At 69.0% G+C, this 54,597-nt stretch carries 62 protein-coding genes (2 of these 62 running past the window's edge); 49 read left to right on the forward strand and 13 right to left on the reverse strand.

Annotated features, from left to right (window positions below):
* The 4 genes from argS to dnaJ all read right to left on the reverse strand — a co-directional run.
* A protein-coding gene (gene argS, locus NR792_RS01660) for an arginine--tRNA ligase (RefSeq protein WP_375758324.1) crosses the window boundary here: on the reverse strand, positions 1-1,367 show its 5' portion. The gene continues 355 nt to the left of window position 1, outside the view; the window shows 1,367 of its 1,722 coding nt (coding positions 1-1,367); its start codon is at positions 1,365-1,367; the stop codon falls past the left edge of the window.
* Between the two features lie 74 nt (positions 1,368-1,441).
* Positions 1,442-3,145, reverse strand: a complete 1,704-nt coding sequence (locus tag NR792_RS01665) for an ATP-binding protein (protein WP_375758325.1) — start codon at positions 3,143-3,145, stop codon at positions 1,442-1,444.
* Between the two features lie 143 nt (positions 3,146-3,288).
* Complete coding sequence (locus tag NR792_RS01670) at positions 3,289-4,017, reverse strand: HEAT repeat domain-containing protein (protein ID WP_375758326.1); 729 nt, start codon at positions 4,015-4,017, stop codon at positions 3,289-3,291.
* 79 nt (positions 4,018-4,096) lie between these two features.
* Positions 4,097-5,278 carry a molecular chaperone DnaJ gene (dnaJ, locus tag NR792_RS01675; protein ID WP_375758327.1) on the reverse strand — a complete coding sequence of 394 codons (1,182 nt, stop codon included), beginning with the start codon at positions 5,276-5,278 and terminating at the stop codon, positions 4,097-4,099.
* Between the two features lie 121 nt (positions 5,279-5,399).
* On the opposite strand from dnaJ, the gene NR792_RS01680 reads away from it, so the two are divergent.
* The 36 genes from NR792_RS01680 to rplQ all read left to right on the forward strand — a co-directional run bounded on the left by NR792_RS01680 (position 5,400) and on the right by rplQ (position 28,272).
* Complete coding sequence (locus tag NR792_RS01680) at positions 5,400-6,122, forward strand: hypothetical protein (RefSeq protein WP_375758328.1); 723 nt, start codon at positions 5,400-5,402, stop codon at positions 6,120-6,122.
* Positions 6,119-6,613, forward strand: a complete 495-nt coding sequence (gene rimI, locus NR792_RS01685; protein ID WP_120530114.1) for a ribosomal protein S18-alanine N-acetyltransferase — start codon at positions 6,119-6,121, stop codon at positions 6,611-6,613. The genes NR792_RS01680 and rimI overlap by 4 nt, the downstream gene beginning before the upstream one ends.
* 223 nt (positions 6,614-6,836) lie before the next feature.
* A complete protein-coding gene (gene rpsL, locus NR792_RS01690) occupies positions 6,837-7,208 on the forward strand; it encodes a 30S ribosomal protein S12 (protein ID WP_014395857.1) in 372 nt (123 codons plus the stop codon).
* A 171-nt stretch (positions 7,209-7,379) separates the two neighbouring features.
* A complete protein-coding gene (gene rpsG, locus NR792_RS01695; protein WP_014395858.1) occupies positions 7,380-7,850 on the forward strand; it encodes a 30S ribosomal protein S7 in 471 nt (156 codons plus the stop codon).
* 110 nt (positions 7,851-7,960) lie between these two features.
* Complete coding sequence (gene fusA / locus NR792_RS01700; RefSeq protein WP_375758329.1) at positions 7,961-10,042, forward strand: elongation factor G; 2,082 nt, start codon at positions 7,961-7,963, stop codon at positions 10,040-10,042.
* A 139-nt stretch (positions 10,043-10,181) separates the two neighbouring features.
* Complete coding sequence (gene tuf, locus NR792_RS01705) at positions 10,182-11,372, forward strand: elongation factor Tu (RefSeq protein WP_143901324.1); 1,191 nt, start codon at positions 10,182-10,184, stop codon at positions 11,370-11,372.
* A 195-nt stretch (positions 11,373-11,567) separates the two neighbouring features.
* Complete coding sequence (gene rpsJ, locus NR792_RS01710) at positions 11,568-11,876, forward strand: 30S ribosomal protein S10 (protein WP_002633608.1); 309 nt, start codon at positions 11,568-11,570, stop codon at positions 11,874-11,876.
* Between the two features lie 51 nt (positions 11,877-11,927).
* On the forward strand, positions 11,928-12,551 hold the full coding sequence (gene rplD, locus NR792_RS01715; protein ID WP_014395861.1) for a 50S ribosomal protein L4: 624 nt from the start codon (positions 11,928-11,930) through the stop codon (positions 12,549-12,551).
* On the forward strand, positions 12,548-12,841 hold the full coding sequence (locus NR792_RS01720) for a 50S ribosomal protein L23 (RefSeq protein WP_120523548.1): 294 nt from the start codon (positions 12,548-12,550) through the stop codon (positions 12,839-12,841). Before rplD ends, NR792_RS01720 begins: the two co-directional genes overlap by 4 nt.
* 38 nt (positions 12,842-12,879) lie before the next feature.
* The gene (gene rplB, locus NR792_RS01725; RefSeq protein WP_338270243.1) at positions 12,880-13,725 is read left to right on the forward strand and encodes a 50S ribosomal protein L2; all 846 of its coding nucleotides are present in this window, start codon (positions 12,880-12,882) and stop codon (positions 13,723-13,725) included.
* Between the two features lie 13 nt (positions 13,726-13,738).
* A complete protein-coding gene (gene rpsS / locus NR792_RS01730; RefSeq protein WP_014395864.1) occupies positions 13,739-14,026 on the forward strand; it encodes a 30S ribosomal protein S19 in 288 nt (95 codons plus the stop codon).
* 35 nt (positions 14,027-14,061) lie between these two features.
* The gene (rplV, locus tag NR792_RS01735; RefSeq protein ID WP_014395865.1) at positions 14,062-14,406 is read left to right on the forward strand and encodes a 50S ribosomal protein L22; all 345 of its coding nucleotides are present in this window, start codon (positions 14,062-14,064) and stop codon (positions 14,404-14,406) included.
* Positions 14,407-14,447: 41 nt separating this feature from the next.
* Positions 14,448-15,110, forward strand: coding sequence for a 30S ribosomal protein S3 (gene rpsC, locus NR792_RS01740; protein ID WP_120523546.1), 663 nt, complete (start codon positions 14,448-14,450; stop codon positions 15,108-15,110).
* 63 nt (positions 15,111-15,173) lie between these two features.
* The gene (gene rplP / locus NR792_RS01745) at positions 15,174-15,593 is read left to right on the forward strand and encodes a 50S ribosomal protein L16 (protein ID WP_014395867.1); all 420 of its coding nucleotides are present in this window, start codon (positions 15,174-15,176) and stop codon (positions 15,591-15,593) included.
* Between the two features lie 75 nt (positions 15,594-15,668).
* A complete protein-coding gene (rpmC, locus tag NR792_RS01750; protein WP_120523545.1) occupies positions 15,669-15,875 on the forward strand; it encodes a 50S ribosomal protein L29 in 207 nt (68 codons plus the stop codon).
* An 83-nt stretch (positions 15,876-15,958) separates the two neighbouring features.
* Positions 15,959-16,285: a 30S ribosomal protein S17 gene (rpsQ, locus tag NR792_RS01755; protein WP_169821648.1), complete on the forward strand. Its 327-nt coding sequence runs from the start codon at positions 15,959-15,961 to the stop codon at positions 16,283-16,285.
* Between the two features lie 65 nt (positions 16,286-16,350).
* Positions 16,351-16,719, forward strand: a complete 369-nt coding sequence (gene rplN / locus NR792_RS01760) for a 50S ribosomal protein L14 (protein ID WP_014395870.1) — start codon at positions 16,351-16,353, stop codon at positions 16,717-16,719.
* A 42-nt stretch (positions 16,720-16,761) separates the two neighbouring features.
* Positions 16,762-17,091, forward strand: a complete 330-nt coding sequence (gene rplX, locus NR792_RS01765) for a 50S ribosomal protein L24 (protein WP_120523543.1) — start codon at positions 16,762-16,764, stop codon at positions 17,089-17,091.
* Positions 17,092-17,267: 176 nt separating this feature from the next.
* Entirely contained in the window at positions 17,268-17,921 is a 654-nt protein-coding gene (gene rplE / locus NR792_RS01770; protein ID WP_120523542.1) for a 50S ribosomal protein L5, read from the forward strand.
* A gap of 26 nt (positions 17,922-17,947) precedes the next feature.
* Positions 17,948-18,133, forward strand: a complete 186-nt coding sequence (locus NR792_RS01775) for a type Z 30S ribosomal protein S14 (protein WP_120523541.1) — start codon at positions 17,948-17,950, stop codon at positions 18,131-18,133.
* Between the two features lie 169 nt (positions 18,134-18,302).
* Positions 18,303-18,701, forward strand: coding sequence for a 30S ribosomal protein S8 (gene rpsH, locus NR792_RS01780; RefSeq protein ID WP_120553366.1), 399 nt, complete (start codon positions 18,303-18,305; stop codon positions 18,699-18,701).
* Positions 18,702-18,765: 64 nt separating this feature from the next.
* A complete protein-coding gene (gene rplF, locus NR792_RS01785; protein ID WP_120552130.1) occupies positions 18,766-19,332 on the forward strand; it encodes a 50S ribosomal protein L6 in 567 nt (188 codons plus the stop codon).
* A 108-nt stretch (positions 19,333-19,440) separates the two neighbouring features.
* The gene (gene rplR, locus NR792_RS01790; protein ID WP_120523538.1) at positions 19,441-19,797 is read left to right on the forward strand and encodes a 50S ribosomal protein L18; all 357 of its coding nucleotides are present in this window, start codon (positions 19,441-19,443) and stop codon (positions 19,795-19,797) included.
* A 22-nt stretch (positions 19,798-19,819) separates the two neighbouring features.
* Entirely contained in the window at positions 19,820-20,341 is a 522-nt protein-coding gene (gene rpsE / locus NR792_RS01795) for a 30S ribosomal protein S5 (RefSeq protein WP_014395877.1), read from the forward strand.
* A 2-nt stretch (positions 20,342-20,343) separates the two neighbouring features.
* Positions 20,344-20,613: a 50S ribosomal protein L30 gene (gene rpmD, locus NR792_RS01800; protein WP_120523537.1), complete on the forward strand. Its 270-nt coding sequence runs from the start codon at positions 20,344-20,346 to the stop codon at positions 20,611-20,613.
* Positions 20,614-20,629: 16 nt separating this feature from the next.
* On the forward strand, positions 20,630-21,157 hold the full coding sequence (gene rplO / locus NR792_RS01805; protein WP_120523536.1) for a 50S ribosomal protein L15: 528 nt from the start codon (positions 20,630-20,632) through the stop codon (positions 21,155-21,157).
* A 131-nt stretch (positions 21,158-21,288) separates the two neighbouring features.
* Entirely contained in the window at positions 21,289-22,635 is a 1,347-nt protein-coding gene (gene secY, locus NR792_RS01810) for a preprotein translocase subunit SecY (protein WP_375758330.1), read from the forward strand.
* Positions 22,636-22,724: 89 nt separating this feature from the next.
* On the forward strand, positions 22,725-23,375 hold the full coding sequence (locus NR792_RS01815; RefSeq protein ID WP_375758331.1) for an adenylate kinase: 651 nt from the start codon (positions 22,725-22,727) through the stop codon (positions 23,373-23,375).
* A 93-nt stretch (positions 23,376-23,468) separates the two neighbouring features.
* Entirely contained in the window at positions 23,469-24,227 is a 759-nt protein-coding gene (map, locus tag NR792_RS01820; protein WP_375758332.1) for a type I methionyl aminopeptidase, read from the forward strand.
* Positions 24,228-24,377: 150 nt separating this feature from the next.
* Positions 24,378-24,596 (forward strand): translation initiation factor IF-1, encoded by a 219-nt coding sequence (infA, locus tag NR792_RS01825; protein WP_002614803.1) that lies wholly within the window; start codon positions 24,378-24,380, stop codon positions 24,594-24,596.
* Positions 24,597-24,663: 67 nt separating this feature from the next.
* Positions 24,664-24,780, forward strand: a complete 117-nt coding sequence (gene rpmJ, locus NR792_RS01830; protein WP_002633586.1) for a 50S ribosomal protein L36 — start codon at positions 24,664-24,666, stop codon at positions 24,778-24,780.
* A 56-nt stretch (positions 24,781-24,836) separates the two neighbouring features.
* Positions 24,837-25,220: a 30S ribosomal protein S13 gene (gene rpsM / locus NR792_RS01835; RefSeq protein WP_120523532.1), complete on the forward strand. Its 384-nt coding sequence runs from the start codon at positions 24,837-24,839 to the stop codon at positions 25,218-25,220.
* Positions 25,221-25,295: 75 nt separating this feature from the next.
* Positions 25,296-25,736 (forward strand): 30S ribosomal protein S11, encoded by a 441-nt coding sequence (gene rpsK / locus NR792_RS01840; protein WP_014395884.1) that lies wholly within the window; start codon positions 25,296-25,298, stop codon positions 25,734-25,736.
* A gap of 69 nt (positions 25,737-25,805) precedes the next feature.
* On the forward strand, positions 25,806-26,432 hold the full coding sequence (gene rpsD / locus NR792_RS01845; RefSeq protein WP_120523530.1) for a 30S ribosomal protein S4: 627 nt from the start codon (positions 25,806-25,808) through the stop codon (positions 26,430-26,432).
* 203 nt (positions 26,433-26,635) lie between these two features.
* Positions 26,636-27,658: a DNA-directed RNA polymerase subunit alpha gene (locus NR792_RS01850; protein ID WP_375758333.1), complete on the forward strand. Its 1,023-nt coding sequence runs from the start codon at positions 26,636-26,638 to the stop codon at positions 27,656-27,658.
* 191 nt (positions 27,659-27,849) lie between these two features.
* Entirely contained in the window at positions 27,850-28,272 is a 423-nt protein-coding gene (gene rplQ, locus NR792_RS01855) for a 50S ribosomal protein L17 (RefSeq protein WP_375758334.1), read from the forward strand.
* 133 nt (positions 28,273-28,405) lie between these two features.
* On the opposite strand, the gene NR792_RS01860 is transcribed toward rplQ, so the two are convergent.
* The 3 genes from NR792_RS01860 to NR792_RS01870 are packed head-to-tail and all read right to left on the reverse strand — an operon-like array spanning position 28,406 to position 31,289.
* Entirely contained in the window at positions 28,406-29,062 is a 657-nt protein-coding gene (locus NR792_RS01860; protein ID WP_375758335.1) for a hypothetical protein, read from the reverse strand.
* Between the two features lie 36 nt (positions 29,063-29,098).
* A complete protein-coding gene (locus NR792_RS01865) occupies positions 29,099-30,448 on the reverse strand; it encodes a tetratricopeptide repeat protein (protein WP_375758336.1) in 1,350 nt (449 codons plus the stop codon).
* Between the two features lie 40 nt (positions 30,449-30,488).
* The gene (locus tag NR792_RS01870) at positions 30,489-31,289 is read right to left on the reverse strand and encodes a lysophospholipid acyltransferase family protein (RefSeq protein WP_375758337.1); all 801 of its coding nucleotides are present in this window, start codon (positions 31,287-31,289) and stop codon (positions 30,489-30,491) included.
* A gap of 211 nt (positions 31,290-31,500) precedes the next feature.
* On the opposite strand from NR792_RS01870, the gene NR792_RS01875 reads away from it, so the two are divergent.
* From NR792_RS01875 to NR792_RS01885, 3 genes are all read left to right on the forward strand, one after another.
* Positions 31,501-32,115, forward strand: a complete 615-nt coding sequence (locus NR792_RS01875; protein ID WP_375758338.1) for a deoxynucleoside kinase — start codon at positions 31,501-31,503, stop codon at positions 32,113-32,115.
* The gene (locus NR792_RS01880; protein WP_375758339.1) at positions 32,112-33,287 is read left to right on the forward strand and encodes a DUF2314 domain-containing protein; all 1,176 of its coding nucleotides are present in this window, start codon (positions 32,112-32,114) and stop codon (positions 33,285-33,287) included. Before NR792_RS01875 ends, NR792_RS01880 begins: the two co-directional genes overlap by 4 nt.
* Before the next feature lie 66 nt (positions 33,288-33,353).
* Complete coding sequence (locus NR792_RS01885) at positions 33,354-35,090, forward strand: FHA domain-containing protein (protein WP_375758340.1); 1,737 nt, start codon at positions 33,354-33,356, stop codon at positions 35,088-35,090.
* Positions 35,091-35,106: 16 nt separating this feature from the next.
* On the opposite strand, the gene NR792_RS01890 is transcribed toward NR792_RS01885, so the two are convergent.
* Complete coding sequence (locus NR792_RS01890; protein WP_375758341.1) at positions 35,107-35,970, reverse strand: DMT family transporter; 864 nt, start codon at positions 35,968-35,970, stop codon at positions 35,107-35,109.
* Positions 35,971-36,218: 248 nt separating this feature from the next.
* Between NR792_RS01890 and NR792_RS01895 the strand changes: the two genes are divergently transcribed.
* A complete protein-coding gene (locus tag NR792_RS01895) occupies positions 36,219-37,136 on the forward strand; it encodes a pseudouridine-5'-phosphate glycosidase (RefSeq protein ID WP_375758342.1) in 918 nt (305 codons plus the stop codon).
* Positions 37,137-37,154: 18 nt separating this feature from the next.
* On the opposite strand, the gene NR792_RS01900 is transcribed toward NR792_RS01895, so the two are convergent.
* Positions 37,155-37,649, reverse strand: a complete 495-nt coding sequence (locus NR792_RS01900; RefSeq protein ID WP_375758343.1) for a GAF domain-containing protein — start codon at positions 37,647-37,649, stop codon at positions 37,155-37,157.
* A 74-nt stretch (positions 37,650-37,723) separates the two neighbouring features.
* On the opposite strand from NR792_RS01900, the gene NR792_RS01905 reads away from it, so the two are divergent.
* Complete coding sequence (locus NR792_RS01905) at positions 37,724-38,455, forward strand: NAD-dependent deacetylase (RefSeq protein WP_375758344.1); 732 nt, start codon at positions 37,724-37,726, stop codon at positions 38,453-38,455.
* Positions 38,456-38,471: 16 nt separating this feature from the next.
* Here NR792_RS01905 and NR792_RS01910 read toward each other — a convergent pair whose 3' ends face one another.
* On the reverse strand, positions 38,472-39,950 hold the full coding sequence (locus NR792_RS01910; RefSeq protein WP_375758345.1) for a hypothetical protein: 1,479 nt from the start codon (positions 39,948-39,950) through the stop codon (positions 38,472-38,474).
* Positions 39,951-40,096: 146 nt separating this feature from the next.
* On the opposite strand from NR792_RS01910, the gene NR792_RS01915 reads away from it, so the two are divergent.
* A complete protein-coding gene (locus NR792_RS01915; RefSeq protein WP_375758346.1) occupies positions 40,097-43,150 on the forward strand; it encodes a poly(A) polymerase in 3,054 nt (1,017 codons plus the stop codon).
* A 23-nt stretch (positions 43,151-43,173) separates the two neighbouring features.
* On the opposite strand, the gene NR792_RS01920 is transcribed toward NR792_RS01915, so the two are convergent.
* Positions 43,174-44,355, reverse strand: coding sequence for a DUF6068 family protein (locus NR792_RS01920; RefSeq protein ID WP_375758347.1), 1,182 nt, complete (start codon positions 44,353-44,355; stop codon positions 43,174-43,176).
* A gap of 380 nt (positions 44,356-44,735) precedes the next feature.
* Here NR792_RS01920 and NR792_RS01925 point away from each other — a divergent pair, with 380 nt between their 5' ends.
* Genes NR792_RS01925 through NR792_RS01935 form a run of 3 tightly spaced genes read left to right on the forward strand, consistent with a single transcriptional unit; the run spans position 44,736 to position 47,132 of the window.
* Positions 44,736-45,506: a zinc-dependent metalloprotease gene (locus tag NR792_RS01925; RefSeq protein WP_375758348.1), complete on the forward strand. Its 771-nt coding sequence runs from the start codon at positions 44,736-44,738 to the stop codon at positions 45,504-45,506.
* A 9-nt stretch (positions 45,507-45,515) separates the two neighbouring features.
* Positions 45,516-46,316 carry a trypsin-like serine peptidase gene (locus tag NR792_RS01930; RefSeq protein ID WP_375758349.1) on the forward strand — a complete coding sequence of 267 codons (801 nt, stop codon included), beginning with the start codon at positions 45,516-45,518 and terminating at the stop codon, positions 46,314-46,316.
* A gap of 39 nt (positions 46,317-46,355) precedes the next feature.
* Positions 46,356-47,132 carry a zinc-dependent metalloprotease gene (locus NR792_RS01935; RefSeq protein ID WP_375758350.1) on the forward strand — a complete coding sequence of 259 codons (777 nt, stop codon included), beginning with the start codon at positions 46,356-46,358 and terminating at the stop codon, positions 47,130-47,132.
* 60 nt (positions 47,133-47,192) lie between these two features.
* Here NR792_RS01935 and NR792_RS01940 read toward each other — a convergent pair whose 3' ends face one another.
* Both NR792_RS01940 and NR792_RS01945 read right to left on the reverse strand, forming a co-directional pair.
* On the reverse strand, positions 47,193-48,401 hold the full coding sequence (locus tag NR792_RS01940) for an Ig-like domain-containing protein (RefSeq protein WP_375758351.1): 1,209 nt from the start codon (positions 48,399-48,401) through the stop codon (positions 47,193-47,195).
* Between the two features lie 229 nt (positions 48,402-48,630).
* Positions 48,631-49,263, reverse strand: a complete 633-nt coding sequence (locus tag NR792_RS01945) for a TetR/AcrR family transcriptional regulator (RefSeq protein WP_375758352.1) — start codon at positions 49,261-49,263, stop codon at positions 48,631-48,633.
* Positions 49,264-49,360: 97 nt separating this feature from the next.
* Here NR792_RS01945 and NR792_RS01950 point away from each other — a divergent pair, with 97 nt between their 5' ends.
* The 4 genes in view from NR792_RS01950 to NR792_RS01965 are tightly spaced (at most 36 nt apart) and all read left to right on the forward strand, a layout consistent with a single transcriptional unit that may run on beyond the window.
* Positions 49,361-51,055 (forward strand): acyclic terpene utilization AtuA family protein, encoded by a 1,695-nt coding sequence (locus tag NR792_RS01950; protein ID WP_375758353.1) that lies wholly within the window; start codon positions 49,361-49,363, stop codon positions 51,053-51,055.
* 36 nt (positions 51,056-51,091) lie between these two features.
* A complete protein-coding gene (locus NR792_RS01955; RefSeq protein ID WP_375758354.1) occupies positions 51,092-52,255 on the forward strand; it encodes an acyl-CoA dehydrogenase family protein in 1,164 nt (387 codons plus the stop codon).
* A 9-nt stretch (positions 52,256-52,264) separates the two neighbouring features.
* Positions 52,265-53,143: an SDR family oxidoreductase gene (locus tag NR792_RS01960; protein ID WP_375758355.1), complete on the forward strand. Its 879-nt coding sequence runs from the start codon at positions 52,265-52,267 to the stop codon at positions 53,141-53,143.
* A gap of 1 nt (position 53,144) precedes the next feature.
* Positions 53,145-54,597, forward strand: partial view of an acyl-CoA carboxylase subunit beta gene (locus NR792_RS01965; RefSeq protein ID WP_375758356.1) — the 5' portion only. 164 nt of this gene lie beyond the right edge of the window; only the first 1,453 of its 1,617 coding nucleotides appear in the window; it begins with the start codon at positions 53,145-53,147; the stop codon falls past the right edge of the window.

A 54,597-nucleotide genomic window follows, 5' to 3' on the forward strand; every position in this document is an offset into this window, starting at 1 on the left:
TGCGCGTACTGGAGATAGGGCCCCGTGTGCCCCTCCAGGCTCGTCACCTCGTCCCAGTCGAACGTGTAGTCGCTGGCGCGGTTGTGCTTCAGGTCGCCGAAGACGATGGCGCCCAGGCCGATCTGCTCCGACAGCGCGTCCGCGTCCGTCGTCTCCAGGTTGCCCTGCGCGACGTTCTCCTTCACGCGCTGGAGCACGCGCTCCTTCGCCTCGTCCAGGACCTGATCCAGCTCCACCACCTGGCCCTTGCGCGTGCTCATGCCGTGGATGCGGCCGAACGGCACGTGCACGCACTTGTCCGCCCACGGCTGCCCCATCTCCTTCAGGGTGCGGAACACCTGGCGGAAGTGCAGCGCCTGGTCCTGCGCGACGACGTAGAGCGACTTGTCGAACTGGAAGCGCGCGTAGCGGTCCTCGGCGGCGGCCAGGTCGCGCGTGGCGTAGAGCGTGCTGCCGTCGTTCTTCTTGAGGAGCACGGGCGGCTCGCCGTCCGCGTAGGGCATGTCCACGATGATGGCGCCCTGGGACTCCTTCGTGCCGGGCTTCTTCGCGATCTGCTCGATGACCGCGTCCATCTTGCCCTGGTAGCGGCTCTCACCCTCGATGTGCTCGAAGTCGATGCCCATGCGCGCGTAGACGCGCTTGAAGCCCTTGAGGCTCGTCTCCCGGAACTGGTTCCAGAGCTTCATCGCCTCCGGCTCGTTGGCCTCCATGCGGCGGAAGAACTCGCGGGCCTTCTCGTCGAAGGCGGGGTCCTCGCCAGCGCGCTTGTTGGCCTGCACGTAGACCTGGACCAGGTGCGCCATGTCGTCGATGCGCGCCGGGTCGCCGTACTCCTGGAAGCCCACGGCCACGAGGCCGAACTGCTTGCCCCAGTCACCCAGGTAGTTGATGCCCTCCACGCGCCAGCCCAGCGCGCGGTACAGGTTCGCGATGCAGTGGCCCAGGAACGTGGTGCGGATGTGGTGGAAGCCAATGGGCTTGGCGATGTTGGGCGACGAGTAGTCGATGACCACCGTCTTGCCCTTGCCGTCCTCCGCGTCGCTGCCGTAGGCCACGCCCGCCAGGCGCACGCCGTCGATGACCTCCTGGGTGAAGGGGAGGGGGAGGAAGCGCGCGTTGACGTACGGGCCCACGGCCTTCACCTCCAGGCCCGGGACCTGGAGTGTCTGCGCCAGCTGCGCGGCGATGGCGGGGGGCGCCTTCTTCTGCGCCTTGGCGAGGGGGAAGGTGGCGAAGCTCAGGTCGCCGTGCGCGGGGTCCGCGGGCTTGACCTGGGGCTCGATGTCGGCGGCGGGGACACCCAGGGCCCCGGCCAGGGCCTGGGCGAACGCCGCGCGGTAGCGGGAGTAGACGGAAGTGCTCATGGACCGCGCGGATACTACCCAAGGCGGGGCGCCTTCCAGCCACCTCTTCTGTGGGGAAGGCGCCGGAGCGTCTTTCAGGTCACGGCGGGGCCGCGGCTCTTGGGGCGCACCACCGAGGCCACGGTGTCCAGCAGCTTGGGCAGCTTCAGCGGCTTCTCGAAGTACCCGTCGATGCGGTCCGGCCCTTCACCCGAGGTGAGGGACGCCACGTCGCTCGCGCCCGAGATGATGTAGACGACCACGTCCGCCAGCGACTCCGTGGTGCGGATGTAGTGGAGCACGGAGCGTCCGTCCTCCCCCGACAGCCGCAGGTCCAGCAGCACCATGGCCGGCCGGATGTGGGACAGGATGGAGCGCGCCTCGGCGGCGCCGGACGTGGCCATCACCCGGTAGCCCTCCTGCTCCAGCACCTGCTCCAGGACCTCGCGGCAGTCCACGTCGTCCTCCACCAGGAGGATGCCGCCCGCCTTGGGCGCCGCCTGGTTCACGTCCGGGGCGCTCACGGCGCTCGCGAACAGGGGCAGGACCATCTGGAACGTGCTGCCCTCGCCCAGCACGCTGGACGCGTCCACGCGGCCGCCGTGCAGCGCGACGATCTTCGCGACGAGCGGCAGGCCCAGGCCCGCGCCCGGCGGACGGGGCATGCCCGGCTGCGCGCGGTAGAACGAGTCGAAGACGTGCTCCAGCGCCTCGGCCGTCATGCCCTGGCCGGAGTCCTTCACGGTGAGGATGCCCAGGCCCTCGCTGGACGACACGCTCACCTCGACGACGTCGTCCGTCTCGCTGTGGTGGATGCCGTTCTCCACGAGGTTGTGGATGGCCTCGGAGATGCGCTCGCGGTCGCCCCGGACGAACACCTCCGGGCAGGGGGGAATCACCACGCGCACGCGGCTGTGCTCCGCGACGGCGCCCAGCCCCCGGATCACCTCTTCCGCCACGGCCTTGAGGCCGAAGGGGCGCTGGTTGAGCTGCATCTTCCCGGACGACAGCCGGGACATCAGCACCAGGTCGTTCACCTGCTGCAGCAGCCGGTCCGCGTTGCGATCGCAGATCTGCACCGCGCGGCGCTGGCCGTCCGTCAGCGCACCCAGCTTCTCCCGGCCCAGCATGGCCAGGTAGGCCTTGATGGTGGTGAGCGGGTTCTTCAAGTCGTGGGACACGTTGCCGAGCAGCTCCTCGCGGTTCTGCTCCAGGCTCTTGAGGCCCGCGATGGCCGTCTGCAGGTCCTTGTTGCGCCGGGCGCTGTCGTCGCGCAGCCGGGCCACCTCGTAGGCGGCGGTGAGCTGCGACGCCAGCGACTGCATCAGCACGTCGGACGCCTTGCGGCGCGCGCCCAGCACCACGAGCACGCCCGTCACGCCCTGCGGTCCCTCCAGGGGAACGGCGACGGTGTCGTCCTCGCGCAGGAGCACCTTGTCGGTGAAGCACCGGCCCACCACGCCCTCTCCCGGGACGGCGGCGGTGACGCGCTCGTCGTAGCGTCCGCGCACGTGCTCCACGTGCAGCTGGTTGCGCGACGGGAAGTGGCGCGCGACGTAGCAGACCTTCGGCTTGAGCAGCGTGTGGAGCGTCTGCAGCTGCGCGCGCAGGGCCTCGGTGGGGCCCGCGTTGTCGGTGAGCTGCCGGCCCATCTCCAGCAACGCCTGGGCGGCGGTGTCGGTGTCCACGGGCGGAGGCGGTTTGGCCGTCCGCTTCGGGGGAACCTTCTTCGCGGTGGTGGCGGCGGGGCGCAGCGGAACCACCTCTGCGAGCTGCGGACCCTTCTTCTTCGATGGCACGCGTGAATCCTGCTTCATGTTCCGCGTGGGAGGGAACCTCACCGGAGCCCGGCGCCCTCCACCAACGCCGAGCGTGTCAGGTGTCCGACAGCCCCCCAGCCCCGCCGTCCGGGCCTACATCCCGGGAACGGCCGGGCGCCTGCTCACGGCCGGCGCTGGATGCGGCCGTCCTTGTCCAGGCTGTAGGGCTCCACGAGGGCGGCCTGCACCTTGTCCTGGTAGCCCTGCACGCCGAAGCCGCTCTCCGCCAGGGCCGCCAGCGCCACGGTCTGCACGCGGCGCGCGGTGTCCTCGGAGGTGAGCAGCTGGAGCAGGGGCTCGCGCGCCGGCTCGTACTTCAGGGGCCCCAGGACGTTGATGGCGGCGATCTTCACGTCGTCGGACATGTCCTCCAGGAAGGGGAGGACGGCCGGGGCCACGCGCGGGTCCTGCTTGCCCAGCACGTGGTGCAGCAGCACGACCTTCTTCTCCGGGTCGCGCGTGTAGCGGGAGGACAGGTGCAGGAGCGTGTCGGCGATGACGCCCATGAGCGCGTCCTCGGAGAGCAGCTCCTGGAGGATGCGCAGCGCCCAGGACGTGGCCTGATCGCTCGTCTTGAGGAAGGCGCTCACCGGCGCGACGGCGTCCTGGCCGAAGTGCTTGATGAGCTCGAAGGTGTGTTCCTTCTCGTCCGCGTCGGTGGTGAGCGGGTCCACGGTGATGGTGAACCGGCTGAGCAGCACCGTGACGGCCTCGGGGTACTTCATCTCCCCCAGCTGCTGCAGGGCCTTCTGCCGCGTGGACGGCTCCCCGTACTTCTGGGTCACCTTGGACTTGAGCTTGAGGGCTTTTTCGGGGCCCGAGCCGCCCGTGAAGATATCGAAGAGACCCATAGGTACGTACCCGCTCCGGATTCGGAAGGTGGAGGCGCCATGTAGGACGGTGCGCCTTCGAGGACAAGAGGCAAGACGACTACAACGACAGCTCCCGGCGCACGTCTCCCCGGTAGGCCCGCGCCAGCGTCTCCGCGGCGGCCCGGACCTCGTCCGTGGCCTCCTCGGGGACCTTCACCTGGAGCAGCAGGTACATGTCGCCCGGGGTGCCTCCCCGGAGCGACGGGACGCCGCGTCCCTTGAGCCGCATCTTGCGGCCGGACTGCGAACCCGCCGGGACCTTCAGCGTCACCTCGCCCTGGAACGTGGGCACGCGCACCTCGCCGCCCAGGAGCGCCTCGGACACCGTCACCGGGAGATCCAGGTAGAGGTCGTCACCCTCGCGGCGGACCAGCGGGTGCTCGGACACCTCCGTCTCGATGTAGAGGTCCCCCGGAGGGCCCCCCTGGATGCCCGCCGCGCCCTGGCCCGCCAGCCGCACCTTGGAGCCGGTGACGACGCCCGCCGGAATCTTCACCGTCAGCCGGGTCGTCTCCTCCTTGATGCCACTGCCGCCGCACTGGGAGCAGGGCTCCGGGGCCTTCCCGCTGCCGCGGCAGGTGGGGCACACGCCGGACCCGCCGAACATGGCGCCGCCCCGGCGCGCCCGGCCCGTGCCGTTGCACGTGGGGCACGTCACCAGCTTCCCCGTGTTGCCCTCGCCGTGGCACTTGGAGCAGCGGCCCGGACGCTGGAGGGACAGGGTGCGCTCGGTGCCGGTGACGGCCTCGGCGAGGGACACCTGCACGCGGGTCGTCAGGTCGTCGCCGCGCTCGGCCGCCGTGGACCGGCTGCCGCCCCGGCCCCGGCCGAAGAGGTCGTTGATGTCGAAGCCGCCTCCGCCGCCGCCAGCACCCGCGCGCCCGAAGATGTCGTTGAAGAGGTCCCCCAGGTCCACGCCCTCGGTGCTGAAGGGGATGCCGCCGCCGCCGCTGCCCCCGGCCGCCTGGGCCGCGCGGTACTGGCGGTAGGCCGCGGCCTTCTTCTCGTCGAAGCCGATCTTCTCCGCGTCCTCGCCGAACTCGTCGTAGAGCGCGCGCTTCTTCGGATCGCCCAGCACCTCGAAGGCGGTGTTGATGCGCTTGAACTTCTCCTCGGCCCCCTTGTCCCCGGGGTTGACGTCCGGGTGGTGCTGGCGCGCCAGCTTCCGGAAGGCCTTCTTGAGGTCGTCCGCCGAGGCCGTCCGTGGCACGCCCAGAATCTGGTAGTAGTCGTCAGCCATAGGTCTTTAGGGTGGTGCAGTACCCGACAAGGAAGAACGTAACCAGCGGGGCGGTGAGCGCCAGCACGGGATGTCGGGACAGCGCCGCGATGGTTACAGTCGCCGGAAGATGAGGAAGGCCATGCCAGCACCGCGCCCCCGCCGGACGGCCCCCTTGTGGCTGGCGTGCGGACTGCTTCCAGTGGCCCTGGGGTCCGGGACGACCGCCCATGCCGCCCCACCGCCGCCCGCTCCCTCCATGGATGAGGGCAGGGTGGTGGACCGCGTCGTGGCGGTCATCGAGGGACAGGTCCTCACCCAGAGCGAGCTGGAGATGGAGGCCCGGGTGGCGCTGATCCAGCGGGGGGCCGTGCAGGCCGCCGCCCTGCCGCTGGACGAGCAGACGCTCCGGGGGGCCCTGGAGCTGTCCATCAACCAGCGCCTCCAGGTCCTGAGCGCGGACCGCCTGCAGGCCTTCCCGGCCGAACCGGCGGAGGTGGAGGTCCGGCTGGACGCCTTCCGCGCACGGCTGGGAGGGGAGGAGGCACTCCAGCGCTTCCTGGCCCGGCACGGCGTGGACCGCGACGCCCTGGTGGCCGTGCTGGCGCGGGGGCTGAGGGCGGAGCGAATCCTCGACAGTCGGGTCCGGTTGAAGGCACAGGTGAGCGAGGCGGAGGTTCGTCACCACTATGACGCGCACCGGGACCTGTACCCCGGTGAGTTCGACCAGGCGGCGCGCACGGCCATCCGCGAGGAGCTGGTGCGGGCGCGCTACGGAGAGCTGGCGGCCCAGGCCCTGGCTGAAGTACGCAGGTCGGCGCAGGTGCGGCGGGTGGCGCCCTTCGCACGGGAGGCACGGCGATGAGACGGCTGCGGGAGGACGGGACGCCCGACAGGGGGAAGGGCTTCCTCATCCGGCAGATGACCGTGGACGACATGCCGGCGGTGATGGCGCTGGAGAAGGCGTCCTTCAAGAACCCCTGGTCCACGGAGCTGCTCGGGCGCGAGCTCCAGCATGACTGGTCCACCATCCTCCTCGTGGAGGAGCCGCGCCCCGAGGGCGGCGTGGAGCTCCTGGGCCTGGCCATCTTCTGGATCGTCCACGACGAGGTCCACGTCCTCAACGTCGCTACCGCCCCCGTGCACCGCCGCCGGGGCGTCGCGCGCACCGTGATGGAGGAGGTCCTCCGCCGGGGCGTGGCGCGGCGGTGCTCCCTGGCCACGCTGGAGGTGCGCCGGGGCAACGAATCCGCCCTCAACCTCTACCGCTCGCTGGGCTTCCGGCCGGTCGGCATCCGTCCGAACTACTACGTGGACGAGGGCGAGGACGCGATCGTGATGGTCCTCGACTTCTAGGGGCGTAAGGGAGTAGAGCGTCCGGCCGTCGTCGCAGTCCCAGGTTTTTCGGGTGTGAGGGGAATGCACCCGGGTCCTCTGGCCGGTTCTGGCCCAGGGGCAAGCCATGCTTGACACCCGGGGGGCCCTCCCTATACTCGCGGGCCTTTTGTGTAGCCTGTAGGTAGATATGCTCCGCTTTCGTGTAGCCGGACGCGGGGTCCCCATCGAAGAAGAGGTTTCAGTGCCGACCATCAGCCAGCTCGTCCGCAAGGGCCGCGAGAAGCTCAACATCAAGGGCAAGAGCCCTGCCCTGAAGGAGTGCCCCCAGAAGCGCGGCGTTTGCACGCGCGTCTACACCACGACCCCGAAGAAGCCGAACTCGGCCCTCCGCAAGGTGGCCCGCGTGCGTCTCACCAACGGCATCGAGGTCACCTCCTACATCCCCGGCGTGGGTCACAACCTCCAGGAGCACTCGGTGGTCATGATCCGCGGTGGCCGTGTGAAGGACCTCCCGGGCGTTCGCTACCACATCATCCGCGGCACGCTGGACTCCGTGGGCGTTGCCGGTCGCAAGCAGAGCCGTTCGAAGTACGGCGCCAAGCGCCCCAGCTAGTTCCGGTTCCCCCGCGCGTCGTTGGCGCGGAACACCTTCGCGGTATCTGAAGAAGTGTCGGACGCTGGCCCCACACCCTGGGGAGTGTCCCTGGAAGTTCCAAGCAGTCGTTCTTGAAGCCCCTGAACAAGGCTTCCCTCGGAGCGAGGGGAGTGGGGCGTAAGGGAAGAGATGCCTCGTCGTCGCGTAGTCGCCAAGCGGAAGATTCTCCCGGATCCGAAGTTCCAGGACCGGCTCGTCACCAAGTTCGTCAACGACCTGATGCGCAAGGGGAAGAAGTCCATCGCGGAGGGCGTGTGCTACGGCGCCTTCGCCCTCATGGAGGAGCGCGCGAAGGAAGACCCCCTCAAGACGTTCAAGAAGGCCCTGGACAACGTCAAGCCCGTCCTCGAGGTGAAGAGCCGCCGCGTCGGTGGCGCCACCTACCAGGTGCCCGTGGAGGTCCGTCAGGACCGCCGCGTCGCGCTGGGCATGCGCTGGATCATCTCCTACGCCAAGGCGCGTGGTGAGAAGACCATGCAGGAGAAGCTGGCCGGCGAGATCATGGACGCCGCCAACAACCGCGGCAACGCGGTGAAGAAGCGTGAAGACACGCACAAGATGGCGGAAGCCAACAAGGCCTTCGCTCACTACCGCTGGTAGGTCCCGAAAGGGGCTTCGCGGTTGCCGCCCGGATGCGCTGCCAGCGTCCGGGCGGTTTTGTTTGTCAGCCCTGGCTGAAAGCCCAAGAGACGTCCGGAAGGAACCGAGTCATGGCCCGTGAGTTCCCCCTCGAGCGCTACCGCAACATCGGCATCATGGCGCACATCGATGCCGGCAAGACGACCACCACCGAGCGGATCCTGTTCTACACAGGCGCCATCCACAAGATGGGCGAGGTGCACGAAGGCACCACCACCACGGACTGGATGGTCCAGGAGCGCGAGCGCGGCATCACCATCACCTCCGCGGCCATCAGCGCCTTCTGGGAGCGGATGGGCCAGCGCTACCGCGTGAACATCATCGACACGCCGGGGCACGTGGACTTCACCATCGAGGTGGAGCGCTCGCTGCGCGTGCTCGACGGCGCCATCGCCGTGTTCGACGCGGTCAACGGCGTGGAGCCGCAGTCGGAGACGGTGTGGCGCCAGGCGGACCGCTACAAGGTCCCGCGCATCTGCTTCATCAACAAGATGGACCGCGTGGGCGCGGACTTCGAGATGTCCGTCGGCACCATCAAGGAGAAGCTCGGCGCGCGTCCGGTGCGCATGCAGCTGCCCCTGGGCAGCGAGGACAAGCTCAAGGGCGTCATCGACCTGGTGCGCATGAAGGCGCTGGTGTTCCAGGACGCGGAGCAGGGCAGCCGCTTCGACATCGTGGACATCCCGGAGGACTACCAGGAGGCCGCCAACGTCGCGCGCGGGGAGCTGCTGGAGGCCGCGGCGGAGCAGGACGACGCGCTCACGGAGAAGTTCCTCAACGGCGACGAGCTGACCGAAGAGGAAGTGCGCGGCGCCATCCGCAAGGGCTGCGTGGGGCTGAAGCTGTTCCCGGTGTTCTGCGGCTCGGCGTTCCGCCACAAGGGCGTGCAGCCGCTGCTGGACGCGGTGGTGGACTACCTGCCCAGCCCGCTCGAAATCCCGCCAATCCACGGCAAGACGCCCAAGGGCGAGGACGCCATCCGCGAGACGCGCGACGACGCGCCCTTCAGCGCGCTGGCGTTCAAGATCATGAACGACCCGTCCTTCTCGTCGCAGACGCTGACGTTCCTGCGCGTCTACTCGGGGAAGCTGGAGGCGGGCACGGCGGTGTGGAACTCCGTGAAGGGCAAGCGCGAGCGCGTCAGCCGGCTCGTGCAGATGCGCGCGGACAAGAAGGACGAGCTGACGGAGTGCTACGCCGGCGACATCTGCGCGGTGGTGGGCCTGAAGCTCGCGACCACGGGCGACACGCTCTGTGACGACAAGCAGCCCGTCATCCTGGAGCGGATGGAGTTCCCCGAGCCGGTCATCGACATCGCCATCGAGCCGAAGTCCACCGCGGACCAGGACAAGATCATCCAGGCCCTGCAGCGGCTGGCCATGGAGGACCCGTCCTTCCGCGTGCGCTCCAACGAGGAGACGGGCCAGACGCTCATCGCCGGCATGGGCGAGCTGCACCTCGAAATCATCGTCGACCGGCTCCTGCGCGAGTTCAAGGTGGACGCGAACATCGGCAAGCCGCAGGTGGCCTACCGCGAGACGGTGACCGGGACGAAGGAGGCGGAGGGCAAGTACATCCGCCAGGCGGGAGGCAAGGGGCAGTACGGCCACATCAACCTGCGCGTGTCCCCGAACGAGCCCGGCAAGGGCTTCGAGTTCGTCAACAGCATCACTGGCGGCGCCGTGTCCAAGGAGTTCGTGGACGCCGCGCGCGACGGCGCGAAGGAGGCCATGCAGAACGGCCCCGTGGCGGGCTACCCCATGGTGGACGTGAAGGTGGAGGCCTATGACGGCTCCATGCACGACGTGGACTCGTCGGAGATGGCGTTCAAGATCGCCGGCTCCATGGCCTTCAAGGACGCGGTCCGCGCGGCGAACCCGGTCCTCCTGGAGCCCATCATGGCCACGGAGGTCGTCACCCCGGAGGCCGCCATGGGCGACGTTATCGGCGACCTGAACGGCCGGCGTGGGAAGATCCTGGGCATGACGCCCCGGCCTGGCGGCGTGCAGGCCATCCAGGCGGAGGTGCCCCTGGCCGCCATGTTCGGGTACTCGACCGACCTGCGCAGCAAGAGCCAGGGAAGGGCGACCTACACCATGCAGTTCAAGCACTACGCACCGGCGCCCAAGTCAGCGCTCAACCCGAGCTACTGACCTCCTGGCCGTAGGGGGAGCCGCCGGGCGAATTCTGTTGACGTTCCAGCGGCTTTGAAGCACACGCAGCACCCTTCGGAAGTTCTCTCGAAGTCCTATACCGCCGGGGTTGCACCGGCGGCGTCGTGAGGAGCGGTTCATGTCCAAGGAAAAGTTCGATCGCAGCCTGCCCCACGTGAACATCGGAACGATTGGGCACGTGGACCACGGCAAGACGTCGCTGACGGCGGCCATCACGAAGGTGCTGGCGAAGACGGGCGGCGCCACGTTCCTGGCGTACGACCAGATTGACAAGGCGCCGGAAGAGCGCGAGCGCGGCATCACCATCTCCACGGCGCACGTGGAGTACAAGACGAAGAACCGCCACTACGCGCACGTCGACTGCCCGGGGCACGCCGACTACGTGAAGAACATGATCACGGGCGCGGCGCAGATGGACGGCGCCATCCTGGTGGTGTCGGCGGCGGACGGCCCGATGCCCCAGACGCGTGAGCACATCCTGCTGGCGCGCCAGGTGGGCGTGCCCTACATCGTGGTCTTCCTGAACAAGGTGGACCTGCTGGACGACCCCGAGCTGCGCGAGCTCGTGGAAATGGAAGTTCGCGACCTGCTCAAGAAGTACGAGTTCCCTGGCGACACCATCCCCATCGTCCCCGGCTCCGCGGTGAAGGCGCTGGAGGGTGACACCTCCGACATCGGCGAGCCGGCCATCCTGAAGCTGATGGAGGCGGTGGACAGCTACATCCCGACGCCGCAGCGCGCGACGGACAAGCCCTTCCTGATGCCGGTGGAAGACGTCTTCTCCATCGCCGGCCGTGGCACGGTGGCCACCGGCCGCGTGGAGCGCGGTGTCATCAAGGTGGGCGAGGAAGTGGAAGTCGTCGGTCTGCGCGCGACGCAGAAGACGGTGGTGACGGGCGTGGAGATGTTCCGCAAGCTGCTGGACGAGGGCCGGGCGGGCGACAACATCGGCGCGCTGGTGCGCGGCCTCAAGCGCGAGGACATGGAGCGCGGGCAGGTGCTGGCCAAGCCGGGCAGCATCACGCCGCACACGAAGTTCAAGGCTCAGATTTACGTGCTGTCGAAGGAAGAGGGCGGCCGCCACACCCCGTTCTTCAAGGGGTACCGTCCGCAGTTCTACTTCCGCACCACGGACGTGACGGGCACGGTGAAGCTGCCGGACAACGTCGAGATGGTCATGCCGGGCGACAACATCGCCATCGAGGTGGAGCTCATCACCCCGGTCGCGATGGAGAAGGAGCTCCGGTTCGCGGTTCGTGAAGGCGGCCGCACGGTGGGCGCGGGCGTCGTGGCGGAAATCATCGCGTAGCACTCAGCCCACCAGCTCTCCGGAAGGCCCCTTGTGGGCGGTTCCGGGGAGCCGGTGGAAATCCAGTTGCAACCCATGGGGTGTGGTGGTACACACCGCGCCCCTTCGTTCCGAAGAAACGGTTCTCTGAAATCCAGGCGTTGACGGGCGTACCGCCTCACGGTTCCCAGAGGTCGTTCAAAGAGGTTCTTGCGAATGGCGACACAGAAGATCCGCATCCGGCTGAAGGCGTACGACTCGAAGCTCCTGGACCAGAGTGCTGGGGAGATCGTCGAGACGGCCAAGCGCACGGGCGCCAAGGTGGCCGGTCCGATCCCCCTGCCGACGCGCATCAACAAGTTCACCGTGTTGCGTTCGCCGCACGTGGACAAGAAGAGCCGCGAGCAGTTCGAGATCCGCACGCACAAGCGCCTGCTCGATATCCTCGAGCCGACCCAGCAGACGCTGGACGCGCTGATGAAGCTGGATCTGTCTGCCGGCGTTGACGTCGAGATCAAGTCCTAGGAAGCGGGATGGCGTCGGAGTGGTTTCACTCTGACCCCCGAGGAAAGTGCCATGGCGAAGTTTGACGTAGTCGACCTGGATTTGAAGAAGGTGTCGGAGATCGAGCTCTCCGACGAGATCTTCGGCGCCGAGCCGAACACCCACCTGTTCTACGAGGTGGCGAAGATGCAGCAGATCAACCGGCGCCGCGGCACGGTCGGGGTGAAGAACACCTCGCTCGTCAGCGGCGGCGGCAAGAAGCCCTGGAAGCAGAAGGGCACCGGCCGCGCCCGTCAGGGTTCGATCCGCGCTTCCCACTGGGTGGGCGGCGGCAAGGCGATGGCCCCCAAGGCCCGTGACTACTTCTACCGGCCGCCCCGCAAGGTCCGCCGCGGTGCCCTGCGCGCCGTGCTGTCCCTGCGTGCCCGGGAGAAGCAGCTCATCATCCTGGATGGCTTCAAGCTGGACGCCCCGAAGTCGAAGCAGGCCTTCGAGGTGCTCACGCGCCGTCTGAAGCTCCAGAACGCGCTGGTCATCGACGAGCGTGGCAACACCAACCTGCACCGCAGCGTGCGCAACCTGGCGAAGTTCGACGTGCTGCCGCCCGAGGGTCTCAACCTCGAGTCCGTGCTCAAGCACTCGCACATCGTCCTGACTTCCGCCGCCGCGAAGGCGCTCGAGGGGTCCCTGTCATGAACCTGAACGACGTCATCAAGGGCCCGCTCATCACGGAGAAGCTGGACAAGGCCCGGGAGAAGTTCCGCCAGTACTCGTTCATCGTGGACCGCAAGGCCACGAAGCACGACGTGTCCCGCGCGGTCCAGTCCCTGTTCAAGGTCACGGTGGAGGGTGTTCGCACCAACATCGTGCGTGGCAAGACGAAGCGGGTGGGCAAGAGCATCGGCCAGCGCCCCAACTTCAAGAAGGCGGTCGTCACCCTCAAGGAAGGTGACAAGATCGAACTCTTCGAAGGGGGAGCGGTCTGACGCCACTGGCGTACAGATCCGCCTGAGAGGAACACACCATGGGCATCAAGAAGTACAAGCCGACAAGCGCCGCCCGCCGTCTGATGACGGTGTCCGACTTCGCGGACATCACCAAGGACTCGCCGGAGAAGTCCCTCACCGAGCCCATCAAGCGCTCCGGTGGCCGCAACGTCCACGGGCACATCACCCGCCGCCACCAGGGTGGTGGTCACAAGCGCCGCTACCGCGTCATCGACTTCAAGCGTCGTGACAAGGACGGCGTGCCGGCCAAGGTCGTCGCGGTCGAGTACGACCCGAACCGCACCGCCAACATCGCCCTCCTGCACTACGCGGACGGCGACAAGCGCTACATCCTGGCCCCCGTGGGCCTGAGCGTGGGCGACACCGTGTTCGCCGGCTCCACCGCCGACATCCGGCCGGGCAACAGCCTGCCGCTGCAGAACATCCCGGTGGGTACGGTCATCCACAACGTGGAGCTGAAGCCGGGCCGTGGCGCCCAGGTCATCCGCTCCGCGGGCACCTCCGGCCAGCTGATGGCGAAGGAGGAGCGCTACGCCCAGGTCCGTATGCCCTCGGGCGCCGTGCGCAAGGTGCTCATCGAGTGCCGCGCCACCGTGGGCCAGGTGGGCAACATCGAGCACGAAATCATCCGCATCGGCAAGGCGGGCAAGAGCCGCTGGCTGGGCATCCGTCCCACCGTCCGCGGTCTGGCGATGAACCCTGTCGACCACCCGCACGGTGGTGGTGAGGGTAAGTCCGGCCAGGGTAACCCGCACCCGGTGTCTCCGTGGGGCAAGAAGACCAAGGGCCTCACTACGCGCACCAACAAGCGCACCGACAAGTTCATCGTGAGCGGCCGCCGCCAGGGCGCGCGCAGCCAGTAAGAGGATTTGAAACATGGCTCGTTCGATCAAGAAGGGTCCGTTCGTTGACGATCACCTCCTCAAGAAGATCGAGGGGATGATCGCCGCGAACAAGAAGGCGGTCGTCAAGACCTGGTCCCGGCGCTCCACGATTCTCCCTGAGTTCGTGGGTCACACCTTCGCCGTTCACAACGGCAAGAAGTTCATTCCGGTGTTCGTCACGGAGAACATGGTGGGCCACAAGCTCGGCGAGTTCGCTCCTACGCGCACCTTCGGTGGGCACTCGGCGGAGAAGAAGGTCGCCAAGGCCCCGGGCAAGTAGCCCGTTCGCACGCCTGAGAGCCTGAGGAGATGACCATGGAGTCGACTGCACATCTGCGTCACCTGCGCATGAGCCCGCGCAAGCTGTCCCTCGTCGCGGCGCTCATCCGGGGCAAGCCTGTTGAGGCCGCCCTGAACATCCTGAAGTTCACCCCGCGCGCTGCCGCGCGGCCGGTGGAGAAGCTCATCAAGAGCGCCGTCGCCAACGCGACGGACCTGTCCAAGGGTCAGGTCGACGTGGATACGCTCTACGTCAAGACCATCTCCGTGGACCAGGCCGCCACCCAGCGCCGGTTCATGCCGCGCGCCATGGGACGCGCGACGCCCATCCAGAAGAAGTCTGCCCACGTCCACGTCGTGCTGGCCGAGGCCAAGAAGTAGGACCCGTCGGGCCCCGCCCGGACGCACCAAGGAGATTCAGTTTGGGACAGAAAGTACATCCGATCGGGTTCCGGCTCGGCGTCATCAAGACCTGGGACTCCAAGTGGTTCGAGCACAAGAACTACGCCCAGTGGCTCCACGAGGACATCCGCATCCGCGAGTTCGTGAAGAAGTCGCTGAACCACGCGGGCGTGTCCAAGGTGGAGATTGAGCGCGCCGCCAACAAGGTGAAGGTCAACGTCCACACCGCTCGGCCGGGCATCGTCATCGGCAAGCGCGGCGCTGGCATCGAGACCGTCAAGAAGGACCTGCAGCAGTTCACCAAGAACGAGGTCTTCCTGAACATCGTCGAGGTCCGCAAGGCCGAGACCGACGCGCAGCTCGTGGCGGAGAACATCGCCACGCAGCTCGAGCGCCGCATCGCCTTCCGCCGCGCCATGAAGAAGGCGCTGCAGACCGCGATGAAGTTCGGAGCCAAGGGTATCCGCGTGGCCTGCTCGGGCCGCCTGGGTGGCGCCGAGATGGCCCGCTACGAGTGGTACCGCGAGGGCCGCGTGCCCCTGCACACCCTCCGCGCGGACATCGACTTCGGCTTCGCCGAGGCCAAGACGACCTACGGCAAGATTGGCTGCAAGGTCTGGATCTGCAAGGGCGAGGTCCTCCCCGGCAAGGGCGGCCAGGCCCCCATGCCCACCAACCGGTAAGACGCCCCTGTGGGGCGGGTTTAAGAGACCCGCCCTGCACGGAAGGCACGAAGGACATCGACCATGCTTCAGCCTGCTCGAACCAAATACCGCAAGATGCAGAAGGGCCGCATGTTCGGCTCGGCCCACCGCGGCAGCGACCTCACCTACGGTGAGTTCGGCCTGGTGAGCCTCCAGCCGGGCTGGATCACCTCGCGCCAGATCGAGGCGGCCCGTATCGCGATGACCCGCCACGTGAAGCGCGGCGGCAAGATCTGGATCCGGATCTTCCCGGACAAGCCCATCACGAAGAAGCCCGCCGAAACCCGTATGGGTACCGGTAAGGGTGGCGTGGAGTACTACGTCGCGGTCGTCAAGCCGGGACGCGTCCTCTACGAGATGGAGGGCATGACGCAGGAGATCGCCACCGGTGCGCTGAAGCTGGCGCAGGCGAAGCTGCCGGTGCTCACCAAGATCGTGCGCCGCAGCGAGCTCTCGCTGTAGTCACGCACCGCCGGGGGCGGGCGCTCCACCTGGTGACAGGGGAGGGCGCCCGCATCCCGTGCCGAGGAGACCAAGATGGCGACTGCGAAGGAACTGAAGGACCTGTCGACGGACGACCTGCAGAACCGCGCGAAGGAACTGCGCGACACGCTGGTCCAGGATCGGCTCAAGCGTCGGACCGGCTCGCTGGACAGCCCCGCTGAGGGCGTGCAGCACCGCCGTGATCTGGCCCGCATCCTCACCGTCCTGGGCCAGAAGGCCCGGGCCGCGAAGGCGGGGTAGTAGTAGCAGTGCATCCGCGGGCATCCGGGCTCACCCGGATGTTCGTGGCCATCCGGGCAGAGGGCCCGGGTGCATGACAGACAGTGAGAACCAACATGGCTGAAGCGACCGAAACGCCCGCTGCCGAGACCTCCACCCGGGGTCGTCCCAAGACCCGCGTGGGCATCGTCACCTCCAACAAGATGCAGAAGACGGTGGTCGTCACCGTCCAGCGTCGTGCTCCCCACCCGAAGTACGGGAAGATCATGAGCCTGCGCGAGAAGTACAAGGCGCACGTCGAGGATCACGACTACCCGAAGAAGGTCACCATCAACGAGGGTGACCGGGTGCGCATCGCCGAGACCAAGCCCGCTTCGAAGGACAAGCGTTGGCGCGTGGTCGAGGTGTTGGAGAAGAGCAAGAACGTCTAGGTAGGCCACACCGCGTCCGTGCGCCATGAAGCGCGTGGACGGGTTCGAGCAAGAGGAGACTTCACATGATTCAGATGCAGAGTGTGCTCGATGTGGCCGACAATTCGGGCGCCAAGAAGGTGTTTTGCATCAAGGTTCTCGGCGGCTCCAAGCGCAAGTACGCCTCCATCGGCGACGTGATTGTCGTGTCGATCCGCGAGGCCCTGCCCAACTCCAAGGTGAAGAAGGGTGACGTCGCGAAGGCCGTCATCGTCCGCACCCGTCGCGAGGTGGGTCGTGCGGATGGCAGCTACATCAAGTTCGACGGCAACTCGGCGGTCCTCATCAACAAGGACCTGGAGCCCATCGGGACGCGCATCTTTGGGCCGGTCGCCCGTGAGCTGCGTGCCCGCAAGTTCATGAAGATCATCTCGCTGGCGCCCGAGGTCCTCTAAGAGGACGCAGGCCTGACGGCGAACAGCCAGAGTGAGGAAGCCATGCAGAAGCTGAAAGTCGGTGACACCATCCAGGTCATCTCCGGGTCTGAGCGCTCGGAGAAGACGCCGGCGACCAAGCGCGGCAAGGTGCTGAAGGTTGACCGGGAGGCGGGCCGCGTGACGGTCGAGGGCCTGCGCCTGGTCAAGCGCCACATGCGCAAGACGCCGCAGAGCCCCGAGGGCGGCATCATCGAGAAGCCGGGCACCATCGCGCTCTCGAACGTCCAGGTGGTCTGCGCCAAGTGCGACAAGCCGACGCGCGTCGGCATCCGCAAGGAGGGGGAGTCCTCCAAGCGGTTCTGCAAGCAGTGTGACGCCCTGATTGACTAGGGGTCGGTGTTCGGGCATGTATGCGCGCCCCTTGCCCCACCATGTGGTGGGGCAAGCGGGCGTGCACGTCCAGAGAGCTGAAATGGTTGGGCTCTCCGGGTGTTTCCACGTTCTAGACGCAGGACTGATCGGACGCGCTGGGTCCATGACGGCGCCCCGAAGCAGGGGAATGACAGATGGCTGACGAGAAGAAGGCCGACTCGAAGGAAAAGAAGAGCAAGAAGCGCGGCAAAGAAGAAGCCAAGAAGGTCGGCTTCGCCGCGAACATCGAAGAGGGCCTGAAGGCCCGCTCGGCGCGCCTCAAGGACCGCTTCCGTTCGGAAGGCGTCCCCGCGCTGATGAAGGAACTGGGGCTCAAGAACCCCATGGAAGTGCCGCGGCTGGAGAAGATCGTCGTCAACATGGGTCTGGGCGAGGCGCTCGCCAACAACAAGATCCTGGAGTCGGCGGTGGACCAGCTGGCCGCCATCACCGGTCAGAAGCCGGTCGTGACGCGCGCGCGCAAGTCCATCGCGAACTTCAAGCTGCGCCAGGGCCAGGCCATCGGTGCCGCCGTCACGCTGCGCGGCGACCGCATGTTCGAGTTCATGGACCGCCTCATCACCGTCGCGCTGCCGCGCGTGCGTGACTTCAAGGGCGTGTCCCCGAAGGCCTTCGACGGGAAGGGCAACTACACGCTCGGTGTCCGCGAGCAGATCATCTTCCCGGAAATCAACTACGATCAGATCGAGAAGGTGAAGGGGCTCAACATCAGCTTCGTCACCACCGCCCCGAACGACGAGCAGGGACTGGCGCTGATGCGTCACTTCGGCATGCCGTTCCGTCAGTAGGACCGAGCCCAGGACTCCCATCGATCATGGCCAAGCTCTCCAAGATTGCCCAGGCGAAGCGCAAGCTGAAGTTCCCCGTGCGTCAGTACAACCGCTGCCCGCTCTGCGGTCGTCCTCGCGCCTTCCTGCGCAAGTTCAAGATGTGCCGCATCTGCCTGCGTCACCGCGCGCTGCGCGGTGAAATCACCGGCGTCACCAAGTCGTCCTGGTAGGCGCTGGAACCCGGAAGCCGTCCCTGTCCTGAAGAGGGCAGGGCGGTGCCCGGTTGAAGTAGAAGGGAAGTGGCGGTCTCCGCGAACCCCCGGGATGGGCCCGGCAGGCGTGGTGGCTGCAAGCGCGGTGTGCTCCTGAAGGAGCTCCCGCATTGCTTGAAGGTGCTTCATGCCGGTCAATGATCCCGTCGGCGACATGCTGACCCGCCTGCGCAACGCCTCGCGTGCGCGGCACGACAAGGTTCTCATTCCCCACTCGAAGCTCAAGGTGGAGATCGTCAAGGTCCTCAAGGACGAGGGCTACATCGGGGATTTCACCATCCACGAGGTCGCGCCGCAGAGCGAGATCACCGTCCAGCTGAAGTACGGCCCGGACCGCAGCCCGGCCATCACCGGCATTCGCCGTGTGTCGAAGCCCGGCCTGCGCCGCTACGTCGCGGTGCGCGACATCCAGCCGGTGCTCGGCGGCATGGGCATCTCCATCCTCTCCACCTCGCGCGGCATCCTGGTGGACACCGAGGCCCGGAAGCAGAAGGTCGGCGGCGAGCTGCTCTGCACGGTCTACTAGCCAGGAGCCTGGGTGATGCGCTCCGCGAGGAGCGCGCCCCGGGCGACGACAGCACGAGGCAATCATGAGTCGGATTGGAAAACTGGCGATCAAGCTTGGCGACAAGACGAAGGTGAACGTCGCCAACCAGCAGGTCAACTTTGACGGCCCCAAGGGCAAGCTGTCCGTCAAGCTCCCCGCCAAGGTGAAGGTGGAGGTGAAGGACGGCCAGGTGACGGTGCAGCGTGAGGACGACTCGCGTGAAGCCCGCAGCCTGCACGGCCTGACGCGGACCATCCTCGCCAACGCGGCGAAGGGTGTCTCCACGGGCTTCGAGCGGCGCCTGGACATCCGCGGCGTTGGTTTCCGCGCGGAAGTGAAGGGCAAGGCCATCCACTTCTCGCTCGGCTACTCGCACCCGGTGGTGTTCAACCTGCCGGAGGGTGTGACGGCGGAAGTCGACAAGGTCTCCCGCACCGAGGACAGCCTTCCCACGGTGGGGCTCACGCTCCGCTCGGCGGACAAGGAAGCCCTGGGCGCCACGGCGGTCAACATCCGCTCGCTGCGTCCGCCGGAGCCCTACAAGGGCAAGGGCATCAAGTACTCCGAGGAGCGCATCCGTCGCAAGGAGGGCAAGACCGGTACGACCTAGTCGTCGCCGCGTCTTCGCCGAGCATTCAACCCCGCCGGGCCTTGAAGCCTGGCGGAATCATCCGGCGGCGGAAGGCCGCATCGCCGCCGGACGGAAAAGGAAGCAGCCATGTCCAAGACTGTCGAGCAGCGCCTCAAGAGGAAGAACCGCATCCGCAAGAAGCTCTCGGGTACCACCGAGCGCCCGCGGCTCACGGTGTACAAGAGCCTCAAGCACATCTACGCGCAGGTGGTGGACGACTCCACCGGCCGCACGCTGGCGTATGCGTCGTCCCTGTCCAAGGAGCTGAAGGGCAAGGACGAGGGCGACAAGAAGGCCGACGCGAAGCGCGTGGGCTCCCTCATCGCGGAGAAGTGCAAGGCCGCCAACGTCGATGCGGTGGTGTTCGACCGCAACGGCTTCCCCTACCATGGGCGCATCGCTGCCGTGGCCGACGCCGCGCGCGAAGCCGGCCTGAAGTTCTAGGTACCAGAAAGGAATTCCTCAAGTGGCAACTCCGATCAATCCGAACGATCTGGACCTGACCGACCGCGTGGTGAACATCAACCGCGTGGCCAAGGTGGTGAAGGGTGGCCGCCGTTTCTCGTTCGCCGCGCTCGTCGTGGTGGGCGATGGCAACGGGCACGTGGGCGTGGGCCTGGGCAAGGCCAACGAAGTCCCCGAGGCCATCCGCAAGGGCGGCGAGAACGCGAAGAAGAACCTGTTCCGCGTTCCGCGCATGGGTCACACCATCCCGCACGAGATCCTGGGGCACTTCGGTGCCGGCTGGGTGCTCCTGAAGCCGGCCTCCGAAGGTACGGGCGTCATCGCCGGTGGCGCGGTGCGCGCGGTGCTGGAGGCGGCGGGCATCCGCAACATCCTGACCAAGAGCCAGGGTTCGCGGAATCCGCACAACGTGCTGAAGGCCACGGTCGCGGGCCTGAAGCTGCTGCGCAGCGCCGAGCAGGTCGCGCGGCTGCGTGGCAAGGACGTCGAGACGCAGAAGCTCGCGGGCGAGGCGAGGGGCTAGCCATGGCGCTCAAGGTGAAGCTGACGAAGAGCTACTCGGGTTCTTCCGAGGACATGCTGGCCACCATCAAGGGCCTCGGTCTGAAGAAGTTCGGCGACGAGCGGCTGTTGAAGGACACCCCGGCGGTGCGCGGCATGGTGTTCAAGGTGAAGCACCTGGTCTCCCTGGAGACGGTCAGCCAGGAGGCTCCGGCGCCCAAGCGCCGCAAGCCCCGGAAGATTGTCGCCCGGGACCGCGCCCTGGAGCGCCTGGCCGCCAAGGCCAAGGCCTGAGAACTGAGGATCCATCATGAGCATCCTGACCAATCTGAAGCGCCCTGAGGGCTCCTGGCACCGCAAGAAGCGCGTGGGCCGTGGCCAGGGTAGCGGCCTGGGCAAGACGGCCGGCCGCGGCGGCAAGGGCCAGAAGGCCCGCTCCGGCAACATGCGGTTCGAGGGCTTCGAAGGCGGCCAGAGCCCGCTGCAGCGCCGCCTGCCGAAGTTCGGCTTCAACCCGCCCAACCGCACCACCTACGCGGTGGTGAACCTGGGCGACCTGGAGCACGTGTTCGATGCGGGCGCCACGGTGGACGAGGCCGCGCTGAAGCAGGCGGGCCTGGTCAAGGGCCGTTATGACGGCGTGAAGGTCCTGGCCCATGGCGAGCTCGCCAAGAAGCTGACCGTTCGCGTGAACAAGGTGTCCGCGGCGGCCCGCGAGAACATCGAGAAGGCGGGCGGCTCCGTGGAAGAGCTCCCGCTGGTGGCGCACAAGCCGGAGTCGGCCTCCAAGGCCCACGCCGGCAAGGGCGTCAAGGCTCCTCGCCAGCCCCGGGCGTAGGCGTGACCGGCGCGCATCACGGTGATGTGGTGCGCGCCCCCAGCCTTGTGTAGGCTTCCGCGCCCCTTTCCGGAACCGGAGAGGGGCGTTTGTTGTTGCTGGCAGAACCTCTTGAAGAGGATGGCATTACCGTGGCCCTGAACGCCCTCGCCAACGTCTTCCGCATCGCGGAGCTGCGCAGCCGGCTTGCGTACACGCTCGTGCTGCTGTCCGTCTACCGCATCGGCATCTTCATCAACACGCCGGGCGTGGACCGCTCCGCGATGAACGCGTTCATGGACGCCCAGAAGCAATCGGGCGGCCTCGTGTCGCTGTTCAACCTCTTCTCCGGCGGCGCGCTGGAGCAGATGTCCATCTTCGGTCTGGGCATCATGCCGTACGTGAGCGCCTCCATCATCATCCAGCTCCTGGCGGTGGTGGTGCCCAGCCTGGAGCGCCTGCAGAAGGAAGGCGCCGCGGGCCGCCAGAAGATCAACCAGTACACGCGCTACGGCAGCATCGCGCTGTCCATCGTGCAGGGCGTCGGCATCTCGCGGTGGCTGGCCTCGCTGGGCCGCTCCGACGCGGGGCAGGGCGGCTTCAACCAGGTGGTGGTGCCCAACGACAACCTCTGGTTCACCTTCATGACGGTGGTGAGCCTCACGGCGGGCACGGCCTTCATCATGTGGCTGGGCGAGCGCATCACCGAGCGCGGCATCGGCAACGGCATCTCGCTCATCATCTTCGCAGGCATCGTGGCGCGCGTGCTGCCCGGCGCGAAGACGCTGCTGGACCTGACGACGCAGGAAGTGGTGAACGTGGCCGCGGTGCTGGGCCTGCTCTTCTTCATGCTCCTCATCATCGGCGTGGTGGTCTACGTGGAGCGGGGCATGCGGCGCGTGCCCATCCAGTACGCCAAGCGCATGGCGGGCCGGCGCATGTTCGCGGGACAGGCCACGTACTTCCCCATGAAGGTGAACGCCTCGGGCGTGATTCCCCCCATCTTCGCCGGCGCGGTGCTGTCCTTCCCGGCGACGCTGGGCGCGTGGTTCCCCTTCCTGCAGGGCTTCCAGCGCGCCATCGAGGGCAACCTCTGGGTCTACAACGGCCTGTTCGTGCTGCTGGTGGTGTTCTTCTCCTACTTCTACACGGCGCTCACGTTCCGGCCGGATGATGTGGCGGACAACATCAAGAAGCAGGGTGGCTACATCCCCGGCATCCGCCCGGGCCGTCAGACGGCGGAGTTCATTGAGCGGACGCTCAACCGCCTCACGTTCGGTGGCGCCATCTACCTGGCCATCATCTGCGTGATTCCGTCCGTCATCAGCAGCGTGCTGGGCGTGCAGTTCACCTTCGGTGGCACGGCGCTGCTCATCGTCGTGGGCGTGGCGCTGGACACGGTGCAGCAGATTGAAGGGCACCTCATCAGCCGCAACTACGAAGGCTTCGCGGGTCCGCGCGGTCCGCGCATCCGTGGTCGGGTCCGCGTGGCGGCCTGACGTCTGTCGGTTGTGTTCCGGCGCCTCTCCCCAATGGTGGGGAGGGGCGCCTCGTCGTTCAAGGGTGGACGCTGGTGCAAAGGAGCGACATGAACCTCATCCTCTTGGGGCCGCCGAACGCCGGGAAGGGAACCCAGGCGAAGAAGCTCTACGCGGACTTCCAGATCCCGCAGATCTCCACCGGCGACATCCTGCGCAAGGCCGTGAAGGACGGCACTCCGCTGGGCAAGGTGGCCGGGCCGCTGATGGCCGCGGGGCAGTACGTTCCCGACGATGTCGTCATCGGCATCGTGGAGGAGCGGCTGAAGGAGTCGGACGTGGCCAAGGGCTTCGTGCTCGACGGCTTTCCGCGCACCCCGGGGCAGGCGGACGCGCTGGACCGGATGCTGGAGCGGCTCGGTAAGCAGCTGAACGCGGTGGTGTCGCTCGAGGTCCCCCACTCGACGCTGGTCGAGCGCGGCTCCGGCCGGCGCGTGTGCCCGAACGACGGGTCCGTCTTCCACGTCACGCAGAGCCCGCCGAAGCGCGCCGGCCTGTGCGACAAGTGCAGCACGGAGCTCGTGCAGCGCCCGGATGACACGCCGGAGGTCATCGAGAAGCGCCTGCAGAAGTACGACGCGGAGACGTCCCCCCTGAAGGACTTCTACGCGAAGAAGGGGCTGCTCAAGAGCGTGGACGGCGTCGGTTCTCCGGAGGGCATCTACGAGGAGATCAAGAAGGCCGCCGGCCGTCCTGCCTGAGGCCAGGCAGCGGGGCGGGGGCAGGGCCGGTCCGGACTGCCGCCCCACCGGTCGCGGGTTCCCGACAGAGCAGGCCGGTAGGGAAAGGGGCGCATGAACCCGGTGGAACTCAAGAGCCCGGACGAGATTGCCCTGATGCGGGAAGCAGGGCGCATCGTCTGTGAAATCCTGGACGAGCTGGAGAAGGCGGTGGCTCCCGGGGTTTCCACCTGGGAGCTGGACGCCCTGGCGGAGAAGCTCATCACCCAGAAGGGCGCCAGGCCGGCGTTCAAGGGCTACCACGGCTTCCCGGGCGTCCTCTGCGCCTCCGTGAACCAGGAGGTGGTCCACGGCATCCCCAACCGGAAGCGGCGGTTGGTGGCCGGGGACCTGATGAAGCTGGACTTCGGGGTCGTCTACCGCGGCTTCTTCGGGGACTCGGCGCGGACGGTGCCGGTGGGGAAGGTGACACCGGAGGCCCAGGCCCTGGTGGACGCCACCCGGCAGTCCCTGGAGAAGGCCATCCAGGTGATGCAGCCCGGCAACCGGATTGGCGACATTGGCCATGCGGTGCAGAGCCATGTGGAGGCCCGGGGGTTCTCCGTGGTCCGGGACTTCACCGGACATGGGATTGGCCGGAAGTTGCACGAGCCGCCCCAGGTTCCCAACTACGGGCAGGCGGGGGCGGGGATGAAGCTGCGGCCGGGCATGGTCCTGGCGGTGGAACCGATGGTGAACCAGGGAACGCCCGACGTGGAGGTCCTGGAGGACGAGTGGACGGCCGTCACCGTGGACGGCAAGTTGTCTGCCCACTTCGAGCACACCATCCTGATCTCGGAGCGGGGGCCGGAAGTGCTCACCCGGCGCTCATGAAGGCCCCCGGACCCGGGGTGAAATAGGGTGATGTCAGAAGGTGTTGATAGAGGTCCAGATTTCAGATCGCGCGGCGCTTGCTACTTACGGACCAAAGTGTTATCCCGCCGCGCTTCCAGAAGGTTCGTGGTCCGGGAAGAAGGTTGACGCTTGCCGAAGGATGATTCCATCGAAGTCGAGGGGACCGTCATGGAACCCCTACCGAACGCGATGTTCCGCGTGGTGCTGGACAACGGCCACAAGGTTCTCGCGCACATCTCGGGCAAGATGCGGATGCACTTCATCCGTATCCTCCCGGGCGACAAGGTGAAGGTCGAGTTGTCGCCGTATGACCTGACCCGTGGACGGATCACGTACCGGGCCAAGTAATTCGCGCCGGCCGCCTGTGCGGACCGGCTGTTGTGCTTTTCTCCGCTGAAGGAAGGAAGTTCGCTCCATGAAGGTTCGGGCGTCCGTCAAGAAGATCTGCGACAAGTGCAAGGTTGTCCGCCGCAAGGGCATCGTGCGCGTCATTTGCGCCTCCAACCCCCGGCACAAGCAGCGCCAGGGCTGAGAGTCCCCAGGGACTCTTAAGCCTCAGACCAACTCCAAAACGAAGGAAGACCGAAGATGGCTCGTATCGCCGGCATCGATCTGCCGCCCAACAAGCGCGCGGTGATCTCGCTCCAGTACATCTACGGGATCGGTAACAAGACCGCGCACGACATCATTGAGGCGGCGGGCATCGATCTCACCACCCGGACCAAGGACCTCACCGAGGACCAGGCTCGAAAGATCCGTGAGATCATCGAGGCCAGCTACAAGGTCGAGGGTGATCTCCGGCGCGAGGTGACCATGAACATCAAGCGGCTGATGGACCTGGGGTGCTACCGGGGTCTGCGTCACCGCAAGGGTCTTCCGGTCCGCGGCCAGCGCACCCACACCAACGCGCGCACCCGCAAGGGCCCCAAGCGCGGCATCGTTCGCGCGAAGCCGGCCGCTCCGGCCCGCTAAACCCTCTGGCGCCTGCGGCCTCACCCCGTGTGAGGCCCGGGCGTTGATCACCTACTCCCAGGAGCAGCGATTCACATGGCTGACGAGATCAATACCGCCGCCGCGCCGGCTGGTGCCGAGGGTGGCGAGACCCCTGCGGCGAAGAAGAGCAAGCGCAAGGGCAAGAAGAACATCCTCAACGGCGTGGTCCATATCCAGTCCACGTTCAACAACACCATCATCACGATCACGGACGTGTCCGGGAACGTGATCTCCTGGTCGTCGGCCGGGGCGCGCGGCTTCAAGGGCAGCCGCAAGTCCACGCCGTTCGCGGCCCAGGTCGCCGCTGGCGACGCCGCGGCGAAGGCGATGGAGCACGGCCTGAAGACCGTGACGGTGTTCGTGAAGGGTCCGGGCGCGGGCCGTGAGTCGGCGCTGCGCGCGCTGGCCGCCGCCGGCCTGAAGATCAGCCTCATCCGCGACGTGACGCCCATCCCGCACAACGGCTGCCGTCAGCCCAAGCGCCGCCGCGTCTAATCACCGCTTCGGGCCGGGGCTCGCGTCATGCGCGGGCCCGGCTCCAGACCATCTGCAAGGAGAGTTTCCGTGGCTCGTTACACCGCGAGCGCCTGCCGTATCTGCCGGCGCGAGAACCTGAAGATGTACCTCAAGGGCGACCGTTGCTACACGGACAAGTGCGCCATCGAGCGCCGCCCCTATCCCCCCGGTCAGCACGGCCAGGGCCGCGTGAAGTTCTCCGGCTACGGCGTGCAGCTGCGCGAGAAGCAGAAGGTCAAGCGCATGTACGGCCTGCTCGAGAACCAGTTCCGCGGGTACTACCACCGCGCGTCCGCGGCCAAGGGCAAGACGGGTGAGAACCTGCTGCAGCAGCTGGAGCTCCGCCTGGACAACGTGGTGTTCCGCATGGGCTTCGCGGACACGCGCAACGAGGCGCGCCAGCTGGTGCGTCACGGTCACTTCCAGGTCAACGGCCGCCGGGTGAACATCCCGTCGTTCTCCGTGAAGCCGGGCAGCGCCGTGGAAGTGGTGGAGAAGAGCCGCAAGGTGCTCCGCATCTCCGAGGCGCTGGAGACGGTGGACCGCCGTGGCGTTCCCCAGTGGATCGACCTGGACAAGAAGGCGTTCAAGGGCACGGTCAAGACGGTCCCCAACCGCGAGGACCTGACCATGCCCATCCAGGAGCAGCTCATCGTCGAGTTGTACTCGAAGTAGTCCTGGGTGCCGGGCCCGCTTTCCCGGGCCCCTCCCGCAGTGGACGCCCTGGCCGACGAGGCCGGGGCGTCGTTGCTTTGTCGCCTGGAGGGCGCGTCCTGCGCGCGCCGGGCGAAGCTGTTACGCAGTCCCCCCGCGTGCCCGTCCTCCCGCCACTTTGGCGGGGATGTGGGTGATGGCGCACGTTCCGAGGAGCAGTCCCCATGGCGGATACGTTTGTTGCGAAGAACTGGCGCGACCTCATCAAGCCGCGCCGCATGGAAGTGGACCAGGACTCGCTGAGCCCCACGTACGGCAAGTTCGTGGCGGAGCCGCTCGAGCGCGGCTTCGGGACGACGCTGGGCAACTCGCTGCGGCGGGTGCTGCTGTCGTCGCTGCAGGGCGCGGCCATCACCTCCGTGAAGATTGAAGGCGTGGACCACGAGTTCACGACCATCCCCGAGGTGGCCGAGGACGTCACGGACGTCGTGTTGAACCTGAAGGAGGTCCTCCTCCGGATGCACACGAACGAGACGAAGACGCTGCGCATCGAGGTGGAAGGGCCCAAGGAAGTGAAGGCGGGCGACCTCATCGCGGACCAGGACGTGGAGATCCTCAACCCGGGTCACCACATCTGCACCGTGTCCGAGGGTGGCAAGGTGCGCATGGAGCTGACGTGCCGCCGGGGCCGGGGCTACGTGCCGGCGTCCACCAACAAGGTGGCGGGCGCGCCCATCGGGACCATCCCCATCGACTCGCTCTTCTCGCCCATCCGCAAGGTGAACTACCAGGTCACCAACGCGCGCGTCGGTCAGGTCACGGACTACGACAAGCTGTCGCTCGAGGTCTGGACGGACGGCTCCGTGGTGCCGCAGGACGCGGTGGCCTACGCGGCGAAGATCATCAAGGAGCAGCTCACGGTGTTCGTGAACTTCGACGAGACCGAGGAGCCGGTCGTCGCCGAGGCGCCGAAGGAAGAGGCCAAGCTCAACGAGAACCTGTTCCGCTCGGTGGACGAGCTGGAGCTGTCGGTGCGTTCGGCCAACTGCCTGCAGCAGGCGAACATCAAGTCCATCGGTGACCTGGTCCAGCGCACCGAGGCGGAGATGCTCAAGACGAAGAACTTCGGCCGCAAGTCCCTGAAGGAAATCAAGGAGATCCTCGCGGAGATGGGCCTGTCGCTGGGCATGAAGCTGGAGAACTGGCCGCCGAAGAACGCGCCGGCTCCCGCGGCCCCCAAGGCCTAGCGCGTCGTTGTTTCCTGAAGCACCTGTCCCGCCTCCCACCGACACGGCTTCACGGTGGCGCGAAGGCAGGGGGCCCTGGTACACAGGGCCCGATTCAACGGCGGCCCCCGGTGTCGGGGCCGTCCTTCCCACCCGGTACCTGATACGGCCGGAGTGGTGGGGTTCTCAAGAAGAGGCCCCGGAGCACGCGCATGCGCCACAAGGTCGGACAAAGGAAGCTGCACCGCACCACGAGCCACCGTCTCGCGATGCTGAACAACATGGTCACGTCGCTGCTGGAGCACGGGGCCATCCGCACCACCGTTCCCAAGGCGAAGGAAGTCCGTCCGCTGGCCGAGCGCATCATCACGCTCGCCAAGCGCGGTGGCCTGTCCAACGTGCGCCTCGCTGCCCGCACCGTGAAGGACCGCGCGGTCCTCCAGAAGGTGTTCAGCGAGTACAAGGAGCGTTACGCCGCCCGCCCGGGTGGCTACACCCGCATCGTGCGCCTGGGCTTCCGCCGGGGCGACGCCGCGGAGATGGCCCTCATCGAGCTGGTGGACCGTCCCGCGAAGGCTCCGGCCGCCGCCGAGACGACCGAGGCTCCCGCCGCCGAGGCGAAGACCGAGGGTTGAGCCGTTCCCCGCGCCCGGGCCTCTCTCCTGAGTGAGGCCCGGCCGGACTGAAGAAGCACCCAGGGCGCCTTCCTGCTTCAGGAGGGCGCCCTTCGTGTTTTCCGGAGGCAGGCAGGGGACTCCCCGCGGCGGGCTACTTCTTCGGCGCGAGGAGGCGCTTCCACTCCTCCTGGAGGGAGGGCGTGAGGTCGGCGTTGTCGTCCGCGCTCTTCATCGTCAGTGCCTGGAAGCGGAGGTCCGCGGGCGCGGCGCCGCCGTTCTTCCCCAGCAGCTGCTTGGGCGTGATGGTGACGAAGTTGCCGGGCTGCACCTCCGCCACCACCGCCTTGTACTCGTTGTTCACGGTGATGATGACGTCGCGCCAGACGTCCGTGCTCTCGTTCCAGATGGTGACGGAGGGCCGGTCCAGCTTGTCGCTGAGCACCAGGCGCGCGTCCATGTCCCCCGTGTCCAGGGAGCTGCCCGGGCACGCGATGGCGAAGCTGGCGACGGACAGCGCCACCCAGGTCGCGACGATGCCGGCCTTGTACTTGAAGAAGCGGTCGCTGGCGCGGAAGTCCGCGAGCTGCTCCTTCAGGATGGAGAAGGCGTTGAGGAGGACGTTGGACGTCTCCGCGGCGACGCGCTTGCCCAGCGGGCCTTCCGTCTTGGGCTTCTCCAGCGGGGCCGTGCGGGCGGCGCTCACGGCGCGCATGCCGGGGCTGGTGGCCGCGCGGGGCTGGGTGCCGGGATTCGACGGCGTCCGGGGCGGCGGGGTGCTGGGAGGGGCGGGTTTGCGCGCGTCGCTCATCGGAGGCGGAGTGTAGAGGGCGCGGTGCGCCGGTGGCTACTGGCCCTTGAGCACCTGCAGGGCCTTGCTGGCCACCGCGTTGTCGGGCTGGGTCTCCAGCACCTTGCCCAGCCAGCGCTCCGCTTCGCTCGCGGCCTTCTGGCGCTCCTCGGGGCGGCGGGCCTTCTGGGCTTCCTCGGTGTAGAGCAGGCCCAGGCGCAGGGCGAACTCGGTGTTCTCCGGGTCCTTGTCCGCCACGTACTTGAGCTCGCGCTGCGCGGCCGCGTAGTCCCCCTCCAGCTGGTACACGAGCGACAGCTTTCCGCGCGCGGGCGCCGAGTCCGGCGTCAGCGTCACCGCCACCTGGAAGGCCTCCTTCGCGGTGGCCAGGTCGCGGGCCTCCAGGCGCAGGTCGCCCAGGCGGAACCAGGCCAGCTCCAGCAGCGGGTTGAGCGCCACGGCCTTCTCGAAGGCGGTGCGCGCCGCGTCCGTGCGCTGGCGCGACAGGTACAGCTCTCCCAGGTAGAGCTGGTTCTTGCCGTCCTGGGGGGCACGCTCGATGGCCTGCTTGAACTCGTCCACGGCGCGGCCGGCGTCATCCAGCCGCTGGTAGGCCAGCCCCAGGAGGGCGTGCACCACGGCCAGGTCCGGGTAGTCGTGGAGGATCTCCTCGAAGGCGATGAGGGCGTGCTGGGGCGCGTCCAGCTCGTGCAGGTAGCGCATGCCCTCCTCGAGCTTCGCCTCCGCCGCCTTGGGGAAGCCCTGGAACGGATCCGCCAGCTGGTTCATCAGCGCCCGCGCGGTGGCGACCTCTGACGGCGTGGGGTTGCCCTTCACGACGGTGCCCAGGGCCTCCACGGCGCCCGCCGGGTCGCCCGTGCGGGCCAGGGCCTTGGCCAGGGGCAGCTTCCAGCCCGCGCGCTCCGGGGCCAGCTCCACGGCCTTGCGCAGCGGGCCCAGCGCGGCGGCGTAGTGCTCCGACTCCAGGCGCGCGACGCCCAGGCGGTAGTGGAACTCCGCGGTGGTGGGGGACAGCGTGATGGCGCGCTCGAAGGCGGCCACGGTGGGGGCGCCCGCGTCCCGGGCCCGGGAGAAGAGGGTCAGGCCCAGCATGTACTGGTCCACCGCGCGCTCGTTCTTCGCGATGGCCTGGCGCAGCTCCTCCGCCCAGGCGTCCGCGCGGCCTGCCTTCACCTGGGCCTCGGTGAGGGCGCGGGCCACGTCCACGTCGTCCGGCGTGCGCGCGTGCAACTCACGCAGGAGCTTCAGCGCATCCTCGGGCTGGTTCCCGTCCAGGTACGCGCGCGCCTGCGCCTGGGGCGACAGCGCGGGGGCCTGGGCCTGGCCGTGGCCGCAGCCGGTGACGAGCAGGCCTACTCCCAGGAGGGCGGCGGGCCAGCGGAGCATGCGGAGGCGGTTCGAGGTCGGCGTCAGGGGCACGGGGAGCTCAGGAGGCCTTGGATGTGGCGGAGGAGACGCGCTGGGCGACGCCCTCCTGGTTCGGCGCGGCGACGGCCGTGTCCGGGTCACCGCCCTTGCCGCCCAGGGAGAGGCTGTCGGCGATGATCTGCGCGCGCACGGCGCGGGCCAGGCCCTCGCGGTCGTTGTCCGCGAAGCCGGTGGTGTCGATGGGGCGGCCAATCTTCACGCGCACCGGGCCCGGCGTGATGTTCCACGAGTTCTTGGGCATCACGTTGTCGGTGCCCTCGATGGTGACGGGGCAGATGGGCACGCGGGCCTTGAGCGCGAGCGCGAAGGGGCCCTTCTTGAAGGGCAGCACGCGGCCGTCCTCGGAGCGGGTGCCCTCCGGGTACAGGAAGATGCTGGTGCCCGCGCGAATCTTCCGCGCTGCTTTTTCCAGCGACGCGATGGCCGACGAGCGGTCGCCGCGGTCAATGAAGATATGCCCCGCCAGCCAGAGGTACCAGCCGATGAGCGGCACGAGGCGCAGCTGCGACTTGGCGACGAAGCGGAAGTCCACCGGCACGGAGACGAAGTGCGCCGGGATGTCGAGCGTGGACAGGTGGTTGCCGACGTAGATGGTGGGCCGCTTCGGGTCCACGTTCTCCCCGCCGATGACCTCCAGCTTCGCGCCGCCGGCCCACAGGAGCACGGGCGACCAGAACTTCCGGACGACCCACACGGAGCGCGACGGGTTGAGCGTCACCAGCATCGCGAGGCAGGCCAGCGGGAAGCAGACGAAGGACCACACCGTGACCACCAGGATGCACCACAGCTTGCGCAGCATGCGTCGCCTTTCCTCCTACCGGGGGGCTTGAGCGCCGGACGGGCCCCGGGGGTGCCGCTCACCGGTCGGGCAGCCAGGCGGCTCGGCGGGGGCGCCGGCACGGGCTCCTGGGCGTGCGCAACGGGGCGGGGGCATGCACTTTATCTACCATGGCTCCCCTCGCCATTGTTTCTGGTGAATGCCGCTCGCTGGGGTTACAAGCAAGGGTGGCGTGGCCAGGAAAAAGTTCATCGCCATCGCGGGCAACATCGGGGCCGGAAAGACGGAGCTCACGTCCTTCCTGTGCCGGAAGTACGGCCTCACGCCGTCCTTCGAGCCCAATGACCAGAACCCCTACCTCGCGGATTTCTACAAGGACATGAAGACGTGGGCGTTCCGCTCGCAGCTCTTCTTCCTGACGCACAAGTTCCGCCTGCACCGGGAGCTGGAGCGGACGCCCGGCACCGTGCTCCAGGACCGGACGCTCTATGAGGACGCGGAAATCTTCGCCAAGAACCTCCACCGCCAGCGGCTCATCGACAAGCGCGACTGGTCCACGTACTGGGAGCTGTACCAGACCATCTCCCAGGCACTCCGGCCGCCCGACCTGATGATCTACCTGCGCTGCCCGGTGGTCACCCTGAAGGAACGCATCCGCCTGCGCGGACGTTCCATGGAGAAGGACATCCCGACCGCGTACCTCAAGCGCCTCAACGCCCTCTACGAGGAGTGGTTCGAGGGCTACTCGCTGTCGCCGGTGCTGGTGCTGGGGACGGACAAGCTGGACTACCTCACCAACCTGGTGGACCGCGTGGACCTCTTCCGACAGATCGAGAAGCACCTGTGAGGGAGGTCTACGTCCTGGCCACCGAGCAGCCCGAGCCGCCGACCCTGGACGCGCTGCGCGCGGCGTTCGCCACGGACGAGGTGGAGTTCGTTCCGCACGAGGGCGACTGGGGCTTCACCGTGCGGGCGGACGGGTCGGAGGTGAAGGTGGTGCTCAAGCCCCTGAGCGACGGCCGGCCGCGCGTCAGCCAGGAGCTGTTCAGCGGCAGCCCGGAGGCCTTCGCGCGCGTGGAGAAGTCCCAGGCCTGCTACGCGTTCCTCCTGGAGCCGGGCGGCGCGCAGCCCACGCTGCCCGTCTTCGAGGCGCTGTGGACCGTGCGCACGCTGATGGAGCAGGCCCCGGGCGTGCTCGTGGACCTGACGGCGTTCAAGCTTCACGAGCCCGAGGACGTCGTCGAAATCACGGAGCTGGACTTCGACATCCGCGACCACGTGCACCTGCACGCCATCGAGCTGGCGGAGGGTGACACGCCGCTGTGGGTGCACTCGCACGGGATGGAGAAGTTCGGCGCGCGCGACGTGGAGATCTTCCACCTGGGCGAGGGCGACCTCCTGGCCGCGGAGAGCTTCCTCCACGAGCTGTGCACGGACCTGGCGTTCGCGCAGGGCCCGGCGCTGCGCGCGGAGGTGTCCACCAGCGAGGGCCAGAGCTTCACCCTGGTGCCCTCCGAGGAGGCCCGCGCGAACCTGCTGGGCGTGCCGCTGGACGCCTTCGAGGGCCACGAGGGGCTGTTCCTCTCGGTGGTGTCGCCCCTGGGCCGGCACAACACGGCGGAGCTCTTGGCGACGTACCGGGAGCGCTTCGCCAAGGAGCCGGCGGAGCAGACCCAGGCCATGAAGGAGGAGGCGCAGGCGCTGCTGCCCGCGTTCCTGGCGCGCTTCCAGCGCAAGGGGTTGATGGAGCCCCTGACGTTCCTGGTGCGGGCCCCCTTCGAGACGCACCCGGAGGGCGATGTGGTGGTGGAGAACCTGTGGCTGGAGGCGGTGGCCCGGGACGAGGGCTCCGTCGTGGGCCGGCTGGTGGATGGCGCGGTGCACACCACGGAGTGGCGCAAGGGGGCCCACGTGGAGGTGGAGGAGAAGCAGATCAACGCCCTGGCCATTGCCCGGGAGGGCCGCGCGCTCAACGAGTCCGAGCTGCGGAGTCTTTTGACCGCCGAACGCCCGATGTAGCGCTGCGCGTCCAGCCCAACGCGGCTTGCGGGCGCCCCGAGGGGCGCTGCTAGGCTCCGCGTCCGCATGCCGGCACTCCTGCTGCTCACGGGCCCGTCCGCGGGGCGCCGGTACGAGGTCGTCTCCCAGCTGACCCTCGGGCGCAGCCCCTCCTGCGACATCCCGCTGGAAGACGACCAGGTGTCGCGGCGCCACGCGCAGCTGTTCCTGGACACCGTCGCGGGACAGGTGCGGCTGCGCGACCTGGGCTCCACCAACGGCACGCTGCTCAACGGGCAGCGGCTGGCGCTCCAGGAAGAGGCGGTGCTGCGGCCGGGCGACCGGATGCGCGTGGGCGCCACCATCGCGGTGTACGAGCCGCCGCCGGTGTCCATCGTCGACGAGCCCTCCGGCGCGCCCGCCTCGGAGCCGGAGCACGTCCCCATCGAGGAGGTGCTGCCGCACGTGGGCGCGGCCGCGGCGATGTACTCGGCGGGGACGGCGCTCCTGGGCGCCACCAGCGAGGCGATGGTGCTGCGGCGGCTGTCCGAGGAGACGGCGCACGCGCTCAACGCCGACCGCGCGGCGGCGCTGTTGAGCGGGCCGGAGGGGCTTCGCACGGCGGCGGTGTCCGGCGCGGCGTCCGTGGAGGTGCCCCGCGCGCTGGTGCAGGCGGCGCTGGAGCGCAAGGAGCTGGGGCGGACGGACACGGCGCTGTGCTCGCCGCTGGTGGCTTCGGGCGGGATGCCCTTTGGCGTGCTGTACGTGGAGCGCGAGGAGTCGCCGTTCACCGAGGGCGAGGGCCAGCTGCTCGCGTCGCTGGGACGGCTGGGCGGCGAGGCCTATACGGCGGTGCGCTCGCGCGCCGAGGCGGAGGCGGCGGAGCTGCCCTGGGTGACGCCGCTGGGGACGTCGCGGGCGTTCCGGGGCGTGGTGGAGGAGGCGCGGCGCGCGGCGGGCAGCGCCGCCCCGGTGGTGCTGTACGGCGAGCCGGGCACGGGCAAGGCGCTGCTGGCGCACTTCCTCCATGGCAGGTCTCCGCGCGCGCTGGGGCCGTGGGTGACGGTGGAGTGCCGGCAGTCCCTGGAGGCGGTGGAGGTGGCGCTCTTCGGCCGTGCGGGCGCGCCCGGCCAGCCTCCGGTGACGTCCGCGGTGCTGCGCGCGGACGCGGGCACGTTGCTCCTGCGCCACGTGGAGGCGCTTCCCCGGCCCGCGGCGGAGCGGCTGGCGCGGATGCTGGCCCGGCGCGCGGCTCCGGCCCGGCAGGGCGGCGAGGAGCCCGTGGACGTGCGCATCGTCGCCACCAGTGCTTCGCCGGTGTCGCGGCTCGCGTCCCGGGGAGAGTTCGACGCGGCGCTGGCCCGGGGGCTGGCGGGCTTCGAGCTGGAGGTGCCGCCGCTTCGGGAGCGGCGGGGCGACGTGCCGGTGCTGCTGGAACACTTCGCGCTGCGCGGTGCCCGGCAGGGAGGGCGGGAGGCGCCGGTGCTGGGACCGGAGGCCCGGCGCCTGCTGGCGGAGTATCCGTGGCCTCAGAACGTGCGCGAGCTGGAGCTGGTGGCGGAGCGGCTGGGGCGCGTGTACGCGGCGGGCCACGTGGGCATCCCGCAGCTGCCCCCGGAGGTGCGCGAGGGCGCGGTGGGGCAGGCGCCTCGCACGTTGCAGGAGCAGGTGGCCCGCCTGGAGCGCGACGCCATCGCGGAGGCGCTTCGCGAGTCCGGCTGGAAGAAGGTCCGCGCGGCGGAGCTCCTGGGCATCAGCCGGCCCACGCTCGACCGGAAGATGGAGGAGTACGGGCTGACGCTGGAGCGGGGGACTCGCGGCTGAGCGGCCGCCCGCGCGCTCAGGCCTTCGTGACGGCGGTGTCCTTGCGGCGGCTGATCAGCACGCCCGTGAGGATGAGCGCCGCGCCGAGCGTCTGGAGCAGGGTGGGGCGCTCGCCGCGGATCGCCCAGGCGGTGAGGGCGGCCACCACGGGGATGCCCGTGCCGTAGAGCGTCGTGCGGTTGGTGCCCACCTGCTGCACGCTGCGGAACCACACGAAGTACGCGAGCACCAGCGGCACCAGCGCCGAGTACACGAGGGCGACCCAGCCCGCGGCGCTCACGCGCGACGTGTCCAGCGCGATGACCTGGGAGGCTCCGGCCAGCACCACGCCCGGGGCCCCCGTGAGCATGGTGATGGCGGTGACGCGCAGCGCGGACACGCCCGGGCCCACCGCGCGCGTGCCCACCGTGTAGATGGCCCAGCACAGCGAGCTGCAGACAATCAGCGCGTCGCCCGTCCACGTCGCCGCGCCCAGGTTCGGGCCTCGCGCTCCGACCACGAGCAGCATCCCCACCACCGCGAGGGACAGCCCCGCGACGACGGGGCGCCGCAGCCGCTCGATGCCGAGCACCGCGCCCAGCGCCGCCGTCACCACCGGGCTCACCGCCGTGAGCATTCCGCTGTTGGCCGCCGTGGTCCGCGCGAGGCCCTCGATGAAGAACAGCTGGTACAGCGTGTTGCCCACGAACCCCAGCGCGGTGAGCCGCAGGAACGTCTTCCACGGCATCGGCTTGTGGCCTTCCACCGCGAACAACACGAGCCCCATCGCGAGCGCCGCGAGTCCGAAGCGCAGCGACATGAAGGCCCGGGGCGGCATGCCCTCCAGCGCGTCCTTCACGAGGGTGTAGTTCGTTCCCCAGACGACCACGACGGCGATCATCGCGACGTCGGAGGCGGAGAGGAGACGGGCAGGCGCTGCGACCGCGGGCGACGAGGTGCTCACGCGGCGGGGCATAGGGCGCCGCGAGTCCGGATGCAACCGACGGAGCTGCAACGAACAGCCAGCCCTGTGCCGCTTCCATGGCAGGTGACCCGCACGCGCGGTGCTCCGTCCAGGCGACGTCGCGCCGACGTTTCCCCACGCCCGTGCTTGTCCGGCCGCCCCGGCCATGGCGTAAATGCCCGCCCATGGACTTCCGCTATTCGGACGAGGTGCGGCGCGCGAAGGACTCCGGGCAGCCGCTGGTGGCGCTGGAGACGAGCGTCGTCGCGCAGGGCCTGCCCTATCCCGACAACCTGGCCGCCGCTCGCGCGTGCGAGGAGGCCATCCGCCGCGCCGGCGCCGTGCCCGCGCCCATCGCCATGGTGGACGGCGAGGTGTGGATCGGCCTGGAGGACGCCGCGCTGCGCCGGCTGGCCGAAGGGAAGGAGAAGCTCCTCAAGCTGGGCTCGCGCGACCTGGCCGTGGCGATGGCCACCCGCGCCAGCGGTGGCACCACCGTGAGCGCCACGTGCGAGCTGGCCGCGGCGGCGGGCATCCGCGTCTTCTCCACCGGCGGCATCGGCGGCGTGCACCGGGGCGCCTCCGAGCACTGGGACATCTCCCAGGACATCGCGGCGCTGTCCCGCTACCCCGTCGCCGTGGTGTGCGCGGGCGCCAAGTCCGTGCTGGACCTGCCGAAGACGATGGAGCTGCTGGAGACGGCGGGTGTGCCCGTCATCGGCGTGGGCACGAACGAGCTGCCGTCCTTCTACAGCCGCGAGTCCGGCCTCTCCCTGGAGCACCGCGCGGACGACGCGGAGACCGCCGCGCGCATCGCCCACGCCCGCTTCGACGTGCTGGGGCAGGGCGGCGTGCTCTACACCGTGCCGCCTCCGGCGGAGGCCGCGCTGGGCCGCAACGACGTGGAGCTGCACATCGCGTCGGCGCTGGCGGACGCGGACCGCCAGGGCGTGCGCGGCAAGGCCGTGACGCCGTTCCTCCTGGGCGAGATGGCCAGGCGCACCGGCGGCAAGAGCCTCAAGACGAACCTGGCGCTGCTGGAGAACAACGCGCGCTTCGCGGGGGCGCTGGCCGTGGCCTACGCCCGCTTCGCGAAGCGCTGAACGCCGCGCGACGACGACTCAGGACGCGCGGTGCTGGAACCAGGACACCAGGTCCTCCAGCGCCGCGCGGTCCACGTCGTCGAAGGTGTTCTTGTGCTCGGAGTCGATGTCGAGCACCGCGAGCAGCTCGCGGTTGCGCCCGTACACCGGCACGACGATCTCCGACGCGGAGCGCCCGTCGCAGGTGATGTGGCCCGGGAAGGCGTGCACGTCCGGCACCACCACCGTCTCCCCCTTCGCCGCGGACGTGCCGCACACGCCCTTGCCGAAGGTGATCTCCAGGCACCCGAGCGTCCCCTGGTAGGGGCCCACGCGCAGCAGCTTCCCGGGCGTCACCACCCGGTAGAAGCCCGTCCACAGGTGGCCGAAGGCGTGGTGGAGCAGGCAGCTCATCGTCGCCATCGCGCAGATGTCGTCATCCACGCCTTCGAGGATGGCGAGCGCGTGCGTCTTCAACTCGGCGTATGCCTCGGTCTTGGGCTGACCGCGCAGATCCAGGGTGACTTCGGCCATGATGGGGTCCTCTGTCAGGAAGTCCGTCCCGCCCCTTCTAACAACCCTCGTGCCCGCTGGCACAAGGAGGTCGTGTGGAACCGCTCGTCCTGGATTCGCGAACCCGTCTGCTCGTGCTCACCGGTGCTGGAGTCTCCGCGGAGAGCGGGGTGCCCACCTTCCGGGGCATGAACGGGCTGTGGGAGAACCACCCCGTCGAGGCCGTGGCGTCCCCCCAGGGCTTCGAGGCGAACCCCGCGCTCGTCTGGCGCTTCTATTCGCAGCGCCGGGCGGGGGCGGCGGACGTGAAGCCCAACCCGGGCCATGACGCGCTGGTGCGCTGGGAGCAGCACCTGGGCGACCGCTTCCTCCTGGCCACCCAGAACGTGGACGGCCTGCACACGCGGGCGGGCAGCCAGCGCGTGGTGGACATGCACGGCAACCTCTTCCGCACGAAGTGCGCGGACTGCTCGCGCGAGCCCTTCGCCGACACCTCCGTGCACCCGTCGGGCACGGTGCCGAAGTGCGACGCCTGCGGGGGCCGGCTGCGGCCGGACATCGTCTGGTTCGGGGAGATGCTGGACCCCAAGGACCTGGCGCGCATCGGCGAGTTCATCTCGCGCCAGGACGGCACGCGGCTGGTGTTCCTGGCCGCGGGGACGTCCGGCGCGGTGTGGCCGGCGGCGGGCCTCGTGGACGAGGTGCGCTCCGTGCGCGGGGACACGTGGCTCGTGAACTACGAGTCCGCCGCGAACACGGAGCGCTTCCACCACTTCGTCCAGGGCCAGAGCGGGCAGGTGCTGCCCACCTTGGCGAAGCTCGTCTGAGGCCTGGAGCGCGGCGCTACGGGCCCCGGAGGACGGTCAGCCCCTGGTCGGTGAGGACCAGCAGCATGCTCGGCTTCACGGTGGGCTCGTAGACGAGCTGCTTGACCTGCTGGCCGGACACCTCCCGCACCCGGGCCAGCGTGGTGCCGTCCGGCTCCAGCCGCCAGAGCCCGGCGCCGTGGGTGCCGATGTAGAGCGCGCCGTCGTCCGTCGCCTTGAGCGCGCGGATGTCGTTCGACGGCAGCCCCGCGAGCTTCGACCAGTTCCCGGCCGAGCGGGACTTCGGCGTCAGCGCCCAGACGCCGTACTCCTTGCTGCCCAGGTAGTAGCGGCCCGAGGTGACCTGCTCGAAGGCGCGCCAGTAGTCGTCGGTGGCCTGGCCGTTGATCAGCTCGTTGTAGCTCTTGAACTTCCAGGGCGTGGGGCCTTCCCAGGTGAACTCGCGGTCCCACTCCTCCAGCTTCGGGCTGGGCACGAGCACGCCGAGCATCTGCTCGTTGGCGACGAGGACGTCACCGTTCTGCCCGATGCCCAGGCCGTACATGTACGGGCACTGCAGCGAGCCCCATTCCGAGCCGTCCTCGAAGAGGTACCAGCCCGGGTGGCGGTGGCTGTTGTAGGTGAGCCCCTGGATGCGCGTCACGCCGTGGTTGGTGGTGATGTAGAGGTCGCCGCGGTCCCGGCCGCGCGTCACGCGGGCGCAGTTGAGGACGGAGCGGTCCTCCTCGTAGTGGAAGTCATTGGTGTTGTGGATGCCCGCCTGCCGGTCCTTGTTCGACGCGCCGGTGGTGCGCCACAGGTGCTCCTCGAGCTTGACGCTGCCATCCGGTTGGACGCGGACGGCGTCGAGGTCTCCCTTCTGGTACTCGGCGAAGCGCTCGGGCGAGTAGCCCGCCTCGCCCTTCCAGGGGATGTACGTGCGCTGCTCGATGCCGGCGGCGCGCTTCATCTCGTTGGCGGTGTAGCCCACGTAGGCGCGTCCGGCCTCTCCGCCGCAGATGACCGAGGAGCCCGTCGCGAGCGCCTCCGGACCGAACGGCTCCCGCGCCTGGCCCACGCCGGTGGTCCACGTGGGCGCGGTGTCGCCCGGGCGAAGCACGCCGATGCGGCGGCCGTCGAGGAACCAGAGGTTCAACCCCTCATCGACGCCGACGCTCTGGGGCCTGCCGACGTCATACGCGCGCGTGTAGTCGAGCACCGCGTCCGTGGGCCACGGGCCCGCATCGGGTGTCTCGCCGGTGCCGGCATCCGGATCCGTCGTCCCCGCGTCGGGGGTTCCGCCCGCATCCGGTGTCCCTCCATCTTCGTCAGGAGGGAGCGTGCCGGAGTCCGGAATGGAACCCGGCGGGGGGAGCGAGGGAACTTCGTTTCCATCGGATGGATCGACGACAGGGTCGTCCTGCGGCTCAACTGTCGGCGACTCGCCGTTGCAACCCGCCGACAGCAAAGACATGACCACCAACCCCGTCCCCACCACGCCTGCGCGAATACCCATTCCGTGTCTTCCTCCACGGGGACTCCATGGCAAGACCCGGGCCAGCGTGTTTCACGTCAGGCGGCTTCAATCCCTTGCGTCGAGGGCGGCGCGTGCGCGGCCCGTGTCTGGCGTGCCTTCCAGTACCCTTCGCCACGAGTCCCGCCATGTCACAGGAACGCTTCACGACCAGCCGCGAGGTGTATCACCGCATCCGGTGGGATCCCCGGCTCGATGCCCGCGAGTTCGTCGTCGGCTACGACGCGCACCGCGGCGCGATGGAGGAGATGCCCTTCGAGGCGTTCGTCCCCGATGGCGAGATTCCGTGGCACCGCGTCTGGTACTTCAAGCGCGGGCCCCAGGTGGTGTGGGACCGCAAGGAACGCATCGACCTGCTGAGCAATGCCCGGCCCGAGGAGGAGCCCGCTCCGCCTGCGCTCCTCGCGGTGCCGGGCTTCACTCCGCTGCCCGCATGGCGGTACGACGCGCGCTCGGGCTCGTGGACAGAGCGCCCGCGTGAGGCGGGCCGCGCACCTCCGAATCCGGCTTCGCTCACCATCGCCACCTTCAACGTCCTCTTCGACCTGTACGACGCGGAGCTGCTGGCGACCGAGCGCAGGACCCCGGCGGCACTCGCGCTGCTCCGTGAGACGGACGCGGACGTCATCGCGCTCCAGGAAGTCACTCCGTCGTTTCTCCGGGCCCTGCTCGCGGAACCCTGGGTGCGCGAGCACGGGTGGCTGTCCGACGGTCCCGGCGCGCACACCGTGGAGCGCTATGGCCAGGTGCTCCTGTCTCGCGTGCCCTTGGCTTCCGTGTGGCAGCGCGTCTTCTCCCGGGACAAGCGCATCATCGCCGCCGAGCTGCGCCTCGCGGGGGGCGCTCTGTGGGTGGCCACTCCGCACCTGACGAGCAACCGGGACGCGTCCGGCGCCTCCGCGCGCGCCGTGCAGGTCGAGGCCCTTCTCGAATGGGCGCGTGCGCTCGGTGCCACGGGTGACAAGGAGGCTCCGGACCTGGTGCTGGCCGGCGACTTCAACTTCGGGGACGGAGCGCCAGAGGCCGAGTCCTTCGCGCGCGCGGGCTTCGTGGACGCGTGGTCCGCGCTGCGGCCTTCGGAAGAAGGGGAGACGTTCAACCCCCGGTTGAACACGCTGGCGGCGCTCACCACCGTCTCCGGGCGACTCCAGCGGTTGGACCGGGTGCTCGTGGCGTCTCCTTCGGGCCGGCTCGCGCCAACGGCCGTGGAGCTCTTCGGCGAAGCGCCCCTGGCGGGCCCTCCCGCGCCGAACGGGCAGGCCCTCTTCGTGTCGGATCACTTCGGACTGCGCTGCGTCCTCCGCCGGGATGCGGCCACGCTCGCACCACGGACCTCCACGGCGCTGGTGCACCACACGGCCCTGGTGCTCATTCCCCCTGACGATGTCTGGGGACCCATCCAGGCGCTCCGCAAGAAGCACGACGCGAAGTTCCTGCGGTGGATGCCCCACGTCACGCTGCTGTATCCCTTCGTCCCGGAAGAGGACTTCGAGACGGCGGAGGCGCTCCTCGTGGATGCCCTCCAGGGCATTGAGCCCTTCGAGGTGACGCTCTCCACGTTCGGCCACTTCGAGCACCGCGCCAACGCGACGGCATGGCTCCGCCCCGATGCCCAGCCCTCCAGCGCGCTGGCGGCCCTGCACGCGAGGCTCGTGGCGGCCCTGCCAGAATGCGCCACGTCCGCCCACGGCGGCTTCACGCCCCACCTCTCCGTGGGCCAGCTCCCGCTCTCTGGAGACACTGCTCAAACCCTCGCCGAGTGGCAGCGAAGCTGGCGGCCACTGAAGTTCCGCGTGGGCGAGCTCTGTCTCATCCGGAGGAAGGGCGACACGCCCTTCGAGGTCATCCGGCGCATCCCCCTTGCACAGGCACGAAGCACGACGCCGGAGCACGAAGACGCTCCGTTGCGCGAGGCATTGGGGGCCGTCGGCGCCAGCGAATCCCAAGACGGACACGCCGCCAGGACCGCGGCGGTGGAGCAGCTGCGGCGGCACTGCGAGCGGATCGGCACCACGCTGCATCCCTATGGCTCGTATCTCCTGGGCACGGATGGCGTGGGCAGTGACGTGGATGCAGTCGCCATCGGCCCGGCGGGTCTGCCTCGCGAGGACTTCGCGCGAGCGCTCCTCCAGGAGCTGGCACCCGGCACGGCTCGCTACGTGGCGGACGCCGCCATTCCGCTGGTGAAGCTGTCCCTGGGAGGCGTGAGCTTCGACCTGGCCTATACGAGCCGCCCGGAGGGCGTGACTCCTGATGATCCCCTGACGCTGCTCGCGCGGCATGGCGACCGGCTGGACCCCGCGGGCCTCCGCGCCGTGCTGGGACTGGCGGACACGTTGGGTCTCATGGATGCCATTGCCCGTGACGGCGGGCGGACCGAAAGGTTCCGGACCCTGCTGCGCGCGGTGAAGGCCTGGGCCCGGGCGCGGGGCATCTACTCGCACGCGCTGGGCTACGTTGGCGGGTTGTCCTGGACGCTGCTCGCGGCCTGGGCCTGCACCCGCGCGTCCCAGGAAGCGATGCGGTCCGACGCGTCGCTGCTCGCGCACTTCTTCGGCACCTTCGCCTCCTGGCCGTGGCCCCAACCCGTGGCGCTCACGCCCGAAACGGCGCGGTACCGGCCCGACGGCAAGCGCGACCTCCTGCCTGTCATTGCTCCCGCGCTCCCCGCGCGAAACACCGCGCGCAACGTGTCGCGGTCCACGTTCCGCGTCATCCGGGAGGAGCTGCTCCGCGCCCGCGAGCTCGTGGCCAACGCCCGCGCGTCACGCACGCCCTCCGCATGGGCAGCGCTCTTCCAGCCTTTCAACGCCAATGCGTCCCCACAGGCCGCGCTGCGCCTGTCCGTCGAAGCCGCCATCTCCGAGGACCGGGAGGTGGTCGCGGGTTGGGTCCTCGGACACGTCACGGCCCTGGTGTACCGGCTGGAAGGCGACCGGCGTCTGTCCGTGCGCCCATTCCAGCCCGCGCACGCCGGAGGCCCCCTGCTCATCGGGCTGGAGGTGCGCGATGCACGGGACGCGGACGCCTTGTCCTGGCAGCCGCGGAGTCCGCTGGTCGCGGCCGTGGAGGCGTTCCGCGCGTCCTTCCAGGAATGGACGCACCGCCCGGCCGGCGCGGTGCTCCAGGTCGAGTGGGTGCGTGGCAATGACAGCTCACGGAGCGACGCTCCCGCTCCGTAAAGCCTGTCACCCAGACGCCCGCGTCACTTCGCTCCCGCGAGCCACGAACCCCAGCGCACGATGCGCGTGCCACCCTCCGGCTCGTTCTTGCCACCTGCCACCACGCGCTCGGTGCTGCTGGCGAGCGGCTGGAAGCGCGCCTCGTAGGGCAGGCCCGCGAGCCCCGGCGCCCACGGCTCGGCCGCCCAGGTCTGCGAGAAGGCGCGCTGGGTGCCCTCGAAGTTCTCGCTGCTCTGCTCGATGAGCGCGGGCACGTCGCGGCCCTCCGCGCTGAAGGTGCCGCGTGTCGCGGACACGGCGGACGCGGGCGGCCAATCCCCCGTGGACAGCACCTCCCAGGGCAGACCCATCAGCAGCTCCTCCAGCGGCTCCGGCTCGGCCTGGGTGAAGTCGGAGCACGGGGCGGCGTTGGCCTCGACGGGGCCCTCGGTGCGCAGGAGGTAGCCGCGCTCCGCGCTGAAGCACACGCGCTGCACGCCGGGCGGGGTCCCCGCCACGTCCACGAACCGCTCGTAGAACGCGCCCGGGCCCAGGGGGCGCTCCAGCGCGGGCACGGGAGCGCTGGCCTCCGCTGAACCCTCGCGGACCTCGCGCAGCGTCAGCTTGAAGCCGCCCGGCATGCCGAAGCCGGACGCCTCCGTCCCCGCCTCGATCAGACCGCGCATGAGATACAGCGGGCCCGGCGCGTTGGCGTACACCCGCGTGCGCAGCGGGCCGTCCACGGGGCGCTGGTCGCTCACGTAGCGGACCGCCTCCCAGCTGCGGCCCGCGCTGGAGACGACCTCGGCGGTGGCCTTGCCCCCATGGGGCACGTCGAGCGGGCGCGTCGTGTCCGCGCGCACCGGGAAGAGCAGGTCCTGCGCCAGCCGCGCCCGGGACAGGGGCCTGCCCGCCTCATCGCTGAAGGCCGCGCGCACCCAGACCCAGGGCTGCTGCACGGCCACCACCTCCAGCGTCAGCTGCCCCTGAAGACTGCTCGCGGTGCCCCCACCTCCGCGGGGCGAGGGGCCCTGCGCCGCGCTGAAGGCGTAGGTGAGCCGATCCCCCACGCGTGCGCGCGCCCAGGCCTCGGTGGACTGCACGGACGCGGTGTCCTGGGACCGCGTGTCCGAAGGGGACGGGCCGCTCGACTTCGTGCTCTCGCAGCCAGGGAGGAACGACAGGGCCGCACCCAACAGCGCGGCGATGGGGAGGGAAGGGCGCATGGACATGGGGACGGGATACCCCGGGAGTGGATTCACTCCCAGCTTTAGCGGGACCTACATGTATTGCATGGATTTACGGGGTAAATGAGACCCCGGGGCAGGTGACTGATTGAAAGACACCCCTGTCCGAAAACAGGATGCCCCCCATGGCCCAGGCAAAAGGGCTGTCATGTCAGCTGCTTGCGCTTCAAAACGTCACGCCGTTTTACGCCCAGATTCTTGGAAGCTGGAGTATCGGCGCTCCATGAAAATCAACAAAACCAAGTTATTCCCTCTGACGTCCGGCTGGCCCGGCAGTTGCTCAGTGGCGGGGCAAGCTGTCCGCGGCTGACGGGAAGGTCAGGCGGCAGCGGATCTCCCCCGAACCAGAGGAACGACGAATGTTCAAGAAGGCGGCAGTCCTCGTGGCGAGCTGTGGTGCGTTTCTGTCCGGCTGCGGTACCGACGTGGAGGGCGAGAACCAGCAGATCGTCTCGAACCTGATCGAGGCCGGCTTCCCGGAGAACGACATCATGGTGGTTGACGGCCAGGTGTACGTGGGCCGTGACGCGCACGTCTCCCTGGAGGCCTCCAACGAGATGCTCCAGACGGGCAAGGAGACCCAGGAGCAGTACCGCACGACGAACCTCGTCGGCACGACCATCACGAAGATCTGCATCAACCCCACGTCCGGGTTCAACAGCTACAGCCGCCTGAGCGCGGGCCTGGATGCGGCTATCCAGAACTACAACCAGCGCGGCCTGCGCTTCACGATGGCGCGCGGCCCCACCACGGGCTGCAGCGCGAACATCACCGCGCAGACCATGTCCGGCACGGGCGGCTCCGCGGGCTTCCCGTCGGGCGGCCGTCCCTACGGCACCATCAACATCGGCACGGGCCTGCAGAGCTACAGCGCGGACGTGAACGAGCACGTCATCACGCACGAGCTGGGTCACGCGATCGGCTTCCGTCACTCTGACTACTACAACCGCTCCATCAGCTGCGGCGGCTCCGCCACCAACGAGGGCACCGCGGGCGTGGGCGCCATCCACATCAGCGGCACGCCGACCACCGCGACGGTGGGCGGCTCCATCATGAACTCCTGCTTCCGCTCGACGGAGACCGGCGAGTTCACCAGCTCCGACATCACGGCGCTGAACGCCCTGTACTAGTCTCCAGCAATGGCGTCGCGACCCCTTGAGTCCTTCATGAGTCCGTGGGGTCGCATCCTCGCGGGCACCTTCCTCGTCCTGGGCCTTGCGGCCTGTGGAAAGGAGAAGGTGCCCGCGGATTCCCGCCCGGCAGTCTGTGAGAGTCCCACGGCGTCGCGGGTGCGCCAGCCGTCGGAGGTGCGCGGCCTCTCGCAGTGTGGCCCGACCGCCGACTTCACCCCCATCAACAGCTACCAGGGCGAGTTCGCGGACGTCGCGCAGACGGTCGAGGACGCGGTCGTCCTGATTGAGGGGCGCTGCACCGGAACGCTGATTGAAGCGAGCACGGGTCCCGTGGTGGTGACGGCGGGGCACTGTGTCGCGCTCGGCGACCGGCCGCTGATTGTCTTCAACCTCGAGGACCAGTCCGACGGCGACCCGCTCATCACCGAGGGCACCGTCTTCGAGCAGTCGCTCGAACCCGACTACGCGCTCATCCGGCTGGACGTCATTCCGCAGGTGACCCCGGTCCTGCTGACGGCCGTGCCCAGCGAGCGCCTGGCGATCATCCAGCATCCCCGGGGCAGGCCCAAGGTCATCGCCGAGGGCGAGTACCTGGATGCTTGCAATTCATTGGTCTACTACGCGGACCTGGACACCCTGGTCAGCAGCTCCGGCGCGGGCGTGCTCAACCGTCAGGGCCACCTGCTGGGCATCCACACCGACGGCGATTGCGACGAGACCGGCCGCGGCGCCAACCGGGGTTGGACGATAGAGGCCATTGTCGCGGCGTCGCCGTACCTGGTGGACGCGGACATCGTCGAGCGCTGAGACCGGACTCCGCTCGACAACACGCGAGGGGAGACGACCATGTTCAAGAGAGCGGCAGTGCTCGTGGTGGGCTGGGGTGCGTTGCTGTCCGGCTGCGGGACCGACCTGGAGCAGGAGCACCAGGAGATCGTCTCCAACCTGCTGGAAGCAGGGTTCCAGGCGGGCGACATCCAGGTCTCGGAGGAGGCTGTCCACGTGGGGGGCGACGCCCGGGTGAGCGTCGAGGCCTCACGCGAGATGCTCCAATCCGGCGAGGGCAGCGCGGAGCACTACCGGACGACCAACGTCGTCAGCACGTCCCTCGTGAAGAAGATCTGCATCAACCCCACGTCCACGTTCACCAGCCTCAGCCGCCTGAGCCAGGGGCTGGACATGGCCATCCAGAACTACAACGCCCTGGGGCTCTGCTTCTCCATGGTGCGTGGGCCGGCCACCGGCTGCAACGCGACCATCGTCGCGACGACCATGGCGGGCACGGGCTACAACTCGGGATATCCCTCGGGGGGCAAGCCCTACGGGACCATCACCATCGGCACGGGGTGGAACACCGCGCCGCTCGACACGGTCGAGCACATCCTCACGCACGAGCTGGGTCACGCGCTGGGCATGCGCCACTCGGACTACTACTCCCAGGTCATCAGCTGTGGCACCGGCGGCAGCGAAGGCACGGCGGGCGTGGGGGCCATCCTCATCCCCGGCACGCCCTCCACGTCCTACGTGAACGGATCCATCTTCAACGCCTGCCTTCCGCCGAACCCCACCGGCGAGTTCACCAGCACGGACATCACCGCGCTGAGGTACCTCTACCGCTGCTGAGTCCGGCGAAGCGCGGCCCGGAGATGGTGGAACCCGTCCCGGGCCGACAGGTGCTTCCGCTCAGGGCACGGTGACGGTGATGGGGGCGCTGCGCAGCTCGTTGCCCGCGCGGTCCGTGGCGATGGCGACGAGGGTGTGCGTGCCGGACTTGCCCGTGGTGTCCCACGTCTTCGTGTACGGCGCGGTGGTCGCGAAGGGCGACAGCCGCGCGCCGTCCACCTCGAAGGCGACGTAGGCCATGGCCTGGCTGTCGCCCGCCGTGGCCGCCAGCGTGACGACGCCGCTGACCACCGCGCCGTTGGCCGGCGAGGTGATGGTGGAGATGAACGGCTTCACGTTGTCCACGATGAACGTCCGGGTGTAGACCACGGACGCGTTGCCCGCGGCGTCGGTCGCCTGGAACCCGAGCGTGTACTGGCGGTTGCTCAGGAACTGCGTGTTCCACGAGTAGTAGTAGACGGTGCCGCTGCCGGTGAGGGTCGCCGGAATCACGGACCCGTCCAGGTAGACCCGCGTCAGAGCCATGGGCGCGCCACCCTGCAGGGCCACCGACCACGAGGCGTTGACGGTGCCGCGCACGTAGTTCCCCATGATGGGGGGATTCTGGGGCTGGCTCCCGACGATCAGCGGGGGATTGTTGTCCACCATGACGCTCACCACGCTGGAGGTGCCGCTGTTGCCGGCGGCATCGAAGGCCTGCGCCGTCAGCGAGTGCCACGTCCCCGACTGGTACGGCGTGCTCCAGGAGACGGTGTACGGCGGGGTGGTGGCCGAGCCGATGAGCGTGGTGCCGTCGAAGAAGTCCACGCGGGCGACGCCCACGTCATCCGTGGCGTTCGCGGTGACGGCGACGGTGGAGCGCACGTAGCTGCCCGGAGCCGGCGCGGTGACCTGCGCGGTGGGCGCCTGGGTGTCGGGATCCTCCTCCAGGAGGAGCCGGTCCGCCTGCGCCGTGACGATGAGCTTCAGCGGCCGGCCGTTCGCGTCGAGCGCGTTGAAGGCGGAGGGGCCCTCGACCTCGCTGCCCCGAGCCAGGTCGCGCAGGCGCAGGGGGGCTCGCGTCAGGTCCAGCTTCCCGTCGGCGCGCACCGGCCAGTCCCGGAGCAGCTGGGCCACGCGCTCCCGCGCGGCGGCGCTCTGGAGGCTCGACTCGGGGCCGGACTCCTTCGCGAGCCAGCTCCGCACGAAGTCCTCGGGAGCCTCGGGGCCGCTCAGCCGCGCCACCCGCTGGCTGAAGGTCGCCGCGTCCTCCTGCCGGGTCTCGGACACGGTGGTGTCCGGGTTGCCCGCGACCTCACCACAGCCAGCGGCAGCCAGGGCGCTTGCACCGACGAGCGCGGCAACGAGACTCCGGGTCCCTCTCGAAACGATTCGCATTTGGATTTCCCCTCAGGCGGGCACCCGCGTGGGGTGGGGCGCCCGTGGCGAAAGACATATCAAAATTGCCTTTCGGGGGTTCAGGGTAATTCCCCTTGGAAAGCTTGTTGCCCCAAGCGGATCAGTCGGCTTGCGTCGCGCGCTTGGGTGTGAGCTGTGCTTCGAGCGTCCGTGCCCAGTGGGCGAGCACCTTGCGGCGCCGGGCGGTGTCGTCGTGGAGCAGGTTCGCGAGCGCCAGGCCCCGGAGGAGGTCCAGCGTCGCGCGCACGGCGTCGCGCACGTCGCGGTCGCGCTCATCGAGTCCGAGCAGCTCCACGGTGAGCCGGTGCACCTCGCGTCCCACGTGCGTTTCGAGCGGCAGCAGGAGGGCCTTCAGCTCCGCGTCGGCCCCGGCCGCCACCCACAGGTGCGTCGCGGCGGTGAAGAGCGGGCCGGCGTAGACGTCATGCAGCAGGTTCAAGAGGGGCTCGACGCGCCGCCGGCTCTCCGACAGGCCCTTCGCGCGCCGCACCAGCTCCTCCACCTGCTGGTGGAAGACGTGCTCCACGGCGGCCGCGACCAGGGCCGCGCGCGTCGGGAAGTGGTGCTGGCAGGCGCCGCGCGACACCCCCGCGCGCTCGGCGATGGCGCCCATCGTCGCCCCCGCCCAGCCCTTCTCCACGAGCACTTCGATGGCGGCCGTCATCAGCTTCTGCCGCGTCACCCGGCTGCGCTCCTGCTCCTGCCGTGTCGTTCCGCTCGCCGTGCCGCTCATGGAGCCACACTGTTGCGGCGGGAAGAAAAAAGCAATCGTGATTGCTTTCTTTGGAGGGCGGGGTGCAGACTCGCCGCTCCCAGGCACAGGAGGTGCGATGGACGGGCGATCGCTGCGCATCGGCAATGCATCCGGCTTCTACGGCGACCGCTTCTCCGCGTTCCGGGAGATGCTGGAGGGCGGTCCGCTCGACGTCCTCACCGGCGACTACCTGGCGGAGCTGACCATGCTCATCCTGGGCCGCGACCGGCTGAAGAACCCGGACAGCGGCTACGCCAAGACGTTCCTGCGCCAGCTGGAGGAGACGCTCGGGCTCGCGGTGGAGCGCAAGGTCCGCATCGTCGCGAACGCCGGGGGCCTCAATCCCCAGGGGCTCGCGAACGACCTGCGCGCGCTCGCCACGAAGCTGGGGCTGTCCGTCCACATCGCGCACGTCGAAGGCGATGACCTCGTCGGACGCGCGGACGAGCTCGGCTTCGACCAGCCGCTCACGGCGAACGCGTACCTCGGGGGCTGGGGCATCGCGGCGTGCCTCGACGCGGGCGCGGACATCGTCGTCACGGGGCGCGTGACGGACGCTTCGCTCGTCGTCGGCCCCGCGGCCTCCCACTTCGGCTGGAAGCGCGACGACTGGGACCGCCTCGCGGGCGCCATGGTCGCGGGCCACGTCCTGGAGTGCGGCGCCCAGGCGACCGGCGGCAACTTCGCGCGCTTCAGTGAAATCGACGTGCGCCGCCCCGGCTTCCCGCTCGCGGAGGTCTTCGCCGACGGCTCGAGCATCATCACGAAGCATCCGGGCACCGGGGGCGCCGTCACCGTCGACACGGTGAAGGCCCAGCTCGTCTATGAAATCGGCGGGGCCCGCTATGCCGGCCCGGACGCCACCGCGCGCTTCGACACCATCGTCATTGACGCGGAGGGCACCGACCGGGTGCGCCTGTCGGGCGTGCGCGGCGAGCCGCCCCCTCCGGACGTGAAGGTGTGCCTGAACCGGCTCGGCGGCTTCCGCAACGACGCCCAGTTCGTGCTGGTCGGCCTGGACATCGAGGAGAAGGCCGCGCTCGTGCAGGCGCAGCTGGAGGCGACGCTCAAGCCCCGGCCCGCCGAGGTCCTCTACACGCTCGCGCGCACCGACCACGTCGACGCTCCGAGCGAGGAGCAGGCGTCCGCGACCCTGCGGGTCACCGTGAAGGACGCCGACCCGAAGGTCGCCGGCCGTTCCTTCAACGGCGCCGTGGTGGAGCTCGCGCTGTCCAGCTACCCCGGCTTCTTCCTGCCCGCGCTGCCCGGTGACGCTTCGCCCTTCGGCGTCTACACCGCGGGCTATGTGGACGCGCGGAAGGTGCCGCACGTCGCGGTGCTGCCGGATGGGCGGCGCATCGACGTGTTGCCGCCGGCGGAGACGCGGAGGCTCGAGGCGGTTCCCGCGCCGCCGCTGCCCGCGCCGCTGTTGTCGGGTGTCGCCCGGCGCGTGCCGCTCGGCCAGTTGGCCCTGGCCCGCAGCGGGGACAAGGGCGGGGACGCGAACGTCGGCGTCTGGGTCCGCACCGACGATGCGTGGAGCTGGCTCGTGCATACCCTCACGGAGGAGCGGCTGCGCACGCTCCTTCCGGAGACGCAGGCGCTGAAGGTCCAGCGCCACGTGCTCCCGAACCTGCGCGCCCTGAACTTCGTCATCGAGGGACTGCTCGGTGAGGGCGTCTCGTCGTCCACCCGCTTCGACCAGCAGGCCAAGGCGCTGGGCGAGTGGCTGCGCTCGCGCCACGTCGACGTCCCGGAATCGCTTCTCTAGCGCCTTCGCGCGCTCCCACGGCCCACCGAGGAAGCCATGCAGCAGACCCAGGAACACCGCGCCATCCGCCAGACCGTCCGCAAGTTCGTGGAACAGGAGCTGAACCCGCACGTCGACGCCTGGGAGGCCGCGGAGATCTTCCCGGCCCGGGAGGTGTTCCGGAAGCTGGGCGAGCTCGGGCTGCTCGGCATCACGAAGCCCACGGAGTTCGGCGGGCTGGGGCTCGACGCTTCGTTCTCCGTCGCCTTCGCGGAGGAGCTGGGCCACTGCACCTGCGGCGCGCTGCCCATGGCCATCGGCGTCGTGACCGACATGGCGACTCCGGCGCTCGCCCGCTTCGGCAGCGATGCGCTGAGGCGTGAGTTCCTGGCGCCGACGCTCACGGGCGAGCGCGTCTGCTCCATCGCGGTGAGTGAGCCCGGCGCCGGCTCCGACGTGGCGAGCGTGACGACCACGGCGCGCCGCGACGGCGACGACTACGTCATCGACGGCAGCAAGATGTGGATCACCAACGGCATGCAGGCGGACTGGATCTGCCTGCTCGCCAACACGGGGGAGGGGCCTGCGCACGCGAACAAGTCGCTCATCATCGTGCCCATGGACCGCCCCGGCATCACCCGGTCGAAGATCCGCAAGCTCGGCATGTGGGCGTCGGACACGGCGCAGCTCTTCTTCGACGGCGTGCGTGTCCCCACGCGCTTCCGCATCGGCGACGAGGGGCGCGGCTTCGCCATGCAGATGCAGCAGTTCCAGGAGGAGCGGCTGTTCGTGTCGGCGAGCACGCTCGTCACCTTCGACCGGCTCATCGCCCAGACGGCCGAGTACACGCGGCAGCGCAAGGCCTTTGGCCAGTCCATCCTCGACAATCAGAGCGTGCACTTCCGGCTCGCTGAATTGCAGACGGAGGTCGAGGCGCTCCGGGCGCTCATCTACCGGACCGTCGGCATGTACATCGAGAACAAGGACGACCCGGAGGTCGTGAAGCTGGCCTCGATGTGCAAGCTCAAGTCGGGCCGGCTGGCCCGCGAGCTCGTCGATGGCTGCCTCCAGTACTGGGGCGGCATGGGCTTCACCTGGGACAACCCCGTCGCCCGCGCCTACCGCGACCTGCGCCTGGGCTCCATCGGTGGCGGCGCCGACGAGGTGATGCTCGGAATCATCAGCAAGGCCATGGGCACGCTGCCCCGCAAGGCCCGCTAGGAGAACACGATGGGATACCGTTCAGTCTTCGCTCCGGATGCGTTCGCGGACCGCACCATCATCGTCACCGGCGCTGGCAGCGGCATCGGCCGGTGCACCGCGCACGAGCTCGCGTCGCTCGGCGCGCACGTCGTCCTCGTGGGCCGCAAGCAGGAGAAGCTCGCGAAGGTCGCCGGGGAGCTGGCCGCCGAGGGCCATGCCTCCACGCAGCACGCCGTGGACATCCGTGACGAGGCGGCGGTGACCGCCATGGTCGCCGCCGTCGTCAAGGAGCGCGGCCGCATCCACGGGCTCGTGAACAACGCGGGCGGGCAGTTCCCGTCGCCGCTGTCGGCCATCTCCAAGAAGGGCTTCGAGGCGGTCGTCGCGACGAACCTCACCGGCGGCTTCCTGGTCGCGCGCGAGGTGTTCAACCAGTCCATGACCGACCACGGCGGCGCCATCGTGAACATGCTCGCGGATGCCTGGAACGGCATGCCGGGCATGGGGCACTCGGGCGCGGCCCGCGCCGGCATGTTCAACCTCACGCAGACGGCCGCCGTCGAGTGGGCCTTCGCCGGGGTCCGCGTGAACGCCGTCGCGCCGGGCTGGGTCGCCTCCAGCGGCCTGGACACCTACGAGGACCCCTTCGTCCGCGAGATGATCCCCCTGCTGCGCAAGCAGGTGCCCCTGCACCGGCTGGCCACGGAGGCGGAGGTCAGCGGCGCCATCGTCTTCCTGCTCTCCGACGTGGCGGCGTTCATCAGCGGCGAGGTCATCCGCATCGACGGAGCCGCGTCCTGCAACACGAAGGCGTTCCCGCTGTCGGAGCACTCGAACTCGAAGCCGTACGAAGGGTTCCACCTGGCCCAGGGGCCCGCCATCCTCGACGGCCCGAAGGAGAAGTGACGTGCCCACGCTCGTCTCCCAAGTCGAACCGGCCTCCGCCGCCTTCACGACGCAGCGCAAGGAGATGCTTGCCCGCGTCGCCGAGCTGCGCGCCATCGAGCAGAAGTCGCGCGACACCGAGCAGCTGGCCCGCGAGAAGTTCAAGCAGCGCGGGCAGCTCCTGCCACGGGAGCGCCTGGCGCTGCTGCTCGACCGGGGCTCGCCCTTCCTCGAGCTCTCCACGCTCTGCGGCTACAAGCACCACGACGACAGCGACGGCTCGCTGGCGGGTGGGAACACCCTCATCGGCATTGGCTTCGTGTCCGGCGTGCGCTGCCTGGTGTTCGTGAGCAACTCCGCCGTGAAGGGCGGCACCGCGACGCCGTGGGGTGTCCAGAAGGCCCTGCGCGCGCAGGAGATCGCGCTGGAGAACCGGCTGCCCGTCGTGTCGCTCGTGGAGAGCGGCGGCGCGAACCTGCTCTACCAGCAGGAGATCTTCATCCCGGGCGGGGAGACCTTCTACAACCAGGCGAAGCTGTCCGCGGCCGGCATCCCCCAGGTCACCGTCGTCCACGGCTCGAGCACGGCGGGCGGCGCGTACATCCCGGGCCTGTCCGACCACGTCGTGATGGTGCGCGGCAAGGCGAAGGTGTTCCTCGCCGGCCCGCCGCTGCTGCTCGCGGCCACGGGCGAGGTCGCCACGGACGAGGACCTGGGCGGCGCGGAGATGCACACCACCGTGGCCGGCACCTCGGACCACCTCGCGGAGGACGACGCCGACGGCATCCGCATCGCGCGGGAGATCGTCGCGTCGCTCGGGTGGAACGACGCGCTGCCTCGGCCCGCGCGCCCCGGCTTCGAGCCGCCGCGCTACGCGGCGGAGGAGCTGTGTGGCGTCGTGCCCATCGACCACCGGAAGCCCTACGACTGCCGCGAGGTGATTGCCCGGCTCGTGGACGGCTCGGACTTCTCCCCCTTCAAGGACGACTACGACGCGCTCACCGTCTGCGGCTGGGCGCGCATCGAGGGCCGGGCGGTCGGCATCATCGGCAACAACGGGCCCATCACGGCGAAGGGCGCGACGAAGGCGGGACAGTTCATCCAGCTCTGCTGCCAGGCGCGGACGCCCATCGTCTACCTGCAGAACACCACCGGTTACATGGTGGGCACCCAGTCCGAGCAGGGCGGCATCGTGAAGCACGGCGCGAAGATGCTGCAGGCCGTGGCGAACGCGACCGTGCCGCAGATGACCCTTCTGCTGGGCGGTGCCTTCGGGGCCGGCAACTACGGCATGTGCGGCCGTGCGTTCCACCCGCGCTTCATCTTCGCCTGGCCCAACGCGCGCACCGCGGTGATGGGCGGCGAGCAGGCGGCGAAGGTGCTGACCATCGTCGCCACGGAGAAGGCCCGGCGCGCGGGGCTGCCGCCCGACCAGGAGTTCCTGGATGGGATGGCCAAGCCGCTCATCGAGCAGT

Origin of the sequence: Corallococcus exercitus (assembly GCF_042231735.1) — a bacterium.
In the GTDB taxonomy this organism is placed as follows: Bacteria; Myxococcota; Myxococcia; order Myxococcales; family Myxococcaceae; genus Corallococcus; species Corallococcus exercitus_B.

Excerpts from the sequence above, each read along its gene's own strand:
- rpsK (WP_014395884.1), top strand. The coding sequence starts at position 25,296 with ATGGCTGACGAGATCAATACCGCCGCCGCGCCGGCTGGTGCCGAGGGT.
- NR792_RS01960 (WP_375758355.1), top strand. The coding sequence starts at position 52,265 with ATGGGATACCGTTCAGTCTTCGCTCCGGATGCGTTCGCGGACCGCACC.
- NR792_RS01925 (WP_375758348.1), top strand. The coding sequence starts at position 44,736 with ATGTTCAAGAAGGCGGCAGTCCTCGTGGCGAGCTGTGGTGCGTTTCTG.
- NR792_RS01680 (WP_375758328.1), top strand. The coding sequence starts at position 5,400 with ATGCCAGCACCGCGCCCCCGCCGGACGGCCCCCTTGTGGCTGGCGTGC.
- rimI (WP_120530114.1), top strand. The coding sequence starts at position 6,119 with ATGAGACGGCTGCGGGAGGACGGGACGCCCGACAGGGGGAAGGGCTTC.
- rpsJ (WP_002633608.1), top strand. The coding sequence starts at position 11,568 with ATGGCGACACAGAAGATCCGCATCCGGCTGAAGGCGTACGACTCGAAG.
- NR792_RS01720 (WP_120523548.1), top strand. The coding sequence starts at position 12,548 with ATGAACCTGAACGACGTCATCAAGGGCCCGCTCATCACGGAGAAGCTG.
- rplO (WP_120523536.1), top strand. The coding sequence starts at position 20,630 with ATGAGCATCCTGACCAATCTGAAGCGCCCTGAGGGCTCCTGGCACCGC.
- rpsM (WP_120523532.1), top strand. The coding sequence starts at position 24,837 with ATGGCTCGTATCGCCGGCATCGATCTGCCGCCCAACAAGCGCGCGGTG.
- NR792_RS01865 (WP_375758336.1), bottom strand. The coding sequence starts at position 30,448 with ATGCTCCGCTGGCCCGCCGCCCTCCTGGGAGTAGGCCTGCTCGTCACC.
- fusA (WP_375758329.1), top strand. The coding sequence starts at position 7,961 with ATGGCCCGTGAGTTCCCCCTCGAGCGCTACCGCAACATCGGCATCATG.
- tuf (WP_143901324.1), top strand. The coding sequence starts at position 10,182 with ATGTCCAAGGAAAAGTTCGATCGCAGCCTGCCCCACGTGAACATCGGA.
- rplR (WP_120523538.1), top strand. The coding sequence starts at position 19,441 with ATGTCCAAGACTGTCGAGCAGCGCCTCAAGAGGAAGAACCGCATCCGC.
- NR792_RS01915 (WP_375758346.1), top strand. The coding sequence starts at position 40,097 with ATGTCACAGGAACGCTTCACGACCAGCCGCGAGGTGTATCACCGCATC.
- rplF (WP_120552130.1), top strand. The coding sequence starts at position 18,766 with ATGAGTCGGATTGGAAAACTGGCGATCAAGCTTGGCGACAAGACGAAG.
- rpsH (WP_120553366.1), top strand. The coding sequence starts at position 18,303 with ATGCCGGTCAATGATCCCGTCGGCGACATGCTGACCCGCCTGCGCAAC.
- NR792_RS01945 (WP_375758352.1), bottom strand. The coding sequence starts at position 49,263 with ATGAGCGGCACGGCGAGCGGAACGACACGGCAGGAGCAGGAGCGCAGC.
- NR792_RS01850 (WP_375758333.1), top strand. The coding sequence starts at position 26,636 with ATGGCGGATACGTTTGTTGCGAAGAACTGGCGCGACCTCATCAAGCCG.
- rplN (WP_014395870.1), top strand. The coding sequence starts at position 16,351 with ATGATTCAGATGCAGAGTGTGCTCGATGTGGCCGACAATTCGGGCGCC.
- NR792_RS01930 (WP_375758349.1), top strand. The coding sequence starts at position 45,516 with ATGGCGTCGCGACCCCTTGAGTCCTTCATGAGTCCGTGGGGTCGCATC.
- rplB (WP_338270243.1), top strand. The coding sequence starts at position 12,880 with ATGGGCATCAAGAAGTACAAGCCGACAAGCGCCGCCCGCCGTCTGATG.
- NR792_RS01815 (WP_375758331.1), top strand. The coding sequence starts at position 22,725 with ATGAACCTCATCCTCTTGGGGCCGCCGAACGCCGGGAAGGGAACCCAG.
- rplP (WP_014395867.1), top strand. The coding sequence starts at position 15,174 with ATGCTTCAGCCTGCTCGAACCAAATACCGCAAGATGCAGAAGGGCCGC.
- NR792_RS01950 (WP_375758353.1), top strand. The coding sequence starts at position 49,361 with ATGGACGGGCGATCGCTGCGCATCGGCAATGCATCCGGCTTCTACGGC.
- NR792_RS01890 (WP_375758341.1), bottom strand. The coding sequence starts at position 35,970 with ATGATCGCCGTCGTGGTCGTCTGGGGAACGAACTACACCCTCGTGAAG.
- NR792_RS01885 (WP_375758340.1), top strand. The coding sequence starts at position 33,354 with ATGCCGGCACTCCTGCTGCTCACGGGCCCGTCCGCGGGGCGCCGGTAC.
- NR792_RS01955 (WP_375758354.1), top strand. The coding sequence starts at position 51,092 with ATGCAGCAGACCCAGGAACACCGCGCCATCCGCCAGACCGTCCGCAAG.
- rpmD (WP_120523537.1), top strand. The coding sequence starts at position 20,344 with ATGGCGCTCAAGGTGAAGCTGACGAAGAGCTACTCGGGTTCTTCCGAG.
- NR792_RS01900 (WP_375758343.1), bottom strand. The coding sequence starts at position 37,649 with ATGGCCGAAGTCACCCTGGATCTGCGCGGTCAGCCCAAGACCGAGGCA.
- NR792_RS01670 (WP_375758326.1), bottom strand. The coding sequence starts at position 4,017 with ATGGGTCTCTTCGATATCTTCACGGGCGGCTCGGGCCCCGAAAAAGCC.
- NR792_RS01860 (WP_375758335.1), bottom strand. The coding sequence starts at position 29,062 with ATGAGCGACGCGCGCAAACCCGCCCCTCCCAGCACCCCGCCGCCCCGG.
- rplQ (WP_375758334.1), top strand. The coding sequence starts at position 27,850 with ATGCGCCACAAGGTCGGACAAAGGAAGCTGCACCGCACCACGAGCCAC.
- rpsG (WP_014395858.1), top strand. The coding sequence starts at position 7,380 with ATGCCTCGTCGTCGCGTAGTCGCCAAGCGGAAGATTCTCCCGGATCCG.
- rpmC (WP_120523545.1), top strand. The coding sequence starts at position 15,669 with ATGGCGACTGCGAAGGAACTGAAGGACCTGTCGACGGACGACCTGCAG.
- dnaJ (WP_375758327.1), bottom strand. The coding sequence starts at position 5,278 with ATGGCTGACGACTACTACCAGATTCTGGGCGTGCCACGGACGGCCTCG.
- rplE (WP_120523542.1), top strand. The coding sequence starts at position 17,268 with ATGGCTGACGAGAAGAAGGCCGACTCGAAGGAAAAGAAGAGCAAGAAG.
- rpmJ (WP_002633586.1), top strand. The coding sequence starts at position 24,664 with ATGAAGGTTCGGGCGTCCGTCAAGAAGATCTGCGACAAGTGCAAGGTT.
- rpsS (WP_014395864.1), top strand. The coding sequence starts at position 13,739 with ATGGCTCGTTCGATCAAGAAGGGTCCGTTCGTTGACGATCACCTCCTC.
- rplD (WP_014395861.1), top strand. The coding sequence starts at position 11,928 with ATGGCGAAGTTTGACGTAGTCGACCTGGATTTGAAGAAGGTGTCGGAG.
- rplX (WP_120523543.1), top strand. The coding sequence starts at position 16,762 with ATGCAGAAGCTGAAAGTCGGTGACACCATCCAGGTCATCTCCGGGTCT.
- NR792_RS01935 (WP_375758350.1), top strand. The coding sequence starts at position 46,356 with ATGTTCAAGAGAGCGGCAGTGCTCGTGGTGGGCTGGGGTGCGTTGCTG.
- NR792_RS01895 (WP_375758342.1), top strand. The coding sequence starts at position 36,219 with ATGGACTTCCGCTATTCGGACGAGGTGCGGCGCGCGAAGGACTCCGGG.
- NR792_RS01775 (WP_120523541.1), top strand. The coding sequence starts at position 17,948 with ATGGCCAAGCTCTCCAAGATTGCCCAGGCGAAGCGCAAGCTGAAGTTC.
- NR792_RS01920 (WP_375758347.1), bottom strand. The coding sequence starts at position 44,355 with ATGCGCCCTTCCCTCCCCATCGCCGCGCTGTTGGGTGCGGCCCTGTCG.
- NR792_RS01910 (WP_375758345.1), bottom strand. The coding sequence starts at position 39,950 with ATGGGTATTCGCGCAGGCGTGGTGGGGACGGGGTTGGTGGTCATGTCT.
- rplV (WP_014395865.1), top strand. The coding sequence starts at position 14,062 with ATGGAGTCGACTGCACATCTGCGTCACCTGCGCATGAGCCCGCGCAAG.
- NR792_RS01870 (WP_375758337.1), bottom strand. The coding sequence starts at position 31,289 with ATGCTGCGCAAGCTGTGGTGCATCCTGGTGGTCACGGTGTGGTCCTTC.
- map (WP_375758332.1), top strand. The coding sequence starts at position 23,469 with ATGAACCCGGTGGAACTCAAGAGCCCGGACGAGATTGCCCTGATGCGG.